This window comes from Mesorhizobium sp. CO1-1-8, from assembly GCF_020164875.1.
In the GTDB taxonomy this organism is placed as follows: Bacteria; Pseudomonadota; Alphaproteobacteria; order Rhizobiales; family Rhizobiaceae; genus Mesorhizobium.
The window spans coordinates 168,765-224,077 of record NZ_JAIUGZ010000005.1 but is presented as its reverse complement, the minus strand read 5'-3'; the positions used below and the strand labels follow the sequence as shown (position 1 = coordinate 224,077).

The 55,313-nt window shown below is 64.1% G+C and carries 55 protein-coding genes, 1 tRNA gene and 1 riboswitch (1 of these 57 only partly in view); of the genes, 33 read left to right on the top strand and 23 right to left on the bottom strand.

Features of this window, described 5'->3' with window-relative positions; translation table 11 throughout:
- Window positions 1–39 precede the first annotated feature (39 nt).
- Window positions 40–1,959, top strand: a complete 1,920-nt coding sequence (locus LB558_RS12665; protein WP_224697857.1) for a potassium transporter Kup — start codon at window positions 40–42, stop codon at window positions 1,957–1,959.
- 62 nt (window positions 1,960–2,021) lie between these two features.
- Here LB558_RS12665 and LB558_RS12660 read toward each other — a convergent pair whose 3' ends face one another.
- Window positions 2,022–2,915 carry an SDR family oxidoreductase gene (locus tag LB558_RS12660; RefSeq protein WP_224697856.1) on the bottom strand — a complete coding sequence of 298 codons (894 nt, stop codon included), beginning with the start codon at window positions 2,913–2,915 and terminating at the stop codon, window positions 2,022–2,024.
- A 135-nt stretch (window positions 2,916–3,050) separates the two neighbouring features.
- Between LB558_RS12660 and LB558_RS12655 the strand changes: the two genes are divergently transcribed.
- Both LB558_RS12655 and LB558_RS12650 read left to right on the top strand, forming a co-directional pair.
- Window positions 3,051–3,461: a winged helix-turn-helix transcriptional regulator gene (locus LB558_RS12655; protein ID WP_013531060.1), complete on the top strand. Its 411-nt coding sequence runs from the start codon at window positions 3,051–3,053 to the stop codon at window positions 3,459–3,461.
- A 153-nt stretch (window positions 3,462–3,614) separates the two neighbouring features.
- Window positions 3,615–4,796: an FAD-dependent oxidoreductase gene (locus LB558_RS12650; protein WP_263495247.1), complete on the top strand. Its 1,182-nt coding sequence runs from the start codon at window positions 3,615–3,617 to the stop codon at window positions 4,794–4,796.
- Here the strand turns inward: LB558_RS12650 and LB558_RS12645 are convergent.
- Window positions 4,744–5,490 (bottom strand): glutathione S-transferase family protein, encoded by a 747-nt coding sequence (locus LB558_RS12645; protein ID WP_224697854.1) that lies wholly within the window; start codon window positions 5,488–5,490, stop codon window positions 4,744–4,746. The genes LB558_RS12650 and LB558_RS12645 overlap by 53 nt on opposite strands.
- Before the next feature lie 100 nt (window positions 5,491–5,590).
- Between LB558_RS12645 and LB558_RS12640 the strand changes: the two genes are divergently transcribed.
- From LB558_RS12640 to ilvC, 3 genes are all read left to right on the top strand, one after another.
- Window positions 5,591–6,049, top strand: coding sequence for a MarR family winged helix-turn-helix transcriptional regulator (locus LB558_RS12640; RefSeq protein WP_224697853.1), 459 nt, complete (start codon window positions 5,591–5,593; stop codon window positions 6,047–6,049).
- Between the two features lie 151 nt (window positions 6,050–6,200).
- Window positions 6,201–6,854, top strand: a complete 654-nt coding sequence (locus tag LB558_RS12635) for a TetR/AcrR family transcriptional regulator (RefSeq protein ID WP_224697852.1) — start codon at window positions 6,201–6,203, stop codon at window positions 6,852–6,854.
- Between the two features lie 26 nt (window positions 6,855–6,880).
- Window positions 6,881–7,900: a ketol-acid reductoisomerase gene (ilvC, locus tag LB558_RS12630; protein WP_013531065.1), complete on the top strand. Its 1,020-nt coding sequence runs from the start codon at window positions 6,881–6,883 to the stop codon at window positions 7,898–7,900.
- A 103-nt stretch (window positions 7,901–8,003) separates the two neighbouring features.
- Here ilvC and LB558_RS12625 read toward each other — a convergent pair whose 3' ends face one another.
- Window positions 8,004–8,570: a BA14K family protein gene (locus tag LB558_RS12625; RefSeq protein ID WP_224697851.1), complete on the bottom strand. Its 567-nt coding sequence runs from the start codon at window positions 8,568–8,570 to the stop codon at window positions 8,004–8,006.
- A gap of 189 nt (window positions 8,571–8,759) precedes the next feature.
- On the opposite strand from LB558_RS12625, the gene LB558_RS12620 reads away from it, so the two are divergent.
- Together LB558_RS12620 and LB558_RS12615 are read left to right on the top strand one after the other, a co-directional pair.
- Window positions 8,760–9,887 carry an endonuclease/exonuclease/phosphatase family protein gene (locus tag LB558_RS12620; protein ID WP_224697850.1) on the top strand — a complete coding sequence of 376 codons (1,128 nt, stop codon included), beginning with the start codon at window positions 8,760–8,762 and terminating at the stop codon, window positions 9,885–9,887.
- An 18-nt stretch (window positions 9,888–9,905) separates the two neighbouring features.
- Window positions 9,906–10,622, top strand: a complete 717-nt coding sequence (locus tag LB558_RS12615) for a hypothetical protein (RefSeq protein WP_224697849.1) — start codon at window positions 9,906–9,908, stop codon at window positions 10,620–10,622.
- Here the strand turns inward: LB558_RS12615 and LB558_RS12610 are convergent.
- Window positions 10,619–10,861, bottom strand: coding sequence for a hypothetical protein (locus LB558_RS12610; RefSeq protein WP_224697848.1), 243 nt, complete (start codon window positions 10,859–10,861; stop codon window positions 10,619–10,621). The genes LB558_RS12615 and LB558_RS12610 overlap by 4 nt on opposite strands.
- A 169-nt stretch (window positions 10,862–11,030) precedes the next feature.
- Between LB558_RS12610 and LB558_RS12605 the strand changes: the two genes are divergently transcribed.
- Window positions 11,031–11,393: an ArsR/SmtB family transcription factor gene (locus LB558_RS12605; protein WP_183451130.1), complete on the top strand. Its 363-nt coding sequence runs from the start codon at window positions 11,031–11,033 to the stop codon at window positions 11,391–11,393.
- Window positions 11,374–11,895 (top strand): SRPBCC family protein, encoded by a 522-nt coding sequence (locus LB558_RS12600; protein WP_224697847.1) that lies wholly within the window; start codon window positions 11,374–11,376, stop codon window positions 11,893–11,895. Before LB558_RS12605 ends, LB558_RS12600 begins: the two co-directional genes overlap by 20 nt.
- A 112-nt stretch (window positions 11,896–12,007) precedes the next feature.
- On the opposite strand, the gene LB558_RS12595 is transcribed toward LB558_RS12600, so the two are convergent.
- From LB558_RS12595 to LB558_RS12585, 3 genes are read right to left on the bottom strand one after another with little or no spacing between them, the layout of a single operon-like run.
- Window positions 12,008–13,225, bottom strand: a complete 1,218-nt coding sequence (locus LB558_RS12595; RefSeq protein ID WP_224697846.1) for an ABC transporter permease — start codon at window positions 13,223–13,225, stop codon at window positions 12,008–12,010.
- The gene (locus LB558_RS12590) at window positions 13,222–13,935 is read right to left on the bottom strand and encodes an ABC transporter ATP-binding protein (protein WP_224697845.1); all 714 of its coding nucleotides are present in this window, start codon (window positions 13,933–13,935) and stop codon (window positions 13,222–13,224) included. The genes LB558_RS12595 and LB558_RS12590 overlap by 4 nt, the downstream gene beginning before the upstream one ends.
- A gap of 4 nt (window positions 13,936–13,939) precedes the next feature.
- Window positions 13,940–15,232, bottom strand: a complete 1,293-nt coding sequence (locus tag LB558_RS12585) for an efflux RND transporter periplasmic adaptor subunit (RefSeq protein WP_224697844.1) — start codon at window positions 15,230–15,232, stop codon at window positions 13,940–13,942.
- A gap of 101 nt (window positions 15,233–15,333) precedes the next feature.
- On the opposite strand from LB558_RS12585, the gene LB558_RS12580 reads away from it, so the two are divergent.
- On the top strand, window positions 15,334–16,242 hold the full coding sequence (locus LB558_RS12580) for a PhzF family phenazine biosynthesis protein (RefSeq protein ID WP_224697843.1): 909 nt from the start codon (window positions 15,334–15,336) through the stop codon (window positions 16,240–16,242).
- Window positions 16,243–16,348: 106 nt separating this feature from the next.
- Window positions 16,349–16,424, top strand: a tRNA-Lys gene (locus tag LB558_RS12575).
- Window positions 16,425–16,545: 121 nt separating this feature from the next.
- Here the strand turns inward: LB558_RS12575 and LB558_RS12570 are convergent.
- The 8 genes from LB558_RS12570 to cbiE form a co-directional block, all read right to left on the bottom strand.
- Complete coding sequence (locus LB558_RS12570) at window positions 16,546–16,857, bottom strand: hypothetical protein (RefSeq protein WP_224697842.1); 312 nt, start codon at window positions 16,855–16,857, stop codon at window positions 16,546–16,548.
- A gap of 284 nt (window positions 16,858–17,141) precedes the next feature.
- Window positions 17,142–18,152, bottom strand: coding sequence for a nicotinate-nucleotide--dimethylbenzimidazole phosphoribosyltransferase (gene cobT, locus LB558_RS12565; RefSeq protein ID WP_224697841.1), 1,011 nt, complete (start codon window positions 18,150–18,152; stop codon window positions 17,142–17,144).
- 37 nt (window positions 18,153–18,189) lie between these two features.
- A complete protein-coding gene (gene cobS, locus LB558_RS12560; protein ID WP_224697840.1) occupies window positions 18,190–18,966 on the bottom strand; it encodes an adenosylcobinamide-GDP ribazoletransferase in 777 nt (258 codons plus the stop codon).
- 3 nt (window positions 18,967–18,969) lie between these two features.
- On the bottom strand, window positions 18,970–20,283 hold the full coding sequence (locus LB558_RS12555) for a cobyrinate a,c-diamide synthase (protein WP_224697839.1): 1,314 nt from the start codon (window positions 20,281–20,283) through the stop codon (window positions 18,970–18,972).
- Entirely contained in the window at window positions 20,280–21,098 is an 819-nt protein-coding gene (gene cobA, locus LB558_RS12550) for a uroporphyrinogen-III C-methyltransferase (protein WP_224697838.1), read from the bottom strand. The genes LB558_RS12555 and cobA overlap by 4 nt, the downstream gene beginning before the upstream one ends.
- The gene (cobM, locus tag LB558_RS12545; protein WP_224697837.1) at window positions 21,095–21,859 is read right to left on the bottom strand and encodes a precorrin-4 C(11)-methyltransferase; all 765 of its coding nucleotides are present in this window, start codon (window positions 21,857–21,859) and stop codon (window positions 21,095–21,097) included. The genes cobA and cobM overlap by 4 nt, the downstream gene beginning before the upstream one ends.
- Window positions 21,856–22,356 (bottom strand): cobalamin biosynthesis protein, encoded by a 501-nt coding sequence (locus tag LB558_RS12540; RefSeq protein ID WP_412033465.1) that lies wholly within the window; start codon window positions 22,354–22,356, stop codon window positions 21,856–21,858. Before LB558_RS12540 ends, cobM begins: the two co-directional genes overlap by 4 nt.
- Window positions 22,353–23,594, bottom strand: coding sequence for a precorrin-6y C5,15-methyltransferase (decarboxylating) subunit CbiE (gene cbiE, locus LB558_RS12535; RefSeq protein WP_224697835.1), 1,242 nt, complete (start codon window positions 23,592–23,594; stop codon window positions 22,353–22,355). The genes LB558_RS12540 and cbiE overlap by 4 nt, the downstream gene beginning before the upstream one ends.
- A gap of 1 nt (window position 23,595) precedes the next feature.
- On the opposite strand from cbiE, the gene LB558_RS12530 reads away from it, so the two are divergent.
- Window positions 23,596–24,363, top strand: coding sequence for a cobalt-precorrin-6A reductase (locus tag LB558_RS12530; RefSeq protein WP_224697834.1), 768 nt, complete (start codon window positions 23,596–23,598; stop codon window positions 24,361–24,363).
- Here the strand turns inward: LB558_RS12530 and LB558_RS12525 are convergent.
- The 8 genes from LB558_RS12525 to LB558_RS12490 all read right to left on the bottom strand — a co-directional run bounded on the left by LB558_RS12525 (window position 24,327) and on the right by LB558_RS12490 (window position 34,571).
- Window positions 24,327–25,091: a precorrin-3B C(17)-methyltransferase gene (locus LB558_RS12525; RefSeq protein ID WP_224697833.1), complete on the bottom strand. Its 765-nt coding sequence runs from the start codon at window positions 25,089–25,091 to the stop codon at window positions 24,327–24,329. The two genes, LB558_RS12530 and LB558_RS12525, sit on opposite strands and share 37 nt — an antisense overlap.
- Window positions 25,088–25,858 carry a precorrin-2 C(20)-methyltransferase gene (locus LB558_RS12520; protein WP_224697832.1) on the bottom strand — a complete coding sequence of 257 codons (771 nt, stop codon included), beginning with the start codon at window positions 25,856–25,858 and terminating at the stop codon, window positions 25,088–25,090. The genes LB558_RS12525 and LB558_RS12520 overlap by 4 nt, the downstream gene beginning before the upstream one ends.
- Entirely contained in the window at window positions 25,855–26,487 is a 633-nt protein-coding gene (locus LB558_RS12515; RefSeq protein WP_224697831.1) for a precorrin-8X methylmutase, read from the bottom strand. Before LB558_RS12515 ends, LB558_RS12520 begins: the two co-directional genes overlap by 4 nt.
- Window positions 26,488–26,489: 2 nt before the next feature.
- Complete coding sequence (gene cobG / locus LB558_RS12510; RefSeq protein ID WP_224697830.1) at window positions 26,490–27,986, bottom strand: precorrin-3B synthase; 1,497 nt, start codon at window positions 27,984–27,986, stop codon at window positions 26,490–26,492.
- Window positions 27,983–31,612 (bottom strand): cobaltochelatase subunit CobN, encoded by a 3,630-nt coding sequence (locus tag LB558_RS12505; RefSeq protein WP_224697829.1) that lies wholly within the window; start codon window positions 31,610–31,612, stop codon window positions 27,983–27,985. The genes cobG and LB558_RS12505 overlap by 4 nt, the downstream gene beginning before the upstream one ends.
- An 18-nt stretch (window positions 31,613–31,630) precedes the next feature.
- On the bottom strand, window positions 31,631–32,668 hold the full coding sequence (gene cobW / locus LB558_RS12500; RefSeq protein WP_224697828.1) for a cobalamin biosynthesis protein CobW: 1,038 nt from the start codon (window positions 32,666–32,668) through the stop codon (window positions 31,631–31,633).
- A 2-nt stretch (window positions 32,669–32,670) separates the two neighbouring features.
- Window positions 32,671–33,099, bottom strand: coding sequence for a DUF1636 family protein (locus tag LB558_RS12495; RefSeq protein ID WP_224697827.1), 429 nt, complete (start codon window positions 33,097–33,099; stop codon window positions 32,671–32,673).
- 38 nt (window positions 33,100–33,137) lie between these two features.
- Window positions 33,138–33,342: riboswitch (cobalamin riboswitch) on the bottom strand.
- Window positions 33,343–33,371: 29 nt separating this feature from the next.
- Entirely contained in the window at window positions 33,372–34,571 is a 1,200-nt protein-coding gene (locus LB558_RS12490; protein ID WP_224697826.1) for a winged helix-turn-helix domain-containing protein, read from the bottom strand.
- A 331-nt stretch (window positions 34,572–34,902) separates the two neighbouring features.
- On the opposite strand from LB558_RS12490, the gene LB558_RS12485 reads away from it, so the two are divergent.
- The 20 genes from LB558_RS12485 to proS all read left to right on the top strand — a co-directional run.
- Window positions 34,903–35,268: an NADH-quinone oxidoreductase subunit A gene (locus LB558_RS12485; RefSeq protein ID WP_010910112.1), complete on the top strand. Its 366-nt coding sequence runs from the start codon at window positions 34,903–34,905 to the stop codon at window positions 35,266–35,268.
- Complete coding sequence (locus tag LB558_RS12480) at window positions 35,259–35,840, top strand: NuoB/complex I 20 kDa subunit family protein (RefSeq protein WP_127260748.1); 582 nt, start codon at window positions 35,259–35,261, stop codon at window positions 35,838–35,840. Before LB558_RS12485 ends, LB558_RS12480 begins: the two co-directional genes overlap by 10 nt.
- Window positions 35,841–35,844: 4 nt before the next feature.
- A complete protein-coding gene (locus tag LB558_RS12475) occupies window positions 35,845–36,447 on the top strand; it encodes an NADH-quinone oxidoreductase subunit C (protein ID WP_224697825.1) in 603 nt (200 codons plus the stop codon).
- Entirely contained in the window at window positions 36,448–37,638 is a 1,191-nt protein-coding gene (locus tag LB558_RS12470) for an NADH-quinone oxidoreductase subunit D (protein ID WP_109667984.1), read from the top strand.
- On the top strand, window positions 37,638–38,918 hold the full coding sequence (locus tag LB558_RS12465) for an NADH-quinone oxidoreductase subunit E (protein ID WP_224697824.1): 1,281 nt from the start codon (window positions 37,638–37,640) through the stop codon (window positions 38,916–38,918). The genes LB558_RS12470 and LB558_RS12465 overlap by 1 nt, the downstream gene beginning before the upstream one ends.
- A gap of 10 nt (window positions 38,919–38,928) precedes the next feature.
- Window positions 38,929–40,233: an NADH-quinone oxidoreductase subunit NuoF gene (gene nuoF / locus LB558_RS12460; protein ID WP_127293236.1), complete on the top strand. Its 1,305-nt coding sequence runs from the start codon at window positions 38,929–38,931 to the stop codon at window positions 40,231–40,233.
- Window positions 40,234–40,304: 71 nt separating this feature from the next.
- The gene (locus LB558_RS12455) at window positions 40,305–40,994 is read left to right on the top strand and encodes an NADH-ubiquinone dehydrogenase (protein WP_224697823.1); all 690 of its coding nucleotides are present in this window, start codon (window positions 40,305–40,307) and stop codon (window positions 40,992–40,994) included.
- A 73-nt stretch (window positions 40,995–41,067) separates the two neighbouring features.
- The gene (gene nuoG / locus LB558_RS12450) at window positions 41,068–43,149 is read left to right on the top strand and encodes an NADH-quinone oxidoreductase subunit NuoG (RefSeq protein ID WP_224697822.1); all 2,082 of its coding nucleotides are present in this window, start codon (window positions 41,068–41,070) and stop codon (window positions 43,147–43,149) included.
- Between the two features lie 2 nt (window positions 43,150–43,151).
- The gene (gene nuoH / locus LB558_RS12445; RefSeq protein WP_127260740.1) at window positions 43,152–44,195 is read left to right on the top strand and encodes an NADH-quinone oxidoreductase subunit NuoH; all 1,044 of its coding nucleotides are present in this window, start codon (window positions 43,152–43,154) and stop codon (window positions 44,193–44,195) included.
- Complete coding sequence (nuoI, locus tag LB558_RS12440; RefSeq protein ID WP_023812382.1) at window positions 44,195–44,686, top strand: NADH-quinone oxidoreductase subunit NuoI; 492 nt, start codon at window positions 44,195–44,197, stop codon at window positions 44,684–44,686. The genes nuoH and nuoI overlap by 1 nt, the downstream gene beginning before the upstream one ends.
- A gap of 120 nt (window positions 44,687–44,806) precedes the next feature.
- Complete coding sequence (locus LB558_RS12435) at window positions 44,807–45,427, top strand: NADH-quinone oxidoreductase subunit J (RefSeq protein WP_013531099.1); 621 nt, start codon at window positions 44,807–44,809, stop codon at window positions 45,425–45,427.
- 1 nt (window position 45,428) lies between these two features.
- Window positions 45,429–45,737, top strand: a complete 309-nt coding sequence (nuoK, locus tag LB558_RS12430; protein WP_010910101.1) for an NADH-quinone oxidoreductase subunit NuoK — start codon at window positions 45,429–45,431, stop codon at window positions 45,735–45,737.
- A 10-nt stretch (window positions 45,738–45,747) separates the two neighbouring features.
- Window positions 45,748–47,721, top strand: coding sequence for an NADH-quinone oxidoreductase subunit L (gene nuoL, locus LB558_RS12425; RefSeq protein WP_224697821.1), 1,974 nt, complete (start codon window positions 45,748–45,750; stop codon window positions 47,719–47,721).
- Entirely contained in the window at window positions 47,721–49,226 is a 1,506-nt protein-coding gene (locus LB558_RS12420) for an NADH-quinone oxidoreductase subunit M (protein WP_127260738.1), read from the top strand. The genes nuoL and LB558_RS12420 overlap by 1 nt, the downstream gene beginning before the upstream one ends.
- 18 nt (window positions 49,227–49,244) lie before the next feature.
- Window positions 49,245–50,681 carry an NADH-quinone oxidoreductase subunit NuoN gene (gene nuoN, locus LB558_RS12415; RefSeq protein ID WP_224697820.1) on the top strand — a complete coding sequence of 479 codons (1,437 nt, stop codon included), beginning with the start codon at window positions 49,245–49,247 and terminating at the stop codon, window positions 50,679–50,681.
- A gap of 169 nt (window positions 50,682–50,850) precedes the next feature.
- A complete protein-coding gene (locus LB558_RS12410) occupies window positions 50,851–51,672 on the top strand; it encodes a biotin--[acetyl-CoA-carboxylase] ligase (RefSeq protein ID WP_224697819.1) in 822 nt (273 codons plus the stop codon).
- Between the two features lie 118 nt (window positions 51,673–51,790).
- Complete coding sequence (locus LB558_RS12405; RefSeq protein WP_224697818.1) at window positions 51,791–53,461, top strand: ribonuclease J; 1,671 nt, start codon at window positions 51,791–51,793, stop codon at window positions 53,459–53,461.
- Between the two features lie 43 nt (window positions 53,462–53,504).
- Window positions 53,505–53,909 (top strand): methylmalonyl-CoA epimerase, encoded by a 405-nt coding sequence (mce, locus tag LB558_RS12400; RefSeq protein ID WP_224697817.1) that lies wholly within the window; start codon window positions 53,505–53,507, stop codon window positions 53,907–53,909.
- The gene (locus tag LB558_RS12395; RefSeq protein ID WP_023812375.1) at window positions 53,906–54,190 is read left to right on the top strand and encodes a DUF1467 family protein; all 285 of its coding nucleotides are present in this window, start codon (window positions 53,906–53,908) and stop codon (window positions 54,188–54,190) included. The genes mce and LB558_RS12395 overlap by 4 nt, the downstream gene beginning before the upstream one ends.
- A gap of 652 nt (window positions 54,191–54,842) precedes the next feature.
- Window positions 54,843–55,313 carry the beginning of a proline--tRNA ligase gene (gene proS, locus LB558_RS12390; RefSeq protein ID WP_224697816.1) on the top strand. The gene runs 858 nt beyond the window's last position, so only the first 471 of its 1,329 coding nucleotides appear in the window; it begins with the start codon at window positions 54,843–54,845; the stop codon falls past the right edge of the window.

Genomic DNA, 55,313 nt, shown 5'->3' with positions numbered 1-55,313 from the left:
GCAAGCGTAGAGCACCGCGCGCTTATCGGAGTGTCGTCCATGGCCCTTACCAATACTGGTAGTGAGGCAGAACCCGTCGAACAATCGAGCCATTCGGAAGTCGAACAGCACAGCACCAAGGTTCTGATGCTGGGCGCGCTCGGTGTCGTCTATGGGGATATCGGCACCAGCCCGATCTACGCCTTTCGCGAGGCGCTGGTGGCGTCGTCGGGCGGAGAAGTCGCCCAGCGCGGCGATATTCTGGGCGTTTTGTCGTTGATCATCTGGTCGCTGACCATCATCGTCACCATCAAATACATCATGTTCGTGTTGCGGGCGAACAACCGCGGCGAGGGCGGAGTGCTGTCGCTGATGGCGCTGGCGCGCGGCAGTTTCCCCAAGCGCTCGGCGCTGATGCTCGGCATCGGCATCGTCGGGGCATCGCTTTTCTTCGGTGATGCCGTCATCACGCCGGCGATATCGGTGCTGTCGGCGGTTGAGGGCATGAATGTAGTCACGCCGACCTTCCAGCCCTATGTCGTGCCGCTGACACTGGTTATTCTTGCCATGGTGTTCGCGGTGCAGCGCTTTGGCACGGGCGGGGTAGGATTGGTGTTCGGCCCGGTGACGGCGGTGTGGTTCCTGGCCATTGGCCTTTCCGGGCTCAACCACATCATCGCCGATCCGGAAATCCTTTGGGCGGTGAGCCCGCACTACATCGTCGCCTTCCTGATCAATTCGCCCGACGTCGCTTTCGTGACCATCGGCGCCATCTTCCTCGCCGTGACCGGTGCGGAAGCGCTCTATGCCGATCTCGGCCATTTCGGCCGCAAGCCGATCGTGCTGGCCTGGCTGTGGGTCGTGTTTCCGTGCCTGCTGCTCAACTATGCCGGGCAGGGCGCTTTCGTGTTGGCCAAGAACGGCGTCGTCGGCCATCCTTTCTTCGAGATGAACGAAGGCTGGACGCTGATCCCGATGGTCGTGCTGGCCACCGCCGCCACCGTCATCGCCAGCCAGGCGGTGATCTCGGGCGCCTTCTCGCTGACCAGGCAGGCGGTGCAGCTCAACATGCTGCCGCGCCTGGAAATCCTGCACACGTCGGAGAAGCAGTCCGGCCAGATCTACATGCCGCGCGTCAATCTCCTGCTGGCGCTGGTGGTGATGATGCTGGTCGTCGGCTTCGGTGAGTCCAGCAAACTGGCGTCGGCCTACGGCATCTCGGTGACCGGCAACATGCTGGTGACCACCGTGCTGTTGTTCGTAGTGATGACGCGGATCTGGAAATGGAAGCTGTGGCTGGCAGTCTCGCTGACGGCGCTGTTCGGCTTCATCGACGTCGGCTTCTTTGCCTCCAACATCGTCAAGGTGTTCGAGGGCGGCTGGGCATCGCTGGCCGTTGCCTTCACCATCGTGCTGGCCATGTGGACCTGGGTGCGCGGCAGCCGCTATCTGTTCGACAAGACCCGCCGCAACGAGATCCCGCTCGATTTTCTCGCAGGCAATCTGTTGAAGAAGAAGCCGCAACTGGTGTCAGGCACCGCCGTGTTCCTGACCAGTGATCCCTTGAGCGCTCCAACCGCGCTGATGCACAGCCTGAAGCACTACAAGGTGCTGCACGAGCAGAACGTCATCCTTTCGGTGGTGACCGCGCCGCAGCCGGTGGTGCCCGACAGCGACCGGGTCAAGATGGAGACGGTCAACGAGCTGTTCATGCGGGTAACGTTGACCTTCGGCTACATGGAGCAGCCCAACATCCCGCGCGCGCTGGCGATCTGCCGCAAGCAGGGCTGGAAATTCGACATCATGACGACCTCGTTCTTCCTGTCGCGGCGTTCGCTCAAGGCCTCGCCCAATTCCGGCATGCCGGTGTGGCAGGACCGGCTGTTCATCGGCCTGGCGCGCACGGCCGCCGATGCAACGGAGTACTTTCAGATCCCGACCGGTCGCGTGGTGGAGATCGGCACGCAGGTGGCGATCTAGGCATGTTTCTTGCGGATCGGCGAATGGACCATGCCTCACGGCACAGTCCATGTCACTCCGCTTCAGCCGGCCAGGGCGACCTTGTTCGCCTCGAGGAACTGCTTCAACGTCTTTGGCGTCCTGCCGGAAAGCGTCTCGATCGCGTCGGTCACCATGGCGATGCGGCCGGCGCGCGTGTTGGCGTCGAAGGATACGACCACCTCAGCGAAATCCTCGGGAACGCCTGATGCCTTCACGCCTTCGGTCAAGGCTTCATCCGAAACCTGGACGACATCGAGCGGCTTGCCGGTGACCTCGCTTACCAGGGCGGCAATCTCGGCCGTGGTGTAGGCCTGCGGGCCGGTCAAGGTGTAGGTCTTGCTTTCGTTCGAAACGGCAGCGAGGCCGGCGGCGATCGCTGCTGCCATGTCGTCGCGCGCACCAGGCGCAACGCGGCCGTCGCCGGCGGACGTATACCAGTGTCCCGAGGCGATGGCGTGTGGCAGCCCCAGGAACAGGTTCTCCTGGTACCAGCCGTTGCGGAAGATCGTGTAGGGAATGCCGCTCGCCTTAATGGCCTGCTCGGTGCTGTAGTGGTCGTCGGCAAACAGGACCGGCGACACCGGCTCCGGATTGGGCATCGAGGTGTAAAGCAGATGCGAAATGCCGGCGTTTTTGGCTGCGGCAACGGCGTTTTCGTGCTGCTTCAGGCGCCTGCCGCTTTTGAGATCGAGATCCCCGGTCGAAATGATCAGCACCTTGTCGGCGCCCTCGAATGCGGTTTCCAGCGAAGCCGCGTCGTTGAAGTCGGCGGCCCTGACAACGACGCCGCGCACCGCCAGATCGGCCACGCTTTCTGGATTGCGTGTGGTGGCGATGATGTTTGCCGGTGGAACTTTGTGCGTGTCCAAGAGATAGTTGATGACGCCGCGGCCGAGCTGGCCCGAGGCGCCTGTAACGAGAAGGGTTTCGGTCATGGAAGATCCTGACGTTGCGCCGCTAGGGCGGTTCGAGCGATGGTCTCAAAAAGAGACCAGCACTAAAATAGGAATTGACCTGGTGCCGTAAAGAAGGCAGTTTTTCGGGAGGTAGGCACACGCAGGGAACCAGCCATGGACGGCAAGGTCATCAATCTGAAATCGAAGTTGGAGGTCTACAAGGCCATCTCCGGCGGCGGCAATATTGCCAATTGTCCGGTTCGCGAGGTCATCCAGGGGGTGAGCGGCAAATGGAGATCGCTGCTGATGATGGCGCTGGCTGAAAAACCCTATCGCTTCGGCGAGTTGCGGCGCCTTGTGCCCGACATTTCGCAGCGCATGCTGACCCAGACGCTGTACGATCTTCAGCGCGATGGCTATGTGCATCGTGAGGTGTTCCCGACCAAACCACCGAGCGTCGAATACAGCCTGACCGATCTCGGGCGCTCTATGTTCGGCGCCTTTCATCAATTGATCCTGTGGGCCGAACTCAACCATGATGCGGTGCGCGCAGCGCGCGCCGATTTTGATGCGTCCCAGGCTTGAACGCCCGCTAGGCCCAGGCTTGAACGACCGCTAAAGCCCCGGGGTGCGGCTTGATTTCGTCGGGCTGCTGAAGGATTGTCCCCCAGTTCGGCTTGGGGGCATGGCATTTCCTACGACATCGCAATAGCAGGCGCCGGGCCGGCGGGGCTGGCCATGGCGCTCTATCTCAAGGGCGCCGGGCATCGGGTCACGGTCTTCGAGCGCTTCGATGAGCCGAAGCCGGTGGGCTCCGGGCTGATCCTGCAGCCGACAGGGCTGACGGTCCTGGCCGATCTCGGCTTGCTTGATGACATACTGGCGCTGGGCGCTCGCATCGACCGCCTGCATGGCGCCGATGCCACGAGCGGCCGTACCGTGCTCGATGTCCGCTACGATGCGCAACGCGGTGGCCGCTTCGGGCTGGCGGTGCACCGGGCGGCCTTGTTTGGCGTGCTCTTCCGCGCGACGCAGCGCGAAGCGATCGCCATCGAAATCGATGTTGAGATCGAGGCCTTGGAGACTGGCGAACGGCCGACGCTGATATGCGGCAACGGACGAAGGGCAGGGCCGTTCGACCTCGTCATCGACGCCAGCGGTTCGCGCTCGAAACTGCGCCGCGCAAGCACTCCAGGCGAGCCAAGAGCGCTCACCTATGGCGCGTTCTGGGCCTCGCTTGGTTGGCGCGGCGACGGTTTCGATGAGCACGCGCTGCTGCAACGCTATGACAGGGCGAGCGTGATGATCGGCGTGCTGCCGATCGGCCGGCCACAGCCGGGTGCTGAAAAGATGGCGGCCTTCTTCTGGAGCCTGAAGCCGTCGGACGCCGATGAGGTGCGCGTCCGGGGACTGAATGCCTGGAAGGAGAGGGTGGTCCGGCTATGGCCGCAGAGCGAGGCGTATACTAGCCAGATCGACAGTTTCGACCAGCTCTCGTTGGCGCGCTATGGCCACCACACGATGAAGCGGCCGGTTGGGCGGCGGCTGGCCATCATCGGCGACGCGGCGCACTCGACCAGCCCGCAGCTCGGGCAAGGGGCCAACATGGCGCTGCTCGACGCCGCCGCGCTCAGCCATGCGCTGGCGCGGGCGCCAAATGTGGAGGCGGCACTGGAAGCCTATGTGAGGGCGCGGCGCTGGCATGTCCGCATCTTCCAGGCGCTGTCGCTGGCATTCACGCCGTTCTACCAGTCGGATTCGGCGGCGTTGCCCTTCATCCGCGACCGGCTGGTGGCGACGGTGGCAAAAATCCCGCCGGCGCCGCAGTTTCTCGCCTCGATGGTGGCCGGTACGGTGATCGATCCGTTCAAGCGGATAGGGCTGGTCGAAGCGCGGTGGCTGGATCGTTTTGCTGGATGAGGCCTGAAAGGTACGATCCCCTGGCTTGCAGGAAGGCATGCAGGCGCTGCGGGTAGTCCGGCGCAACGGCGTGCTTGATCGACGGGCGTTCACTCAAGGCTTTGCGCCAGGCTCGGACGAGCGGTTTGCCGTCAAGGATGCCGAAATCACCGATCCGGTCGAAGGCATCGAGATAGCGGAAGACCGGACCGTAAACGGCGTCGACCAGCGAAAAGTGCTTGCTGGCGAACCAGGGGCCGCCAGGCTCGTCCGCCAACTCGGCTTCGAGACGATCGAACATGGCGGACAGCGCGCTGGATTCGGCCAGGAAGCCGGCGTCCGTCGAGGCCGAATAGAACCGGCCTATGGCGTTGAGGGTTGCCGAACCGAACTCGATCCAGGCGCGATGCCGGGCACGGGCGTAGGGGTCGGCAGGGTGGAGGGGATTGGCTTGCGTCTCTTCGAGGAATTCGAGGATGACGGCCGATTCGAAGATCACCGTTTCCTCGCCGTTTCGCTGCACGCGCAGCAGCGGCACCTTGCCGAGCGGCGAGATCGCCTTGAACCAGTCCGGCTTGTTGGCGAGGTCGATATCGACGCGCTCGAAGGGCACGCCCTTTTCGGCCAGCGATATCGCGGCGCGCTGCACATAGGGGCAGAGGTGATGGCTGACGAGAATGAGCTTGTCGGCGCGTTTGCAGATTTCGTGTTTCATCGGATCGGCTTTCCAAGGTTAATGCAATTGCATCTATGTAGATGCGCATGCATTAATCGTCAAGCTTGATGCAACTGCATCTATCGTCTAAGGCTGCGCCATGACCGAGAGAGCCACGCCTTCGCCCGAAGCCATCAAGGCCTGGGCTCGCCTGATGCGCGTATCGCGCCAACTGATGGAGAGCGCCGAAGAGGCGTTGAAGACCGCCGGTCTGCCACCGCTTGCCTGGTACGATGTGCTGCATGAGCTCGCCGAGGCGGGCGAGGACGGGCTGCGGCCGTTCCAGCTCATCGAGCGCACGCTGTTCGCGCAATACAACATTTCGCGCCTGCTGGCCCGGCTCGAGGCCGATGGGCTTGTCGAGAAACTGCCGGTGGCCGATGACGGCCGTGGCCAAACCATCCGCATCGCGGCCAAAGGGCGAGAGACACGGCGCCAGATGTGGGCTGTCTACGGGCGCTCGATCGCCGAACTGGTAGGCGCCAAACTCTCGGCGGATGAATTGACCATGGTCTCGGCACTGCTTGGCCGGCTGCGCCATCCGCCAGCCAGCGATTGAGCGAGGCTTGTCGCGCCAACGCCCATCCACTTTACAGATATTTTGCTCTCCTCCTCTTGCGTGCGGCCTCGGAATGCGCAATATGCCGAACCGTAACGTACGGTACGGCTTGCCCCAGTGACCGGCTGACCTTGCCTACCGAGAGAAGAGCGTGTTGCACAGCGTGCCCGACATCGACACCAGCGAAGCGCTGACGGAGCGGCAGAAGGCCGTGCTCGACGCCGCGTTGCGGCTGCTGGTCGAGGAGGGCGACCAATTGACCATGACCGCCGTGGCGCGCCGCGCGAGCTGCTCCAAGGAAACGCTCTACAAATGGTTCGGCGACCGCGACGGGCTGCTGACGGCGACTGTGCAGTGGCAGGCTTCGAAAGTGCGGGTGGCGCCGGTCGACGGCAAGGGGCTCGATCTTGCCTCGCTGACCGCAAGCCTTGAGCGCTTTGCCTCGGATTGGCTCAAGGTGATTTCGAGCGACACATCAATCGCGCTCAATCGGGTGGCGGTCAGTCATGCCGGTTCCGGCAAGGACAATCTCGGTGCCGTGGTGCTGGAGAACGGCCGCTTCGCATTGGCCAAACGGCTGAAGCCGGTGCTTGAGGCCGGCCGACGAACCGGGCATTTGGATTTCGCGGACGCCGAGACGGCGTTCCGCACCTTTTTCGGGCTGGTCGCCCGCGATGTGCAGATCCGTCTGCTGCTCGGCGACCGGCTGGAATTGACTGAGGCGGCGATCGGCGGCGATGCCGCGCGGGCGACGCAGCAGTTTCTCGCTCTTCATGGAGCAAAAACCGGGCCGCAGGGCCTCTGATTTGTAAAAACGGGAAGGAAGACAAAATGCGCGTCTATTACGATCGTGATGCCGATCTCAATCTGATCAAGGGCAAGAAGGTCGCCATCATCGGCTACGGCAGCCAGGGCAGGGCGCATGCGCTCAACCTCAAGGATTCCGGCGCCAAGGAGATCGCCATCGGCCTCAAGGCCGGCTCGGCGACCGCCAAGAAGGTCGAGGCCGACGGGCTCAAGGTGATGAGCGTGGCGGACGCCGCCAAATGGGCCGACCTGATGATGATGGCAACCCCGGACGAACTGCAGGCCGACATCTACAAAAACGAGATCGCGCCGAACATCCGCGATGGTGCCGCTATCGCCTTCGCGCATGGCCTCAACGTGCATTTCGGCCTGATCGAGCCGAAGTCGACGGTCGACGTCGTCATGATCGCCCCGAAGGGGCCCGGCCACACGGTGCGCGGCGAATACCAGAAGGGCGGCGGCGTGCCTTGCCTGGTCGCCGTCAACCAGGATGCCTCGGGCAATGCGCTCGACCTGGCGCTGTCCTACGCCTGTGGCGTCGGCGGCGGCCGTTCGGGCATCATCGAGACCAATTTCCGCGAGGAATGCGAGACCGACCTGTTCGGCGAGCAGGTCGTGCTGTGCGGCGGTCTGGTCGAGCTGATCCGGGCTGGCTTCGAGACGCTGGTGGAAGCCGGCTACGCGCCTGAAATGGCCTATTTCGAGTGCCTGCACGAGGTCAAGCTGATCGTCGACCTGATCTATGAAGGCGGCATCGCCAACATGAACTACTCGATCTCGAACACCGCCGAATGGGGCGAATATGTCTCGGGTCCGCGCATCATCACCGCCGAGACCAAGGCCGAGATGAAGCGCGTGCTGAAGGATATCCAGACCGGCAAGTTCACCTCGGAATGGATGCAGGAATATCGCGCCGGCATGTCGCGCTTCAAGGGCATCCGCCGCAACAATGACAGCCACCAGATCGAGGAAGTCGGCGCCAAGCTGCGGGCGATGATGCCGTGGATTTCCAAGAACAAGCTGGTCGACAAGGCCAAGAACTAAGCGAAATTCACAAGCGCTCGAAAACAGCAGCTTTCGTGAACAAAAAACGGCGCCATGTGGCGCCGTTTTTTCATTTTGTCGGTCAGCTCAGCTGCAGGCCAGTTCATCGATAGGGTGAATAGCACTGCTGGCGCGGGCCGTTATAGGGCTGGAAGGTATTGTCGTAGGCCCGGTACGACCGGTAGCGGTTGTAGCACCATTGGACATGAGCGCTGGAAAGCCGTCCCGCGCGGTAGTAGCGGCGCGGCGCCGGCCGGTCATAGTAGTCATAGTTGTTATACATGCTGCCGAGGCCGAGCCCCAGGCCAAGGCCCAAAATCGCGGCACTCGCGCCATCATCGTAGTAACGGCCGCCGCGATAATGATGGCGATGATGGCGCCAACGCCAGTCGTCTCCGCCATTCCAGTTACCGCCGCCACCGTTCCAGTGTCGACGGCCGCCGTTCCAATTGCCCGATCGGCGCCATCTCCAATTGTCGTTGTTGAACTGGCGGTTGTTGCCGCCGGCCCAACTGTCGCGGACCGGCGTGACATTCGGCGCCGCCGTGCTGGTGGGGATAGACATGTCCGGCTGCATGATCGGCCCGGCGGCGGACGGTGCCGTGATGCCGGAGAGGATACCAAGGGCTATCAGCCCCGATTTGACCGTGGAAGAAAAGAGCGAATTCATTGCACTCTCCAAGAGTTACAGGCCCCACGCCCACCCGAGGAATGGGGCAACAATGGATGTTTGCATCTGAACGGCGGATGAACGGAAAGGTTCCGTCAACCATGACGCGAACGTACCCAGGACCAATCGATCTCAGATGGTGGTCCTGCGCGCTTGTTTTCCGAAGCACTTGCGGGCAAAGGTCATGACATGTCGCTGCGCCTTGCCACCTTCAACGTCGAGAACCTGATGAACAGGTTCGATTTTTCCGGCTATCGCAACCAGCTCAACGAGGATCGAACGCTGGCGCTGTTCGATATCCAGAGCGAGGCGGAATACAGGATGCTGGAGCAGGCCCGCGCCATCGCCCAGTCCGACGACACGCGCCAACTGACGGCGCTGGCAATCGCTGCCACCCGGGCCGACATCATCTGCATGCAGGAGGTCGACAACATCGAGGCGCTGAAGGCCTTCGAATATGGCTATCTTTTCAAGATGGTGGGGCAGGGCTACCGGCAGAAATACACCACATCGGGCAATGATTCGCGCGGGATCGACGTGGCCGTGATGATGCGCAATGAGACCGCGCAGGGCCAGCCGATCGAATTCGTGCGCATGACCAGCCACGCCTATGTCACCTACGAGCAGTTCGGGCTGCACACGCCGGAACTCGAGGCACTGGGCAATCAGGCCAATGAGCGCATTTTCCGGCGCGACTGCCTGGAGATCGACGTTACCGTGGGCGGTGTGCCGCTGACGCTCTACCTCGTGCACTTCAAGTCGATGGGCTCGCCGCGCAACGGGCTTGACGGGCGCGAGGCGACGATGCCGGTGCGCATCGCAGAGGCGCAGGCCGTGCGCCGCATCATCGAGGAGCGCTTCGGTGGGGACACCGCTGACAAAAGTGGGGCCGCCGACAAACGCTGGGCGATCTGCGGCGACATGAACGATTACCGCCAGCGCGTGAAGGTGGCCGGCGACGCGATCGACGGCTATCGCTTCGAGGTGGTCGACGAAGCCCTGTCCTGCATCAACGTGCTGACGGCAGGCGGCTTCTGCGAAAATGTCGTCGAGCGGCGGCCGGAGATGAACCGCTGGAGTTTTTACCACACGCGCGGACCGGAAGAGCGGCATCTGTGCCAGCTCGACTACATCCTGCTGTCGAAGGGGCTCGCTGCCAGCAACGCAACGGCTGTTCCCGACATCGTTCGCAATGGCCAGCCCTGGCGCACCATCTTTCCGCCGGGGCAGGAAGTGGAGCGCTTTCCGCGCGCCGGCTGGGACCGGCCGAAGGCATCGGACCATTGTCCGGTGGCCATCACCCTGGATATGGCCTGAGCTGCGTTAGAGCGCGAGATGAGCTTCGACCTGCCCCGCAATGTCATCCTGCCGGTCGACGACATCGACGTCCGGCTCGATCCCGGTCCGCACCCTTTCGCAAGGGACAATGCAGCGGCGATCGCCGAGAACTGGCAGCACGAAATCGCTGCCAATCCGGCGCTGTTCGACGGCATGGTGGTGCTGCTGTCGCAACTAGCCTACCGCGACAGCCGTCTCGTCGGCCGCTGCCATGCGGTCAACTACTCGACCTTCATGCTGTGGCGAAAACGGCGCGAGAATTCGGGCGCCGAGCATGCCTATTCCCATGCCATGCTGGTGGCCGGCGACAATGCGCTGGTGGCGATCCGCATGGGGCCGCACACGGTGAACGCCGGCAGCGTCTATTTCGCCGCCGGCTCGTTCGAGCCTGTCGATTTTCGCGACGGACTGGTCGACGTCGATTTCAACATGATCCGCGAGGTGCGCGAGGAAACCGGTCTCGACCTGTCAGGCGCTGAACGCGGCAAGCGCTGGCATGCCCTGTCGACCAACAGCGGCACGGTGATCTTCCGCCGCTATCACCAGACGGCCCCCGCCGACGAGATCGCCCGGCGCGTCTCGGCCTTCGTCGCCACCGAGACCGAGCCGGAGATCGAGGGGCCGGTGATCATCCGCCATGCGGCAGACCTGCCGGATGGGCTCTCGGCGCACATGAAGCCGCTGATCGAGTGGCATTTCGCAAACGGGAATTAAGGGCGCGTCTTGTTCTGCGCCGCGTTGCGATCGTTGCGGGCGGCGACGAGGAACAAGATGAAGCCGATGCCGAGCAAGCCGCCCATCGCCATTCCCATGGTCTGGCCGACGACTGCCTGGAAATCGGCTGTGACGCGATCGGGATTGGCCATGCCGTAGCGGGCGAGATACCACCAGAGGCCTGCGAGGAAGGCCTCGATGATGACCATCGCCAGGATCAGTCGCGCCTTCTTGCTCATGCGTTATTCGCCCCGACCAGAGATATCTTTGCCTTAAAGCCTGGGGATCGCCGAGTCGATCGAATCTGCATCGAAATGAGGTCGGTTTGGCAGTGAAGGCCGCCGGCAATGCAGCGCGCGCTGGGCCTCCCCTTGCATACCGCCAATCCGTCTGCTAATACTGAACCATATGGTTCAGTATTCTCGGATCCGCTTAGATGCCTCGTTCGCCGCGCTCTCGGACGCCACCCGACGCGGCGTTCTGGAGCAGCTCGGCCGTTCGGACGCTTCGATCACGGAGCTTGCCGAGAAATTCCACATGACCCTCACGGGCATGAAGAAGCATGTCGGCGTCTTGGAGCAGGCGGGGCTCGTCACTACGGAGAAGGTCGGGCGCGTGCGGACCTGCAAGCTCGGCCTACACGGACTGGAGGAAGAGGCGGCATGGATCGAGAGGCACCGTCGGCTCTGGGACGCACGCTTCGACGAGTTGGACAAGGTTGTCGAGGAATTGAAACGGAAGGAGAAAGTCGATGGACGAAAGAAGAGATAGCAAGCCCAGCCCTATGAAGAACCGCACGACGGTGGAACGGAAGTCTGAGCGTGAGCTCGTCGTTACGCGAACCTTCAACGGTCCGGCGCGCATCGTTTTCGAGGCGTGGACCAAGCCCGAGCTGTTCAAACGGTGGTGGGCGCCGAAGTCGATGGGCATGTTCCTGCGTTCCTGCGAGATGGATGTTCGTGTCGGGGGCGGGTACCGCTTGGTGTTCGGCCACGATGCCTCAAACGCTGCCGAGTTCTTCGGTAGGTATATCGAAGTGACACCGCACTCGCGCCTGGTCTGGACCAATGACGAAGGTGGTGACGGTGGCCCCGTCACCACGGTGACCTTCGAGGAAAAAGGTGGCAAGACGCTGCTGGTCCTGCACGAACTCTATCCCTCGAAAGAAGCTCTCGACGCTGCCGGCACCGGGGCGGCGGATGCGATGGACGAGCAGTTCGAGCAGTTGGACGAGCTTCTCGTCACGCTGGGCACGGGCGAGGGACGGTCATGAAGTCGTCCGTGCGTGGAACAGCTTTGACCGGTCGTTGATCGGACTGCGACAGCGTTGTCAGCAAGCATCCAAGGTTGTGGATGGGGGTCGCTTTGGCGGAGTTGGCCTGGGCTTACTCGTGCCTGAGCGCGTCGATCGGATCGAGCCTGGCGCCGCGCAGCGCCGGGAAGAAGCCGAACACCATGCCGATTAGCGCCGAGAAACCGACGGCGAGCAGGATGACCGCCGGGCTCGGCGAGAAGGGGATGGTCAGCATCGCGGAGGCGAAGCCGGCCAGCCCCAGGCCAATCAGGATACCGATGATACCGCCGAGCAGCGACAGCACCGTCGCCTCGACCAGGAACTGGATGAGGATGTGCTTTTCATGCGCGCCGATTGCGAGCCTGATGCCGATCTCGCGGGTGCGCTCGGTGACCGACACCAGCATGATGTTCATGATGCCGATGCCGCCGACCAGCAGGCTGACGCCAGCGACCGCGCCCAGCATGCCGGTCATGGTGGTGGTGGCGCTGGCCATGGCGTCGGCGATCTGGGTCATGTCGCGGATGGCGAAATCGCTTTCGCGGTCCGGCGTGATGCGGCGTGCATCGCGCAAAATGTCCTCGACGCGCGGCTGCAACTCGCTGGTCGGCGTTCGGTCATCGGCGGCGATGTAGATGTTGTCGATGTCGCGGTTGCCTGCGATGCGGCGCTGATAGGCATGCAGCGGCATCAGCACGACATTGTCCTGGTCCTGGCCGAAGCCGGTATAGCCCTTGGGCTCGAGCAGGCCGATGATCTTGCAGGAGGTGCGGTTGACGCGGATGATCTCGCCCTCCGGATCGCCGGCGCCGAAGAATTGCTGGCGCACCGTCTCGCCGATCAGGCACACGCCGGTGCCTGAGCGGGTTTCGGAATCGCTGAACGGACGGCCCGACACCAGCTTCCAGTCGCGCGCATCGAGATAGGCGCTGTCGGTGCCGGTGACGCCCGAGGTCAGGCTCTCCGTGCCGAAGATGACCCGAACCTGCTTTTGCGAGGCCGGCGAAATCGCGCGGGCACCGCTGAGATGCGCAACCAGCGCCGCCAGGTCCTTTTCGGCCAGCGGACGCACCGCCTGATCGAGCCCGCCCGGAGCGCCTGGGCCGGCCGGACGGCCTGAGCGGACCACCAGCAGATTGCTGCCGAGCTTGGAGATGTCGGCCTTGACCTTTTGCGTGGTGCCGGAGCCGATGGTGAGCATGGCGATGACGGCGGCAACGCCGATGACGATGCCGAGCAAGGTCAGGAACGAGCGCAGCACGTTGCGGCGGATCGAGCGGAGTGAGAGGCGGACGGTTTCCCAGATCATGGTTCTGCCATTTCCAGGTTCGCGGTGTCCGAGGCGACGTGGCCGTCGAGGAAGCGGATGGTGCGCTCGGCATATTCGGCGACATCAGCCTCATGCGTGACCATGGCGATGGTCAGGCCAAGCTCGGTGTTGAGCCGGGTCAGCAGCTCCATGATCTCGTGCGTGCGCGCGGTGTCGAGATTGCCGGTCGGCTCGTCGGCGACGAGCAAGGTCGGGCGGGTGACGATGGCGCGTGCGATCGCCACGCGCTGCTGCTGTCCGCCGGAGAGTTCTGCCGGCGTGTGGTGCTCGCGGCCGACAAGGCCGACCTCCGCCAACGCCTGCATGGCAAGGTCGCGGCGCTCGCGCGCGGCGACGCCGCGATAGATCAGCGGCAGTTCGACATTTTCGGCCGCCGTGGTGCGGGCCAGCAGATTGTAACCCTGGAAAACGAAGCCGACATAGAGGTTGCGCAGCATGGCACGGCGGTTGCGGTCGAGGCGGCCGGCGTCGATGCCCATGAAGGAATAGGTTCCGGCCGTCGGCGTGTCGAGGCAGCCGATGATGTTCATCGCCGTCGACTTGCCGGAGCCGGACGGACCCATGATGGCGACGAATTCGCCGCGCCCGATCGCAAGGTCGACGCCCGCCAGCGCATGCACCTTGGCCTCGCCCTGGCCATAGCTTTTCCAGACCTTGTCGAAGGTGATGAGGGTCGCGCCCGCAGCCACGGCATCAGCTCCGCTGCTGCGACGCGGTTATGACTTGCGCGCCTTCGTCCAGTCCCGAAAGGATCTCGGTCAGTTCGCCGTCGGTGGAGCCGATCTTGACGTTGACCGGGTGCGGACGCCCGTTCTCCAGCACGTAGAGCGTGCGCGAACCGTCGGTGGGCACTGTGGCGGCCTGGCGCTGGCGATTGCCGCCGGGGCGGCCCATGCGGCCGGTGAACAGGTCGCTCAGGCTCCAGCCGCGGGCGGCCTGCTGGGCAGGGCGATAGCGGAAGGCGGTGGCCGGCACGGTGAGCACGCCCTTGGCCTGCTTGGTGACGACCGAAACGGTGGCGGTCATGCCGGGCCGCAGCAACAGCTCGTTGTTGTCGACCTCGAGCCGCGCATTGTAGGTGACGACGCCGTCGGTGGTGACGGAGGCATAGGAGATATCGCGGATCTCGGCATCGAACGGCCGCTCCGGGAAGGCATCGACGGTGAAGCGGGCGTGCTGGCCGGACTTGACCGCGCCGATGTCGGCCTCGTCGACCGCCGCCACAAGTTCCATGTTCCTAAGATCGGCGGCGATGATGAACAGCACCGGCGCCTGCAGGGAGGAGGCGACCGTCTGGCCGGGATCGACCGAGCGCGTCAGCACGATGCCGTCGATCGGCGCATAGATGGTGCTCTTGGCAAGGTCGGTCTGCTGCGCCTTGAGGTCGGCCTGGGCGATGGCGAGGTTGGCCTGCGCACTGTCGAGCGCTGCCTTGGAACGGTCGCGCGTGGCGGTTGCTGCTTCAAGCGACTGGTCGGTCGCCATGCCACGCCTGGTCAGTTCGGCGGCGCGCACCAGCGCCTTCTCGTTTTCGGTCAGCGTAACCGTGGCGTCCTCGACGTTGGCGGCGGCGGCCTTGGCCGAAGCTTCGGCGCGCTCGATCTGAACTTCGAGTTTCACCGTGTCGAGTGTCGCCAGCACGTCACCCTTCTTGACCTGCTGGTTCTCCTCGGCCGAGACCGAGCGGATGATGCCGGACAGTTCGCTGGAAATGTCGACCTGGGTGAGCGGCTGCAGCGTGCCGGTCGCCGACACCGCAACGGTGAGGTCGGCCTTGGCGGCAGGCACTGTGGTGTAGTCAATCCTGGCCGGCGAGCCGGCATACCACTGATAGACGCCAAGCGCGGCAGCGAGCGCGATCAACGCCAGCAGCGCATAGAGCCAGCCGCGCCGGCGCGACTTGCGCCGCCCCGTCTGGTCGAGCCCGAGCGCCGTCTCGATGGCGGAATCCGATTCCGTCTTTGGCAGATTGACAATCTGGTCCACGCTGGACCCCTATAATGCGCAGTGTCCCTATCTGTGCACAGATCAGGCTTACTGGTTCAAATATCAAATTAAATTTCGCCCATGTTTGGATTGAGGCAGGAATGAAAACCCGGAATTACTTGCTTTACGATGTGTTTACGACCGAGCGACTGGCCGGTAATCCTTTGGCTGTCGTGCTGGACAGCAAGGGATTGGACACGGCCGCGATGCAGGCCATCGCGCGTGAGTTCAACCTGTCCGAATCGGTGTTCGTGCTGCCGCCGGACAATCCCAAGCACAAAAACCGCATCCGCATCTTCACGCCCGACTATGAAATGCCATTCGCCGGCCATCCGACGGTAGGCGCCGCGATCGCGCTGGCCGAACTGGCTGAGGAGGGCGGCGCCGGCATTTTCGTGCTGGAAGAAAATATCGGCCCGGTGCGTTGCGCCGTCAGCAAGCACGACGGCAACACCTTCGCCGAGTTTGACCTGGCGAAGCTGCCGGAGCCGCTGGAGCTCGAGGCCGACCCGGAGGCGATCGGTGCAGCCCTCGGGCTGACGCCGCATGAGATCGGCTTCGAGAATCACCGCGTCGCGTTCTGGTCGGCGGGCGTGCCCTACGTCACCATTCCGGTCGCCAATCTCGAGGCGGCGGGCCGCATCCGGCTGGACAACCAGGCCTGGTCGGAACTGGCGCCGCGCAAGAGTGAGTGGGCCTTCGCTAGCCCCTATGTCTACTGCCGCGAGACGGTGAACCACGAAAGCGCCTTCCATGTGCGCATGATCGTGCCTGGCACGCCTTCCTATGAGGATCCGGCGACCGGCTCGGCGGCAGCGGCTTTTGCCGGCGCCATCATGCATTTCGACGCGCCGACCGACGGCATTTCGCAGCTGTGGATCGAGCAGGGGCTGGAGATGGGCCGGCCATCGCGCATCCGTCTCGAACTGACCGTGCAAGGCGGAAAACTGGCCTCGGCGCGCATCGGCGGCAATGCGATCAAGGTGGCGGAGGGCAAGCTTTTCGTCTGATCGAACGCCTGCTTGGTCGATTTGTCGGGAAATGATTCCGGCAGGGCTGGACAGGACCGATGGTGGCGGCTATATGCCCGCCAACGCCGGTTTTTGCCGGCCGAGTGGGTGCGTAGCTCAGTTGGTAGAGCAGCTGACTCTTAATCAGCGGGTCCACAGTTCAATCCTGTGCGCACCCACCAAATTCTAACAAAATCAGTTTGTTGGACGAGGTGAGGGACCCTGACGGATGCAGGCGGAAGTTCGTGTCCGCACTATATCCAAATATTTTGGGCCGGCACCCACACTTTTCCGCATCATGCTCTAGACGCGTGTCATACCATTCTCCCGGCTGCCAAAATGTCGTGCTGGCGGCGGCCGGTCAGTGCTTGACCCTCGGTCTGATCCACAGCCCACTTCGATGATTCCCACCAGTGCGCGGACAAACTCAACCATATCGTTTGCCGTGATGGCTGCCTTGTCGGGGGTTTGCCCGATGTGCTCGGCGGCTTCGCAACATGCGCGCCGGATGAGATCGTAGTGTATATCCCTTTCATCCTCCGGCAATGCCGCCAACTTCATGGCTCGGCTATGAATCAACCGCAGCAATAGTTCGAGAGCTGCTTCGACACTCATGCGTTTGCTCCGCATTGGTCGAGCGTCCCGGCGCTTGAGGGCGCGCGTTTGGAACGTCCGATGAGGAGGCGTTTCCCGTCCTCGTATGGAAGGCTGCATCACAGTCGTTAATATATTCTTTCTTGCTAATATACCCTTCGTTGAGCCTGCAGAAAGGCCGAGTGGCGCCGGTGACTCTTCTTGCGGTTGAAATTTCACTCAGTCCGAGCAAGGACATCGCGAACTCCCCTGTTTTTGGGGCTCCGAAAATTTATGAGGGTTTGTACATCAAGGCGATCCGCGCATTACTTCTCCGAAACGCCAGCCTCGGCAAAACTTGCCATGCGGGCATGGCACTCCAGCGCTGAACGGACGATGTTGACGGCGAGGCAGGCGCCGGAGCCTTCTCCGAGCCGCATGCCGAGATCGAGCAGCGGCGGCAGGGCGAGCGCTTCGAGCAGGCCGCGATGGCCCGATTCGGCCGAGACGTGCGCGGCAATGGTGTGGGCGAGGCCGGTCGGATGCAGCTTGGCCAGCGGGGCCGCGGCGGCGGTGCAGACGAAGCCGTCGAGCAGTACGGGGATGCCCAGATGGCGGGCCGCCAGCGTCGCGCCGAAGATGGCGGCGAGTTCGCGGCCGCCGAGCGCGGCAGCGATAGCAAGCGGGTCGGCGAGGGTGGCGGCGTGGCGCTTCAGGCCGGCTTCGATGGCGACCACCTTGCGCTTCAGGCCGGCGTCGTCGACACCGGTGCCGCGCCCGGTCCATTTTTCCGCACCGCCGCCGAACAGAGCGGCTGAAATGGCGGCCGCCGGCGTGGTGTTGCCGATGCCCATTTCGCCGAAGCAGATGAGGTCGAGATCTTTTGTCACCGCGTCATAGCCGGTCGATACTGCGGCGAGAAACGCCTTGTCGTCCATCGCCGGCACTTGCGTGAAATCGCCGGTCGGACGGTCGAGATCGAGCGGGATGACGTCGAGTTCAGCGCCGGCCATGCGGGCAAGCTGGTTGATGGCGGCGCCGCCGCCGGCGAAATTGGCCACCATCTGCACGGTGACTTCCGAGGGATAGGCCGACACGCCTTGCGAGGTGACGCCATGGTTGCCAGCGAACACGAAGACTTTGACGCGGTCGAGTTTTGGCATGTCGCGGCCCTGCCAGCGCGCCAGCCACGCGGCGATCGTCTCCAGCCGGCCAAGGCTGCCTTGCGGCTTGGTCAGCGTGTCCTGGCGGCGCGCAACTGCATTGGCGGCAGTGTCGCTGCCGGCCGGCAGGTCGAGGCAGGCGACGCGCAATTCACTAAGCGATTTGAAGGGCATGGGGGCAAAGTCTCCGAAAGGGAATCAGGCCAAGGGATCAGGAAAGCGCCACGGAAGCGACGAGCAGCACCGCGATCTCGCTCGCCTGCTGCAAGGCGCCGATCGTGTCGCCGGTCTGGCCATCGATCTGGCTGAGGCAAAGGGCACGGAAGGCGGCAAACAGCAGGCCAAGCAGGATCAGCGCGAAGATGGCGCCGCCCAGCCCAAGCAGGAGCAGCGGGATCGCGCCGAGCACGGCGCCGGCCACGGCGGTTTCCTGCGAGACCGTGCCGGCGTCGGCCGAAAGGCCATCGATCCGCGCCGGGGGCAAGAGATGCATGAAGGCGCCAAGCAGGCCGCGCGAGGCCGCGTGCGCGGCCAGCAGGGCGAACAACGCCTGTGTGGGGTCGACGAGTTGCGAAAGCGCGCTCCAGCGGATCAGCAGCGACAGGCCCAGTGCCATGGCACCGTAGGCGCCGATGCGGCTGTCGCGCATGATCTCGAGTTTGCGGCCGCGCGATTTGCCGCCGCCAAAGCCGTCGGCGACGTCGGAGAGGCCGTCTTCATGCAGGCAGCCGGTGGCGAGCACTGTTGCGACGAGGGCGAGGGCGGCCGCCGGACCCATGGCGAGGCCAAACCGTTCCGCAGTGGCAAAGACGATGGCGCCGATCAGACCGACGACAAGGCCGGCGATGGGGGCGGCCCAGATCGCGGCGGCAAGGCTGCGGCCGCGGAAATCGAAGACGGGCAGAGGCAGACGGGTGAAGAAGACCAGGCAGAGCGCGATGTCGTCGACGATCTGCCGCGGTGAAAGAGCCAGGTTCTTGAAGTTCATGCTCTAGCCCCTCGCAATCGCGTGGAAGAAGGTGCCGCTGACATGGCCGCGCCGGTAGCCAGAGGCGCCGATCGGATTGCCCTGGCCGTCGGCCAGGTCGGCGAGCGGCTCGTCATTGCCGGTGGCAGTCATCTGCGCATAGTGGAATTCGTGGCCACGGATCAGGGCGCCGGCCGAGCCCAGCGGGCAATCGGCGCGCAGCCGCGCCTCTCGGTAGCCGAGGTTCATCTTGCGTTTGGCGAAGCTGGTGGAATGGCCGAGCAGGCCGAGCATCGCATGGGTTTCGCCTGACGCGTCCTCCAGCGCTTCGCCCAGCACCATGAAGCCACCGCATTCGCCATGGACCGGCTTCGTCGCGGCGAAACGCGCCATCCCGGCGCGGAAATTCGTGGCCGCTGCAAGGCGGGCCGCGTGAAGTTCGGGATAGCCGCCGGGCAGCCAACAGACGTCGCAGTCCTCGTCGGGTGCTTCGTCGGCGAGCGGCGAGAACGGGACGATTTCGGCACCGGCCTTGCGCCAGTACGCCGCGACATGCGGATAGAGGAAGGTGAAGGCGGCATCCTCGGCCAGCGCGATCCGCTGACCGGGTGGCGCGAGCGCGTCGTCGAAACCGCCGGGCGCTGGGGTGAAAGGTGTCGCCAGGGCCATGATAGCGTCGAGGTCGAGCGACTTTTCCGCCATGTCGGCCAGCCGGTCGAGATGCGCCATCAGGTCGTCATACTCACCGGCCTGGACGAGGCCGAGGTGGCGCTCGGGCAGGTTGAGCGTGGGGTCGCGCAGGATGGCGCCGACGACCGGCAGGCCGATCGCCTCGATGGCGTCGCCCGACAGCCGGCGGTGACGCTCGCTGCCGAGCCTATTGAGCACGACGCCCGCCATACGCACGTCCGGATCATAGGTGGCAAAACCCTTGGCGACGGCTGCTGCGGTGGTCGACTGGCCGGAAACGTCGAGCACTAGCAGCACCGGCAGGCCGTAGAGCCGCGCCAGGTCGGCCGCCGAACCGGTGCGGCCTTGAGCTGCCGGAATGCCGTCGAACAGGCCCATGGCGCTTTCGAGGATGACGAAATCGGTATCGTCGGCGGCCTGTGCGGCGAGCGCGTTGAGCAGCGATGGCGGCATCGCCCAGCTGTCGAGATTGACGCCGGAAAGGCCCGTGGCGGCGGTGTGGAAGCCGGGGTCGATATAGTCGGGGCCGGATTTGGCGCCGCGCACTTTCAGCCCGCGCCGGGTCAGCGCGCGCAGGATGCCGATGGCGACGCTGGTCTTGCCGGAGCCGGAGCGCGGCGCGCCGATTATGATCGCGCGCGCCGTCATGCTTGCCCCGCCAGCGCCGCGCGCATGGCAACGATGCCGCCGACGATGATCAGCGCCGGGGAGGCGAGGCCGGCGGCCGCGGCTTCCTCGGCGATGGTGGCGAGCGTGGCAACGACGGTCCGTTCCTGCGGCGTCGTCGCGGCGACGATCACTGCCGCCGGCGTTGACGGCGCCAGCCCGCCATCCAGCAGTGCGGCTGATATCAGCGGCAGATTGGCCATGCCCATATAGACGACGACAGGCTGGCCGGTGCGGGCGATTGCCGCCCAGTCGAGATCGTCATCGGTGCCGGCGGCATGGCCCGTCGCCAGGATCACCGCCTTGTTGATGCCGCGCATGGTGGCCGGGATGCCGGTGGCGGCCAAGGCACTCAGGCCGGATGTCAGGCCGGGCAGCACGCGGAACGGGATGTTTTCGCGTGCCAGCGCCAGAGCTTCTTCGCCGCCACGGCCGAAGATGTAGGGGTCGCCGCCCTTCAGCCTGACGACACGGCGGCCGTCGCGCGCCAGCCGCACCAGAAGGGCGGTGATGTCGTCCTGTTTCATCGACGGTTTTCCGCCGCGCTTGCCGGCGAAGAAAAGCTCGGCATTTTCGGCAACGGCGACAACATCAGGCGAGACCAGCGCGTCATAGACCAGCGCATCCGCCTCGGCCAACGCCGCCAGCACTTCCAGGGTCAGGCAGCCGGGGTCGCCGGGACCGGCGCCGGCCAGCCAGACATGGCCGGGCTCAAGCCGGCGCGGCTTGAAGTTTAGCCGGGACAACGCCTGTTCGAGCGTGGCGTTTTCGCCGGTATTTTTGGTGCTGCCGCTCACAATCCGTCCCGTCCGCGAAAACGCCGCTGGTAGTGGGCGTCGTACAATGAACTCTCGCCAAAACCTTCCGCCGCCAGCGAGCGGCCGACGAAGATGATCGCCGTGCGCTCCATCGGATCGGCTGCGAGCAGCGCTTCGATGGTGGCAAGCGTACCGGTCAGCACGCGCTCGTCCGGCCAGGAGGCGCGGAAGACGATGGCCACCGAGCAATCGCCGCCATAGTGCGGCGTCAGTTCGGCGACAACACGGTCGATGGCGTGGATGGCCAGATGAATGGCCAGCATGGCGCCGGTGCGGCCGAAGCCGGCCAGCGTTTCGCCGGGCGGCATTTGTGAGGCGCGCCCGGAAATGCGGGTCAGCACCAGGCTTTGCGCGACTTCGGGAATGGTCAGCTCGCGGCGCAGTGCAGCGGCAGCGGCGGCGAAGGAGGGCACGCCCGGCGTCAGCGTGTAAGGGATGCCATGCTTTTCCAGCCGCCGGATCTGCTCGGCAACGGCGCTCCACACCGACAGGTCGCCGGAATGCAGGCGGGCGACATCGTGGCCGGCCTTATGCGCCGCGACATACTCGGCCTCGATCTCGTCGAGGGACATCGGTGCGGTGTCGATCAGTTTTGTCCCCGGCGCGCAGTGCTGCAGCAATTCGGGCGCGACGATTGAACCGGCATGGAGGCAGACAGGGCAGCTGGCCAGCAGCCTTGCGCCGCGCAGCGTGATGAGGTCGGCCGCACCCGGGCCGGCGCCGATGAAATGAACGGTCATGGCGCATCTCCGCTGATGGCGATGGCGCAGGTGACCGGGCCGAGCACCGTGTGGGGGCCGAGCAGTTTTGCCCCAGCGCCGGCAACGGCGAGGGCTGACGCCTCGGAAACCGAGGGCGTGCCGGTGAGTTCTTGCGAGAGATGGCGCGAGGCGGCCCCCCCATCCGGCCCTTCGGGCCACCGTCTCCCCGTTGGGGAGAAGAGACTGGCTGCGGCGCCGATAGTCTCCTCTCCCCTCGGGGAGAGGTCAGCCGAGCGAAGCGGAGGCTGGGTGAGGGGGAGCGGCGGTCCGGAGCTGACGACATCGACCACTATCACCGGGAGGTTGAGTTCACGGCCGGCAGCGAAAATAGCTCCTTCGTTGCGTTTGAATTCAGTCGTGGCCAGTGCGGAAAGAGCCGTCATCGCCAACCCATGCGCTTCGAGCGCGGTTTCTATCGCGGCAAGCACGTCCTCGACACGCACACCTTTTCGGCTGCCGATGCCCGCGACCATCATGGCTTCACCCAGATCCATTGGGTGACCGGCATGGCCGGCCGCCATGCCTGCATCGCGCCGACGGGCGAAGCGCGGGATATGTTTATCCGCGTGAGATCGCCGCCGAGCGAGACATGGCGGGCAAGAAGCAAGGTTTCCATCTCCAGCGTCACCGCGTTGGCGACAAGACGACCGCCGGCGCGCAGGGCCTTGATGGCAGCGTTCAACACGCCGGCATCGCTGCCGCCGCCACCAATGAAGATCGCGTCCGGCGTGTCCAGCCTGGCAAGTGCCTTGGGCGCGCTGCCTTCCACCACGACAAGGCCGGGAACGCCACAGGCGGCGGCGTTGCGGCCAATGCGGGCGGCGCGGATCGGGTCGGCCTCGACGGCAATCGTGCGCATCGAGGGATGGGCCAGCATCCATTCGATGCCGATGGAACCGGAACCAGCGCCGATGTCCCACAGCAACTCGCCGCGCTTCGGCGCCAGCGCCGACAGGGTGATCGCGCGGATTTCGCACTTGGTGATCTGGCCGTCATGGTCGAACAGATGATCGGCAAGGCCTGATGTGAGCGGCAGGATGCGCGCATCCGGACCGGATTCAACTTCGACCGCCAGCACGTTGAGTGGATTGATGTTTTCGAGATCGAAGGCGTCAGCGCGGGCCGTGCGCCGGCTCTCGTTCGGCCCGCCCAGCGCCTCCAGGATCGTCAACCGCGAGGCGCCAAAGTCGAGTTCGGTGAGCAGGCGGGCGATTGCCTCAGGGGCTTGGGCATCCGAGGTCAGTGCCAAAATGCGCGCGCCTGGCTGCAGCAGCGGACGGATCAGGTCGAGCGGCCGGCCGTGCAGCGAGACAGTCTCGGTATCCTGCAGCGCCCAGCCGAGCCGGGCGGCCGCCAGCGAAACGGCTGACGGTGCGGGGATGACATGCATCTCCAGTGGTTTCACCTTGCGGGCGAGGGTGGCGCCGACACCATGGAAGAACGGATCGCCGGAAGCGAGCACGCAGACATTCCGGCCGGCAAGCGCCAGGACCTCAGTCATCTCGGCATCGAAAGGAACCGGCCATGAGCGCGGCTCGCCCTTGGCGAAGGACGCGACCAGCGCCAGGTGCCGCTTGCCGCCGAAGATGATTTCCGCGTCTGCGATCAGTCGCTTGGCCTCGTCGCCGAGACCCGCTAAACCGTCCTCGCCGATGCCGACGACTGTAAGCCATCTTGAGTTGAGCTTGGCACCGTGCGGACCCTTAGCAGGCATGATGACCCACCGCATTCTGATCCTTGGCGGCACCTCGGAAGCCCGGCAACTGGTTGGAAAACTGGCCGCGCACGCCGGCCTGTCGATTGCGCTGTCTCTGGCCGGGCGCACCGAAAGCCCGGTCGCACAAGGCGTGCCAGTGCGAAGCGGAGGTTTTGGCGGTGCCGACGGGTTGGCCGCTTACCTGCGGAAAGAGCATATCGATTTGTTGATCGACGCCACGCACCCCTATGCGGCGCAAATCTCCGCCAATGCCGCGCAGGCCGTGCGCGCTGCCGGCGTGCCGATCCTGGCTCTGCGCCGCCCGGGCTGGGAACCTGTCGAGGGCGATCGGTGGACGCTGGCCGCTACCGTTGCTGACGCGGTGCAAGCGCTTGGAGCGGCGCCGCGCCGCGTCTTCCTGGCGCTGGGCCGGCAGGAGGTTGCTGCGTTCGAAGCGGCGCCCCAGCACCATTACCTGATCCGCAGCGTCGACGCGGTCGACCCGAAGCTGGCGGTGCCGAACGCTCGATATCTGCTGGCGCGCGGACCGTTTCGGGAAGTCGACGAGCGAGCGCTGCTCCAGGAGCAGCGCATCGGAATCGTCGTGTCCAAGAACAGTGGCGGCGAGGCGACCTATGGCAAGATCGCCGCGGCGCGGGCGCTTGGCATCGAGGTGGTGATGATCCGCCGGCCTGATCTGCCGGATGTGCCTTCGGCTGAAACCGTCGAAGCCCTGGCCGCGATGGTCTATCATTTCGTCGAGCCCGCTGCCGAACGCGGCGTGTAGACCAGCGCCGGCTTCTCGCCGCGCTTGATGATCCTTGTTTCCGGCGAGCCGATGATGATGCAGGTCGCCATGTCGGCCTTTTCAGCCTCGACATCGGCCAGCAGATAGACCTCGATGCGCTCGTCCGGGCGGCCGGCGGCGCGACCGAAAATCACCGGCGTGGTGCCGGGCAGGATCGCGGCCAGACACTCGAAGGCGCGGCCGAGTTGCCAGGGGCGCGCTTTGCTGATCGGGTTGTAAAGCGCGATGACGAAGCCGGCGCCGGCCGCCGCCAGCAGGCGCAACTCGATCAGATCCCAGGGCTTCAGATTGTCTGACAGCGAGATGGCGCAGAAATCATGGCCAAGCGGCGCGCCGATGCGGGCGGCGACCGCCAGCATGGCGGTGATGCCGGGCACGACGGCTATATCGACCGCGCGCCATTCGGCCGGGCCGGCCTCGATCGCCTCGCAGACAGCAGCTGCCATGGCGAACACGCCGGGGTCGCCGCCGGAGACGACGGCGACGTCATGGCCCTCGGCGGCTTTGACCAAGGCGTCCTTGGAGCGGGCGAGTTCCTCGCGATTGTCCGAGGCCACGCGGGTCTGGTCCGGGCGCAGCTCCAGCCGGTCGAGATAGGGTTTATAGCCGTAAAAGAATTTCGCGTCGGCGACGGCGCGGCTGGCTTCCGGGGTGACCTGATCGGCATTGCCGGGGCCAAGGCCGATGACGGTGAGGCGGCCGCTCATGCTTGCGCTCCCAAAGCGCCGGGGCGGCCGGACCAGCCGGCGACCAGGACGATGGCGAAGTAGGGCGCCTTGTCGTCCCGCTTGTCGGCAAGTTTCATCGAGACGCTGCCGGCCATGGTGCCGCGCTCGACATAGACGGCGCGCGACAGCTTGGCCGTAGCTTCAAGTGCCCGCCTGATCTTGGGCAGGTTGCGGCCGACCTTCATGATGACGGCGGCATCGGTGTCGGCCAGCCGGCGCGTCAGCTCGAATTCGCTCATCGTGCCGGGCAGCACGGTCAACACGTCGTCGCCCTGGACGATCGGAACACCGGTCTGCGACCAGCAGCCGGACATGGCGGTGACGCCGGGAATGACTTCGGTCGGGAAGCGATGGGCGAGACGGACATGCAGATGCATGTAGGAGCCGTAGAACAGTGGGTCGCCTTCGGAGAGCACGGCAACCATCCTGCCTGCCTGAAGGTGTTCGGCGACCTTTTCGGCCGACTCCTCGTAGAAGGCCGTGATCTGCGAGCGGTAGTCGTCGTGATCCTTGTCGATTTCGGTGGTCACGGGATAGAGCAGCGGCAGTTCCGTCATTTCAGGCCGGAACTGCGCTTCGACAATGGCGCGCGCGTTGCTGTTGTTGCCGCGCTTGGCGAAATACGCCACGACGTCGGCCTCGGCCAGGATCCGCGCGGCCTTCAGCGTCAACAGTTCGGGATCGCCGGGACCGGTGCCGACGCCGACGAGACGGCCCCCTGAACTGGCTTCGGCAAGCGCGTTCACAGGCCGGGCCTCGCCAGTGAATTGAGCGCTGCGGCGGTCATGGCGCTGCCGCCAAGCCGGCCACGCACGATGGCATAGGGCACGCCATAGGAATTTTCGGCCAGCGCATCCTTGGATTCGGCGGCGCCGACGAAGCCGACCGGCATGCCGATGATGGCCGCCGGCTTTGGCGCGCCATCGCGCAGTTTTTCCAGCATGTAAAAAAGTGCGGTCGGCGCATTGCCGATGGCGACCACCGAACCGGCCATGCGCTCGCCCCAAAGATCGATCGCGGCGGCGGAGCGGGTGTTGCCGATCTCCCTGGCGATGTCATGCGTGCGCGGGTCGCGCAAGGTGCAGATCACCTCATTGCCGGCCGGCAGCCTGGCGCGGGTGACACCGTGCGAGACCATCTCCGCGTCGCAGAAGATCGGCGCGCCGGCGGCGAGTGCTTTGCGCGCGGCAGCGACGAAATCAGGTGAAAAAACAAAATGGTTTGATGCTTCGACCTGGCCGCAGGCATGGATCATGCGGATGGCGACATCGGACTCGGCTTCGGAGAAGCGCGACAGATCGGCCTCTGCGCGGATGATGGCGAAGGAGCGCTCGTAGATCGCCGTGCCGTCATGGATATAGTCGTAGGCGGCCATGCTCATTTCCGTTTTTCAGTTTGGGCCTGTCGGTAAGCCTCGGCGATTCCGGCCGGCCCGAGCCTTGTCAGGCAAGCGGCGGCGGCTTCGCCTTGGTATCGTGTGCTGCGGATCATTGCCGCGACGCCGCTGATACCGCGCGCGGCGTCATAGCCCGGCCTGTAGCCGGCAGGAAGGGCCTTTGCCGTCGCGTTCACGACAAGCCCGGCTCCATTTTCGCCGCCGACTATCGTCAGCGCCGCCGGGCCGGGGTGGGCGCAGCCCTTGGCGCAGCCTGAAATGTGGAGCGTGAAGTCGAGGATGTCGGCGTTTTCAGCGGCGATCGTCTCGGCAATGTCGCGCGTGGCGATGCGGCCGGAGGCGCAGGCTGGTGTGCCAGGGCACGCGGCGATGCGCGTGCGCGGGTCGGCGGGGGAGGTGACGAAGCCGAGGGTGGCGGCGGCGCGCTGGAGGGGTTGGTTGGCTGCCGGCGGAAGGCCGAGGAAGAGCAGGGCGCGGCCGGGGGCAAGACGGATTTCCGATGTGCCGAGGGCGAGGGCGCTTTTTGCGAGGTCGATAATCTTATCCGCGGGCATGCTGCCGTAAGGCAGGGCGATGCCCAGGGCGATAGCGTTGTCGCTCAAAGGGAAAAGGCCGATGGGTTGGCGATCCTGCACACCCCCCTCTGTCCTGCCGGACATCTCCCCCGCAAGGGGGGAGATCGGATGTCGTGTCGGCTTTCGCCAATCTCCAACGGTTGAAGAAGAGGCACTGCCGTGGAGGCTGCCAATCTCCCCCCTTGCGGGGGAGATGTCCGGCAGGACAGAGGGGGGTGTGACGGAGTGCCAACCTGCGAGAGAAACCAACTGTCTATCCGACAAATCGCGTGCGTGAGCCTCGCGACCCTTCTCGGCAACCATCCTGAGCACAGCAACAGCGATATCGCGCGCGGCATCGTCTTGCGCTGTGACAAGCGACCTTGCATTCCGCCCGTCACCCGCGACAGACACCAGCCAGCGAGTTCCCGCATCGATCCGCACCGCAGTCAGCCGCACATCGGCCGTGACCGCATCCATCGTCAGTTGCCCGCCGCCATCGACAATCACGGAAACCTTCGGCCCCAGCCGTTGCGTCGGCCCAGCCTCTTCAACCGCTGTCCTGATCCGTTCAGCCAGCGGCCGGGGATCGGCAATCTCCTGCGGGTCGATGCCGGCCAGCGGGCCGGTCTCGACCGGCACGCCGGTGCGCACCGCGATATCAAGCGCATCGACCTCCGCCGCCAACAGAGGCGCGCTGTCCGTGGTCAGTCCGCGTATCTGCAGACTGCCGCGCGCGGTGACTTCCATGATGCCGTTGCCATGCCGCAAGGCGGATTCGCAGAGCCCGATCAAAAGCTTCGGCGACAATTCTCCAGAAGATGGGCCTCCCGTGACCGGGTTGAGCCGCACCAAAAGCCCATCGCCGGTCTGCATCGGCGCCGACAGGGCCGGACAGGCGCCGCGGCGCGAGAAGGCGTTCATGCCGCCACCCCAAGCGCTTCTGCTTCGGCAATCAGGGCCGTAAGGTCGTCGTCGATAGAATTGCGCAAGGGATGCCAGAGGCCGCGCCGGCGCGCCGAGAGAAAACGCTCGGCGATGACTTTGGCAGCGGCCGGGTTTTCGCGCAGGATAAAGGCGCGGACGATGGGATCGCCGAGATAAGCATCATGAACCGCCTCGATCAGCGCACCTGAAATGGCATGCGTGGTTTCGGCAAAGCTGACCAGCCGGTCGACGGTTTCGGCGAATTCGGAGGCGCCACGCGGGCCGTGCCGCATCTGGCCTGATATGAAGCGTGGATTGATGGCGCGAGCGCGTACTACGCGCGATACGGCCTCGCCGACCGAGCGTGGTTTCGGCTTTTGCGGGTCCCTGGTGTCGAGCACGATGACGTCCGCATTCCTGCCGAGCGCCGCAAGGGCAGCCGAAAAGCCTCCGATGAAGGCGACGTCGGCGGAGCCTTCGAGGATGTCGCGGCCGGGATCGTCGCCGGTGTGGACGAGAAGATCGGCCACGGCGATGCGGGTTTCGAAGGCGCCGGGCGCGGAGACGCCTTCGCCCTCGGCGCCGCCATAGGCATGCGAGGTGGCGTCGAGATAGGCGCGGCCGATCTCTTCGCGCGCCGCCCAGTCGCCGCTGGACAAAAGGTCCTCGACGCCGGCGCCATAGGTGCCGGGCGAGGTGCCGAAGATGCGCGGGCTGATCTTGCCGTCAGCGCGGGTTTTTGCCGCGAGCGGGTTTTCCGTATCGTCCTCGTCGCGGGCGGCAACGGCGTTGGCGGCGGCATCGATCAGCGCGATCTGGGTCGGGAACATGTCGCGGAACAGGCCTGATATGCGCCAGGTGACATCGACGCGCGGGCGGCCAAGCGTGGCCGGCGGCAGCACTTCGATGCCGGTGATGCGGCCAGTCGCCGAATCCCATTGCGGCCGGCAGCCCATCAGCGCCAGGCCTTGGGCGATCTCCTCGCCGCCGGTGCGCAGCGAGGCCGAGCCCCAGAGATCGATGACCAGCGAGCGCGGCCAGTCGCCATGCGACTGCATGTAGCCGCGCACGACTTCCTCCGCCGCTGCCTTGCCCAGATCATAGGCGGTCGGCGTCGGCATGGTGCGCGGGTCCGACGTGAACAAATTGCGGCCGGTGGGCAAGACGTCGGAACGGCCACGCGCGGGCGCGCCGGCTGGACCGGCCTTGACGTGGCGCCCATCGAGCGCGGCGAGCAGCGCCGCCTTCTCGGCTGCAGCGCTTTGTCGCCGCATGGCGTCCGGCTCCTCCTCAGGGGCGCGGCCATAGATATGCAGCCCGTCCTTGATGGCAAAATCCTTGAGGTCGCAGAGCCATGCATCGATGCGGCGCAGAGCTTCGTCCGGCGCGTCGGTTCTGGCGACGCCGGCTTCGGTCGCGAGGCCGGTTTTTTGCGCGGTGTCGACGATCAGCTTGGCCAGCCGGTCGCGGCGGCGGCGGTCGAGCCCGTCGGCCTGCGCATATTCGTCGACCAGCCGCTCGAGCTTGTGCTGATCCTCATCCACCCCGGCGCCGGTCAGCGGCGGCGGCAAATGGCCAAGGGTGACGGCGGCAATGCGCCGCTTGGCTTGCGCCGCCTCGCCGGGGTTGGAGACGATGAAGGGATAGATGACGGGTAATGCACCGGTGACGATCTCGGGAAAACAGTTTTCCGAGAGGGCAACGGTTTTGCCGGGCAGCCATTCCAGCGTGCCATGGGCGCCGACATGGACCAGCGCGTGGACGCCGAGCGACTTTCGCAGCCATAGGCCGAAGGCGAGCAATGCATGGCGCGGCGGCAAGGTGGGGTCGTGGTAGTCGGCGCGGCGGTCGGCGGAGCGGCCGCGGTCCGGGGCGAGTGCTACGGTGATGTTGCCGAAGGTGGCGGCACGGAAGGGGAAGTGCGGCAAGGTCGGCGCGTGAACACCCCCCTCTGTCCTGCCGGACATCTCCCCCGCAAGGGGGGAGATCACGCTCTGATCTCCGGCTTCGCCAATCTCCAAAGTTGCAAGAGTAGCCCCGGCGCGGAAACTGCTGATCTCCCCCCTTGCGGGGGAGATGTCCGGCAGGACAGAGGGGGGTGCCTCGCTCAGACCTTCGACTTTGCCCCATGCACTCTCCACGATAGCAATTGCCTCAGCAGGCAAATCCTTGGAGAAGTCGAGATAGCCTTCCAACCCCAGCCCATCATTGCCCCGCTCCAACAAATCCAGCAGCCCACGCGGCGTCGCCGGAATCCCCTCAACGCCATAGCCCTGTTCGCTAAGGTCGTGCAGCATGGCCAGCACGCTGGACGGCACGTCGAGGCCGACCGCATAGCCGGTGCGGCCGGGGGCACTGGGATAATCCGGAATCAGGATGGCCAGCTTGCGCTCGGCGCGGGGCGTCTCACGCAGACGGATGAAGGCCGCGACGCGGTCAGCCACTTGCGCGACGCGATCCGGTTCCGGACGGTTGGCGAATGCGCGGTGGCCAAGTGCTGGATCAGTCTCGGTCTCGCCCTTGAAGGAAATGGCGCCGGCCAGGATGCGGCCGTCGAGCTCGGGGAGCACGACATGCATGGCAAGGTCGGCGGGCGCCAGGCCGCGCTGGTTGTTTTCCCAGACGTCGCGGCGGGTGGTGGCGACAATGACCTGGAAGACGGGCACGCCGGCGCGGTCGAACAGGGTTTCGACGCCGGGTTCGGCACCGGAGGCGAAAGCGGTGGCGGTGATGATGGCGGCGGGTTTGAGCGCGGCGAGTGCGGTTTCCACGAACGCCAGGGATGCCGGGTCCTTGAGGCTGGATACGAAGATGGGGACCGGGCTGATGCCACGCTGCCGCAGCGCTTCAACGAGGGCGTCGATGGGCGCGACATCGGCGGCCAGCAGCATCGAGCGGTAAAACAGGATCGGCACGACCTTTCCCTCCCCCTCGAGGGGAGGGTGGCCCGCAGGGCCGGGTGGGGTCGGTATGACCGGGCGCGGCGTCTCTTCAAGTCGACGCGCTTCGGAGAGGACTCCACCCCCGGCCTGCGGCCGGACCCTCCCCTCGAGGGGGAGGGGGACGACGCCGCGGTTCGGCTCATAGTAGCCAGCTTTTGGGACCGCGACAGGCTCTGCGACATCCGCATCCGAACCCGCCAGCCTCGCCAACCTGTGCACCAGCGCGCTCATATTCGCCGGGCCGCCCTCGCGGAAATAGTCGAGCAGGCCGTCGAGCTCTTCGCGCGGCAGCGTCGAGGCTTCGATCAGGCGCAGATCCTCGTCGCGGCATTCGCCGGGCAGCAGTGCCAGTTTTATGCCGCGTTCGCGGGCGGTCGAGGCGAGCTGGTCGCAGCCGTAGCGCCACCAGTCGTAGCCGCCGAGGATGCGCACGAGGATGATCTTGGCATGGCGGGCGACGCTGTCCACCCAGAGATCGACGGACATGGGATGGCGCAGGTCACGCAGCGCCGCCAGCCGCATCGAGGGCAGTCGGCCGGCGTCGGCCTTCCACGCTGCCGCCAGTCCGGCGAGATCGCTGTCGGTGAAGGACAGGGCCACGATATCCGCCGGCGTCTGCCGCAGATCGACCGGCTCGGCGAGGTCGTCGAGCGAGGCGGATGTCGTGGTGAGGATGTGCATCGCAACCCGTGTCCGAAATCAGCCGGCAAGTATACGCTCGATCGCCGGGCGGTTCAGCCCCTTCAGGCCGATGACGACGAGGCGCGAACGGCGGTCGTCCTGCGCGGTCCAGGCGCGGTCGTAATAGTGATTGACGCGCGGCCCGACGGCCTGCAGCAAAAGCCGCATCGGCTTGCCGCCGACCTCGACGAAGCCTTTTACGCGCAGCACGTTTTCTTCTTCGGCGACCGTGGCGACACGCTTTGCCAGTTCATCGGGATTGGCGATCGAGGCAATGTCGACAATGAACGTGTCGAAGTCGTCATGCTCGTGGTCGAATGCGCCGTCATGATGGGACTTGCGGTTCTCGATGTCGTCCTCGACGGCCAGACCGAGCCCGAGCAACACGGAGGGATCGACCTTGCCATGCGACGTCGGCACGATCTTCACTGCGCGGGCGGAGTGTTCGCCAATGATGGCATTGGCGCGGGCGGTGCCGGCGGCGTCCATCAGGTCGCTCTTCGACAGGATGATCAGGTCGGCGCAGGCGATCTGATCCTCGAACACTTCTTCCACCGGGTCGTCGTGGTCGAGTGTCTCGTCCTGGGCGCGCTGCGCCTGCAAGGCGTCCATGTCGTTGGCGACGCGGCCCTCGGCCAGCGCCGGCCCGTCGACCACGGCGATGACGCCATCGACTGTGACGCGGCTCTTCACGCTCGGCCACTGGAAGGCTTGCACCAGCGGCTTGGGCAAAGCGAGGCCGGAGGTCTCGATCAGGATGTGGTCGACCTTCGGCGTCAGCGACAGGATCTTGTCGAGCGCGGGCACGAAATCGTCGGCGACGGTGCAGCAGATGCAGCCATTGGCCAGTTCGACGATGTTTTCTTCCGGACAGGTGTCGATGCCGCATCCCTTCAGAATCTCGCCGTCGATGCCGATGTCGCCGAATTCGTTGACGATGATGGCAATGCGCTTGCCGCCGGCGTTTTCCAGCAGATGGCGGACCAGCGTCGTCTTGCCGGCGCCGAGGAAGCCGGTGACGACGGTGCAGGGAACGCGGGAGAGGGAAGCGGTCATGGTCAGTCCTTCAGCATGTCGAGGGGAGGGATGCGGGCAACGAGGCCGCGCTTGAGGCTATCGGGGCGGCCGCGCCATGGAATCAGGCCGTCCTTCGAAGTGGCGAAGAGTTTGGCTCCGGTGACGAGATCGGCGCCGCTGGTTGCGGTCAGGTCGCCGAAGACATAGCTCCAGCAACCGTCGCGCAGGATGGCGGCGCTCAAGCGGCGCTTGCAATTGCCGAGGCATTCGACGCTGCGGATGCGGATGTTTTCGCCGGATGCGGCGCGGCGCGTGTCGTCCGCCAGCAATTCGCCGGCGCGGGGATGAGCGTCGGAACCGGTTTCATCGCGGCAGGAGGCGCAGACGATGATGGTGACGCCGGCCAAGGCATCATCATGGCCGGACGAAATATCCGCTGTGCCAGCCGAAGAACTGCTGTCGTGGTCCAAAGATCGGGCTCCTTGCCCGGAAACCCGCCGGGCGATCGGATTCTACAGTCGCAGACGGCAGGTCTCCTGGCTCGCGAGTCATCGCCTTGGGTAGCCGCCTTCCCGGGAACTCCCAGTGGCTTTCGGCCTTGGCTCTTCGCTTACAGTTGCGGGGACAGCCGCGGATTTGGGATTTTGTCCCGCACCGCATTCCCTCTTGGCTCCTCTCGTTGAAGAGAAGAGACCGTCTGGAACGGATTTAGGCTTTTGCGGGCAGCGGTGTCAACGCGAGCTTACGACACGGTCAGGTCGGCCAGCGCCGGACCCAAGTCACCGGCGGACGTCACTTCGATGCGTTCGAGCCCGAGCCAACCTTGCATCTGCTTCAATTCCTCAAACAGCTGAGCAGCTGTTTCGGCCGGCGCACCGGGCTCAGCATAGGCCGCATGGACGCGTAGCACGCTTGCCGGGCGATCGGCCTTGAGATCGACGCGCGCCACGATCCTGTCGCCGAGCAGGAAGGGCAGGACATAATAGCCGTACTGCCGCTTGTCGGCTGGCGTGTAGATCTCGATGCGGTAGTGGAAGTCGAACAGCCGCTCCGTGCGCGAGCGTTCGAAGACGACCGGATCGAAGGGTGCCAGCAGGGCGCGAGCCTCGATTTTGCGTGGCAGGCGGGCGTCCCGGTGAAGATAGGCCGGTTTGTCCCAACCTTCGACGCTTACCGGCAGCAGTTCGCCGGTTTCAACCAGTTCCTCCAGCCTGCCTTTCATGTCGGCGGGCGACAGGCGAAAATAATCGCGCAAGTCGCCCGATGTCGCCACGCCGTGGGCGCGGGCGGAAATGCGCAGCAATTCGCGGTGCGCGTCCTCAGGCGTCGGCACCGGCAGATCGAGGACCGCCTGCGGCAGCACGCGTTCGGGCAGGTCATAGAAGCGTTCGAAGCCGCGCCGGTGCGCCGTGGTGATGCGCCCGGCCCAGAACAGCCATTCGAAGGCATGCTTGGCATGGCTCCAGCCCCACCAGCCGCCCGAACCTTTCTGGCCTTCCAGCGCGGAAGCGGCGATCGGGCCGCGCTCGGCGACCTGGCGGTAGATCTCCTCGATATAGGCGGCGTGTTCGCGGCCCCATTTGGCGAGGCCCAGATACATTTCCTCGCCGCGCTCCGCGCGCTCCATGCGCCAGCGCATCAGCGGGTAGGTCTCGACCGGCAGGAAGGAGGCCTCGTGCGCCCAGTATTCGAACACCGTGCGCTTGCGTGTAACCGCGGCATTGTCGAGGAGCGAGAGCGGGTAGGGGCCAAGCCGGGAATAGAGCGGCATATAATGAGCGCGCACCACCGCGCTGACGGAATCGATCTGCAACAGGCCGGTGCGGGAGAGCGTGCGGGCGAAATGCCGGCGGTCGGGAGTGCCGGTCGGGCGGGGATCGAGAAACCCCTGGGCGGCAAGCGCGATGCGCCGGGCCATGGGGAGCGAGATCTTTTCCTTCATGCAAGTATCACTTTGAAGTGTTCTGACCGAGGGTCGAATGGCTGATTCCAACCCATGCTAGCAGGGTTTTGGCGGCATTCATGTCAGGAGAGAAAAGTGGAGTAAAAAGAGAAGGAAATCAAACAGGAGCGGATCGGACCAGTTTGCCGCGATATGCCGTCCAGGTCGGTGTTTTGAACAAGGTTTGACTTGCTTCGCTGGAAGTGCTGCGCTAACCCTCGCCGCGTTGCAGCATAGGCCCTTAAAACGGTTCAGCGGTTAAACTGTCACGCTTCCGCATTAGGGTCCGGTGCTGTAATCAAAATGGATTGGCGCCAACGGAAAGCCGAGCATGAACGCACTCTTGAGCTCATACCTGCCCATCGTCCTGTTCATAGGCGTGGCGCTGGTTGTCGGCCTGGCGCTGCTGGCCGCGCCCTTCCTGGTGGCCTACCGCAATCCCGATCCTGAAAAGCTTTCCGCCTATGAATGCGGTTTCAACTCGTTCGACGACGCCCGCATGAAGTTCGATATCCGCTTCTACCTGGTGTCGATCCTGTTCATCATCTTCGACCTGGAAGTGGCCTTCCTGTTTCCATGGGCGGTGTCGTTTTCGAAGATCGGCATGCTCGGTTTCTGGTCGATGATGGTGTTTTTGGCGGTGCTGACCATCGGCTTTGCCTATGAATGGAAAAAAGGAGCGCTGGAATGGGATTGAACGACAGTTCAGGCACCCTCGTCGCGCCGAAGCCTAGGGGTATCATCGATCCCAACACCGGCAGGCCGGTGGGGGAGGATGATCCCTTTTTCCTCGAGATCAACAACGAACTGGCCGACAAGGGCTTTCTCGTTACCTCGACGGAAGCGCTGATCACCTGGGCGCGCAGCGGCTCGCTGATGTTCATGACCTTCGGTCTCGCCTGCTGCGCGGTGGAGATGATCCACACTTCGATGCCGCGCTACGACTCGGAGCGCTTCGGTGTTGCGCCGCGCGCGTCTCCGCGCCAGTCCGACATCATGATCGTGGCCGGAACGCTGACCAACAAGATGGCGCCGGCGCTGCGCAAGGTCTACGACCAGATGCCGGAGCCGCGCTACGTCATCTCGATGGGCTCCTGCGCCAATGGCGGCGGCTATTACCACTATTCCTATTCGGTGGTGCGCGGCTGCGACCGCATCGTGCCGGTCGACATCTATGTGCCCGGCTGTCCGCCGAGCGCCGAAGCGCTGCTCTACGGCATTCTTCTCCTGCAGAAGAAGATCCGCCGCACCGGCACGATCGAACGGTAAATCCATGACCGCATCCCTGAGCGAACTGTCGACCTATCTCGGCGAGAAGCTGCCTGGCCGCTTTAGTGACGCGGTGCTTGCCTATGGCGAGCTTACCGTTCACGTCGAGCCGCGCGACCTGGTCGAGGTGATGACCTTCCTGCGCGACGACGCGCGCTGCCAGTTCATCTCGATCATCGACGTCTGCGGCGCCGACTATCCGTCGCGGGTCAAGCGCTTCGACGTCGTCTATCATCTGTTGTCGCCGAAGCAGAATGTGCGCATCCGCGTCAAGGTGCAGGCCGACGAGGAAACCATGGTGCCGTCGATCACCGGCGTGTTCCCTGGCGCCGACTGGTTCGAGCGCGAGACCTACGATCTCTATGGCGTGCTGTTCTCGGGCCATCCCGATCTTCGTCGCCTGCTGACCGACTACGGTTTCGAAGGCCATCCGCTGCGCAAGGATTTCCCGCTGACCGGCTTTGTCGAAGTTCGCTACGACGACGAGGCCAAGCGCGTCATCTATGAGCCGGTCGAGCTAAAGCAGGAATTCCGCAATTTCGATTTTTTGTCCCCGTGGGAAGGTACGGATTACGTGCTGCCGGGTGACGAGAAGGCAAAGCAGTAAATGGCTGAAACCTCCGTCCGTAACTTCAACATCAATTTCGGCCCGCAACACCCTGCGGCGCACGGCGTTTTGCGCCTTGTGCTGGAGCTGGACGGCGAAGTCGTCGATCGCGTCGATCCGCATATTGGCCTGCTGCATCGCGGCACCGAAAAGCTGATCGAGGCCAAGACTTATCTGCAGGCGATCCCTTATCTCGACCGGCTCGACTATTGCGCGCCGATGAACCAGGAGCACGCCTTCGCGCTCGCCGCCGAGCGCCTGCTCGGCATTGAGGTGCCGAAGCGCGGGCAGCTGATCCGCGTGCTCTATTGCGAAATCGGCCGCATCATGTCGCACATCCTCAATGTGACGACGCAGGCTATGGACGTCGGCGCGCTGACGCCGCCGCTGTGGGGCTTCGTCGAGCGCGAAAAGCTGATGGTGTTCTATGAGCGCGCCTCCGGCTCGCGCATGCATGCCGCCTATTTCCGCCCCGGCGGCGTCCATCAGGATCTGCCGCAGAAGCTGGTCGAGGACATCGGCAAGTGGATCGATCCGTTCCTGAAGTCGATCGATGACCTCGATCAGCTGCTGACCGGCAACCGCATCTTCAAGCAGCGCAATGTCGACATCGGCACCGTTTCGCTGGCCGATGCCTGGGCCTGGGGTTTTTCGGGGGTCATGGTGCGCGGTTCGGGCGCTGCCTGGGACCTGCGCAAGTCGCAGCCCTATGAATGCTATTCGGAAATGGATTTCGACATTCCGATCGGCAAGAACGGCGACTGTTTCGATCGCTACCTCGTGCGCATGGAAGAAATGCGCCAGTCGGCGAAGATCATGCGCCAGTGCGTCGATCTCCTGCTCGGCAAGGAAAGCACCGGCCCGGTGTCGAATCTCGACGGCAAGGTGGTGCCGCCCAAGCGCCAGGCGATGAAGCGCTCGATGGAAGCGCTGATCCATCACTTCAAGCTGTACACCGAGGGTTATCGCGTGCCGGCCGGCGAGGTTTACGCCGCGGTCGAGGCGCCGAAGGGCGAATTCGGCGTCTATCTGGTTTCCGACGGCTCCAACAAGCCCTACCGCTGCAAGCTGCGCGCGCCGGGTTTCGCGCATCTGCAGGCGATGGATTTCCTCTGCCGCGGCCACATGCTGGCCGACGTCACCGCCGTTCTCGGCTCCCTCGACATCGTGTTTGGTGAGGTCGATCGCTAATGTCAGTCCGCCGTCTCGCAGAAGCCAGTGTCCAGCCAGCCTCCTTCGCCTTCAACCGGGCGAATGCGGCAGCGGCGAAGCAATGGATCAAGAAGTACCCGAAGGGCCGCGAACAGTCGGCCATCATCCCGCTTCTGATGATCGCACAGGAGCAGGAAGGCTGGGTGACGAAGGCGGCGATCGAGACGATCTCCGACATGCTCGGCATGCCGCGCATCCGTGGGCTCGAAGTCGCGACCTTCTACACGCAGTACCAGTTGAATCCGGTCGGCACGCGTGCGCACATCCAGGTCTGCGGCACCACGCCCTGCATGCTGCGCGGTTCGGAAGCGCTGATGGATGTGTGCCGGTCGAAGATCCACCACGACCAGTTCCACACCAACGACAAGGGCACCTTGTCATGGGAAGAGGTCGAATGCCTTGGCGCCTGCGTCAACGCGCCGATGGTGATGATCTTCAAGGACACGTTCGAGGATCTGACGCCGGAACGCCTGGCTGAAATCATCGATCTCTATGACGCCGGCAAGGGTGCTTCGGTGGAACCCGGGCCGCAGAATGGCCGCACCGGCTCGGAGCCGGCCTCCGGCCTCACCACGCTGAAGAGCGAAAAGGCGATCCTCAAGTCGACCCGCGAAAGGGAAGCCAGGGAGGCAGCCAAGGCCGCCAGGGCGGCGCCCGACGCGATCATCGCAGCGCCGGTGCCGGCACCGGGTGCGGCCCCTGTCGCGCCGTCCAACACCAGCAAGCCGAAGACCGACGCCCCTGAAACCAGCCCGGCGTTGAAGACGCCTTCAAAAACCAAGGTCGCGCCGGCGGTTGAAAAGGCGGCGAGCGTTGCCGCCCCACTGCATTCGGCCGCCAATGCCAACAGGGCAGACTCCAAAGTCGAGCAGGTTTCCAAGCAGCGCAACGGTCCAATAACCAAGGCCGAGCCGGCCTCCGCCTTCAAGGCGCCGGAGGTCAAGGTCCCGGTAGCCAAGCCGGCCAAACCGTCGCTGGAGGACAAGAACCGTCCGGCCGGCATCGCTAAACCGGCACAGGTCGATGACCTCAAGCTGATCTCCGGCGTCGGCCCCAAGATCGAGGGCATCCTGCATACGCTGGGCATTTTTACCTTCGCGCAGGTCGCGTCGTGGAAGAAGGCCGAACGCGAGTGGGTGGATGGCTACCTCTCTTTCCAGGGCCGCATCGATCGCGACGACTGGGTCAAGCAGGCCAAGGCGCTCGCCAAGGGTGGCGTCGCCGAATACATCCGCGTCTTCGGCAAGAAGCCGGTCTGAGGGACGAAAAATGCTTCAGGACAAAGACCGCATCTTCACCAATATCTACGGCCTGTTCGACAAGTCCTTGGCCGGCGCGATGGCGCGCGGCGCCTGGGACAACACGCCCGGCATCGTTGCCAAGGGGCGCGAGTGGATCGTCAACGAGATGAAGGCGTCGGGCCTGCGCGGCCGCGGCGGCGCCGGCTTCCCGACGGGTCTCAAATGGTCGTTCATGCCCAAGCAGAGCGACGGCCGGCCGAGCTATCTCGTCATCAATGCCGACGAATCCGAGCCCGGCACCTGCAAGGACCGCGACATCCTGCGCAACGACCCGCACACGCTGGTCGAGGGCGCTCTGCTTGCCGGTTTCGCCATGGGCGCAATTGCCGCCTACATCTATGTGCGCGGCGAGTTCATCCGCGAGCGCGAGGCGCTGCAGCGCGCGATCGAGGAGGCCTATGAGGCCAAGCTGATCGGCAAGAACAACACCTCCGGCTACGATTTCGACATCTACATGCACCACGGTGCCGGCGCCTATATCTGCGGCGAGGAGACAGCGCTCCTCGAAAGCCTCGAAGGCAAGAAGGGCCAGCCCCGGCTGAAGCCGCCATTCCCGGCCAATGTCGGCCTCTATGGCTGCCCGACTACGGTCAACAATGTCGAATCGATCGCGGTGGCACCAACCATCCTGCGCCGCGGTGCGGCCTGGTTCTCGTCCTTCGGCCGGCCCAACAATGTCGGCACCAAGCTGTTTTGCATCTCCGGCCACGTCAACAATCCGTGCACGGTCGAAGAGGCGATGTCGATCCCGTTCCGCGAGCTCATCGAGACGCATTGCGGCGGCATTCGCGGCGGCTGGGACAATCTTTTGGCGGTCATACCGGGCGGCGCCTCGGTGCCGCTGGTGCCGGCCGAGCAGATCATCGACGCGCCGATGGATTTCGACGCCTTGCGCGACCTGAAATCCGGCCTTGGAACCGCGGCTGTCATCGTCATGGACAAGTCGACCGATGTCGTGAAGGCGATCGCGCGGCTTTCCTATTTCTACAAGCACGAGAGCTGCGGCCAGTGCACGCCATGCCGCGAAGGCACCGGCTGGATGTGGCGGGTGATGGAACGGCTGGTGCGCGGCGAGGCGCAGAAGCGCGAGATCGATATGCTGCTCGATGTCACCAAGCAGATCGAAGGCCACACGATCTGCGCGCTGGGCGACGCGGCGGCATGGCCGATCCAAGGCCTGATGCGGCATTTCCGCGGCGAAGTGGAGCGGCGCATCGATGAGTTTTCGCGCAATGCGCACCGGGCCGAGCCTGTGATGGTGGCGGCGGAATAGAAGAACGTTTTACGCGGACGAAAGTCCGCAGCGAAGGGCGGGGCGAACGAAAAAACGACCAGGAGAACTCTATGGCGCCGTATTCGAACCCGCTGATGCCCAATTTGGACCAGATCGAGAAGATGAACCAGGACTTGACCAGGATGATGCCGAAGGAGATGGCCAGCGCCGTCAACCTTTTCGTGCATCCTGTGGCGGGTGCGGCGGCGATGTCGGCGCTTGGCCTCGGGCTCGCCAATCATGCTTTCGGCGTCTGGCTGGGCGCGCTTTCAGGTGCGGCAGAGGCCTCGCAGCGGCTGCTGCAGCCGATCGTCGATGATTTCGAGGCGCGCGTCGCGCAGTTCGACGATCCGAACTCTTCCTCCACCAAGGCGCGGGCGACGGCGAAAACCATGATCGCCGAGGCGCAGTCCTTCGCCCGGGAGGTCACCGATATTGCCGCCAAGGAAGCCGCCACTGCCGTGCCGGCCGCGAACGCCGCTCCGGCGACAAGCGGCGCCGGCGATGCGCTGATGCCCGAGGATTTCAGGCAGCCCAAGGCTATGGAGAAGCCGGCCAATCCGGTGGATCTCAAAGCGATATCGGGCATCGGGCCGAAGCTGGAAAAGGTTCTCAACGGCCTCGGTATCTGGACGTATGCCCAGATCGCGGCATGGACGCCGCAAGAGGTTGCCTGGGTCGAAGACTATCTGTCGCTCGGCGGCCGCATCGGCCGCGACGATTGGACAGCCCAAGCGGCGGCGCTCGCCGTCAAGAAGTGAATGAAATGCCCGACGTGGTCTCGACCGCGTCCGGAAAAAGAGATTGCGGGAACTCCGCAGGGGTTTGAGGCGAATGGCAAAGCTCAAGGTCGACGGGAAAGAGATCACTGTACCCGACCACTACACGCTGCTGCAGGCGGCGGAAGACGCTGGCGCGGAAGTGCCGCGCTTCTGCTTCCATGAGCGGCTGTCGATCGCCGGCAATTGCCGCATGTGCCTGATCGAGGTGAAGGGCGGGCCGCCCAAGCCCCAGGCCTCCTGCGCCATGAACGTGCGCGACCTGCGTCCGGGGCCGAATGGCGAGGCGCCGGAAATCTTCACCAACACGCCCATGGTCAAGAAGGCCAGGGAAGGCGTGATGGAGTTCCTGCTGATCAACCATCCGCTGGATTGCCCGATCTGCGACCAGGGCGGCGAATGCGACCTGCAGGACCAGGCGATGGCCTTCGGCGTCGATTCCTCGCGCTATCACGAGAACAAGCGCGCGGTCGAAGACAAATACATCGGACCGCTGGTCAAGACGGTGATGAATCGCTGCATCCACTGCACGCGCTGCGTCCGCTTCACCACCGAAGTCGCCGGCATTTCCGAATTGGGCCTGATCGGCCGTGGCGAGGATGCAGAGATCACCACCTATCTCGAACAGGCGATGACCTCGGAGCTGCAGGGCAATGTCATCGACCTTTGCCCGGTCGGCGCGCTGACCTCGAAGCCGTTCGCCTTCCAGGCGCGGCCGTGGGAGCTGACCAAGACCGAATCCATCGACGTGATGGATGCGGTCGGCTCGGCGATCCGCGTCGATAGCCGGGGCCGCGAAGTGATGCGGATCCTGCCGCGCGTCAACGAGGCGGTGAACGAGGAGTGGATCTCCGACAAGACCCGATTTATCTGGGACGGCCTGCGCACGCAGCGTCTCGACCGCCCCTATGTGCGCAAGGACGGCAGACTGGTTGCCGCCAGCTGGGCCGAGGCCTTCGCCGCGATCAAGGACGCGGTGTCGAAGACGGCGCCCGAAAAGATCGGCGCTATCGCGGGCGATCTCGCCGCCGTCGAGGAAACCTATGCGCTCAAGCTGCTGATGGCTTCGCTCGGCTCGAAGAATACCGATTGCCGCCAGGACGGCGCCGCTCTCGATCCGGCGCTCGGCCGGGCGAGCTACATCTTCAATCCGACCATCGAAGGCATCGAGCAGGCCGATGCGGTGCTGATTATCGGCGCCAACCCGCGCTATGAAGCCTCCGTGCTCAACGCGCGCATCCGCAAGCGCTGGCGGATCGGCAATCTGCCGGTAGGCGTCATCGGCGATGTCGGCGACACGCGTTACGATTATGAACAATTGGGCGCCGGACCGGATTCGCTGAAGGACCTGGCCGAAGGCAATGGCAAGTTCTTCCAGACGCTGAAGAAGGCGACGCATCCGCTGATCATCGTCGGCCAGGGCGCGCTTGCGCGTGCCGATGGCGCGGCTGTGCTCGGCCAGGCGGCCAAGCTCGCTGCCGCCGTCAACGCTGCCCGCGCGGACTGGAACGGCTTTGCCGTGCTGCACAATGCGGCCGGACGTGTCGGCGGCCTCGATCTCGGCTTCGTGCCGGGGGAGGGCGGCAAGAGCGTCGCCGGCATGCTGGGCGAAATGGAGCTCTTGTTCCTGCTCGGCGCCGACGAGATCGACATGGCCAAGACCGGCGGCGCCTTCGTCGTCTATATCGGCACGCATGGCGACCAGGGCGCGCACCGCGCCAATGTCATCCTGCCGGCGGCCGCCTACACGGAAAAGTCGGCCACCTATGTCAACACCGAAGGGCGTGTGCAGCAGACCAACCGCGCCGGCTTCGCGCCGGGCGAGGCGCGCGAGGACTGGGCGATCCTGCGGGCGCTGTCGGATGTGCTGGGCAAGAAACTGCCGTTCGATTCGCTGCCGCAGCTGCGCGCCAAGCTCTACGGCGAATACCCGCATCTGGCCCGCATCGACCAGATCGCGGCCGGCGATGCCGAGGACATCGCTGGGGTGGCGAAGCTCGGCGGGCGCCTGAACAAGGGCACCTTCACCTCGCCGGTGACGGATTTCTACCTGACCAACCCGATCGCGCGGGCATCGGCCGTGATGGCGGAATGCTCGGCACTGGCCAAGAGCGGCTTCAAGCAGGCGGCGGAATAAGCATGGACACTTTCTTCTCTTTCTACGTGCTGCCGGCGCTGCTGATCCTGTTGAAGTCGGTCGTGCTGATCGTCGTGCTTTTGATTTTCGTCGCCTACATCCTCTACGCCGACCGCAAGATCTGGGCGGCGGTGCAACTGCGCCGTGGCCCGAACGTCGTCGGCCCCTGGGGCACGCTGCAAGCTTTCGCCGATCTGCTGAAATTCGTCTTCAAGGAGCCGGTCATCCCGTCCGGCGCCAACAAGGGCGTGTTCCTGCTGGCGCCGCTGGTCTCGGCCGTGCTGGCGATTTCGGCTTGGGCGGTCATCCCGGTCAGTCAGGGCTGGGCGATCGCCAACGTCAATGTCGGCATCCTCTATGTCTTCGCCATCTCGTCGCTCGAAGTCTACGGCGTGATCATGGGCGGCTGGGCCTCGAATTCGAAATATCCGTTCCTCGGCGCGCTGCGTTCGGCGGCTCAGATGGTGTCCTACGAAGTCTCGATCGGCTTCGTCATCGTCACCGTCCTGCTCACCGCCGGCTCGCTCAACCTCACCGATATCGTGCTGTCGCAGCATGATGGAATTGGTACGCGGCTTGGCCTGCCCAACACCTTCCTCGACTGGAACTGGCTGGCGCTGTTCCCGATGTTCATCATCTTCTTCATCTCGGCGCTGGCCGAGACGAACCGCCCGCCCTTCGATCTGGTGGAAGCCGAATCGGAACTGGTCGCCGGCCACATGGTCGAATATTCGTCGACGCCGTTCCTTTTGTTCTTCCTCGGCGAGTATGTCGCCATCGTGCTGATGTGCGCGCTGGCCACCATCCTGTTCCTCGGCGGCTGGCTGCCTCCGTTCGATTTCGCGCCGTTCACCTGGGTGCCAGGCGTCATCTGGTTCGTGCTGAAAGTCTGCTTCGTGTTCTTCGGCATCTCCATGGTGAAGGCCTTCGTGCCGCGCTACCGCTACGACCAATTGATGCGGCTTGGCTGGAAAGTGTTCCTGCCGATCTCGCTGTTCATGGTGGTCGCCACCGCGGCCTTCCTCAAGATCACGGGGTTTGCGTGATGTCCGCTCTTTCCCAAGCCGCCAAATCGCTGCTGCTGCAGGATTTCGTCAGCGCCTTCTTCCTGTCGATGCGTCAGTTCTTCGCGCCGAAGGAGACGATCAATTATCCGCACGAGAAGGGGCCGACCAGTCCGCGCTTCCGCGGAGAGCATGCGCTGCGCCGCTATCCCAACGGCGAGGAACGCTGCATCGCCTGCAAGCTCTGCGAAGCGATCTGCCCGGCGCAGGCCATCACCATCGAGGCCGGCCCGCGCCGCAACGACGGCACGCGCCGTACCGTGCGTTACGACATCGACATGGTGAAGTGCATCTATTGCGGCTTCTGCCAGGAAGCCTGCCCGGTCGACGCCATCGTCGAGGGGCCGAATTTCGAATTCGCGACGGAGACGCGCGAAGAGCTCTACTACGACAAGGACAAGCTGTTGGCGAATGGCGACCGGTGGGAGCGCGAACTGGCGCGCAACATCTCGCTGGACTCGCCCTACCGCTGATATTTGACGCATGGACGGGGCGAGGGGCCTCGTCTAAGGACACAACTTGCCGACCGGAGGCGGTCGCAAAAATCGAACAGGACGAGCGTCCTGTTTCGGACAGAACCCGGGGGATCCCCAATGTTGAGTGGACTAGAGGCGGCCTTTTTCTACCTCTTCGCCTTTGTCGCGGTGGCATCGGCGTTCATGGTCATTTCGTCGCGCAACCCCGTGCATTCGGTGCTGTTCCTGATCCTGACCTTCTTCAACGCCGCCGGCCTGTTCATGCTGACCGGCGCCGAATTCCTGGCGATGATCCTGCTCGTCGTCTATGTCGGCGCGGTGATGGTTCTGTTCCTGTTCGTCGTCATGATGCTCGACGTCGATTTCGCCGAACTCAAGAGCGGCGCCCTGCAATATGCGCCGATCGGCGCGCTGGTCGGGCTGATCCTGGCGGCGGAGCTGATCGTCGTTCTCGGCGGCTACACCTTCGCGCCGCAGCTCGCCTCGACGGTCTCCAAGCCCATTCCGGATCTCGCCACGCGGACCAACACCGCCGCGCTCGGCGACATCCTGTATACCGACTACCTCTACTACTTCCAGATTTCGGGCCTCGTGCTGCTGGTCGCCATGATCGGCGCCATCGTGCTGACGCTGCGCCATAAGCCAGGCGTCAAGCGACAGTCGATCGCAGCCCAGGTCGGCCGCACGCCGGCGACCGGAATGGAAATCCGCAAGGTCAAGACAGGCGAGGGGCTCTGAGATGGTTGTCGGCATCGCGCATTATCTGACCGTATCGGCTGTTCTGTTCACGCTCGGCGTGTTCGGTATCTTCCTGAACCGCAAGAACGTCATCGTCATCCTGATGTCGGTCGAACTGATCCTGCTCGCGGTCAACATCAACTTCGTCGCCTTTTCGGCAGCACTGGGTGATCTGGTCGGTCAGGTGTTCGCGCTGTTCGTGCTGACGGTCGCGGCGGCCGAAGCCGCCATCGGACTTGCCATTCTCGTCGTCTTCTTCCGCAACCGCGGCTCGATCGCGGTCGAAGACGTGAACATGATGAAGGGTTGACGGAACCACCATGTATCAGGCCATCGTCTTCCTTCCCCTGCTCGGCTTCCTGATCGTCGGCCTGTTCGGCACGTCGCTCGGCGCCAAGGCATCCGAATACATCACCTCGGGTTTCCTGGTGATCGCGGCCGTGCTGTCGTGGGTCGCCTTCTTCGCCGTCGGTTTCGGCCATGGTGAGGTGTTCACCGTGCCGGTGCTGCGCTGGATCCAGTCGGGCGGACTGGAAGCGTCCTGGGCGCTCCGGATCGACACGCTGACGGTGGTCATGCTGGTGGTGGTCAACACCGTGTCGGCGCTGGTCCACATCTATTCGATCGGCTACATGCACCACGATCCGAACCGGCCGCGCTTCTTCGCCTATCTGTCTCTGTTCACCTTCGCCATGCTGATGCTGGTGACGGCAGACAACCTCGTGCAGATGTTCTTCGGCTGGGAAGGGGTGGGCCTCGCCTCCTACCTGTTGATCGGCTTCTGGTACAAGAAGCCATCGGCCAATGCCGCGGCAATCAAGGCCTTTGTCGTCAACCGCGTCGGTGACTTCGGCTTCGCGCTCGGCATCTTCGGCGTGTTCGTGCTGTTCGGCTCGGTCAATCTGGGCACCATCTTCGCCAATGCGGCGACGTTTATCCCTGCTGAAGGCGCGCCGCACGGTGCCGCCGTGCTGACCTTCCTTGGCCATGCGCTGGACAAGCAGGCGGCCATGACGATCGTCTGCCTGCTCCTGTTCATGGGCGCCATGGGCAAGTCGGCGCAGGTGCCGCTGCACACCTGGCTGCCGGATGCCATGGAAGGTCCGACACCGGTTTCGGCCCTGATCCACGCCGCCACGATGGTGACGGCCGGCGTGTTCATGCTGGCCCGGTTGTCGCCGCTGTTCGAACTGTCGCATTCGGCGCTGACCGTGGTGACCTTCATCGGTGCCTTCACGGCTTTCTTCGCGGCCACCGTCGGTCTCGTCCAGAACGACATCAAGCGCGTCATCGCCTATTCGACCTGCTCGCAGCTCGGCTACATGTTCGTGGCACTCGGCGTCGGCGCCTATGGCGCGGCGATCTTCCACCTGTTCACGCATGCCTTCTTCAAGGCGCTGCTGTTCCTCGGTTCGGGCTCGGTCATCCATGCCGTCTCGGACGAGCAGGACATGCGCAGGATGGGCGGTCTCAGGAAACTGATCCCGACCACCTACTGGATGATGGTGATCGGCACGCTGGCGCTGACCGGCGTCGGTATTCCTGTGACGGTCATCGGCACCGCCGGCTTCTTCTCCAAGGACGCCATCATCGAGAGCGCCTTTGCCGGCCACAATTCGGTTGCCGGCATGGCCTTCGTGCTTTTGGTCATCGCCGCTTGCTTCACCTCCTTCTACTCCTGGCGGCTGATCTTCATGACCTTCCACGGCAAGCCGCGGGCGAGCCATGAGGTCATGCATCACGTCCATGAATCGCCGCCTGTGATGCTGGTGCCGCTGTTCATCCTGGCCGCGGGTGCGCTGTTTGCCGGCGTCATCTTCCACAACGCCTTCATCGGTGAGGGCTATGCCGAGTTCTGGAAGGCATCGCTGTTCACGCTGCCCGACAATCACATCCTGCACGAGATTCACGAATTGCCGCTGTGGGTTGAGCTGTCGCCCTTCATCGCCATGCTGATCGGCTTCGCGCTGGCCTGGAAATTCTACATCCGCTCGCCGGAAATGCCGGTCAACCTGGCCGCGCAGCATCGCGGGCTGTATGCCTTCCTGCTCAACAAGTGGTATTTCGACGAGCTCTACGACTTCCTGTTCGTGCGGCCCGCCAAGCGCCTCGGCCATTTCCTGTGGAAGACCGGCGACGGCACCGTGATTGACGGCCTCGGCCCGGATGGTATTTCGGCGCGCGTCGTCGATGTCACCAACCGCGTCGTCAAGCTGCAGACCGGCTATCTCTACCACTACGCCTTCGCCATGCTGATCGGCGTTGCCGCACTCGTCACCTGGATGATGCTCTGATGACCGCCTGGCCAATCCTCTCGCTGGTCACCTTCCTGCCGCTGGTTGGTGTGCTGCTTATCCTGTTCATCAATGACGACAGCGAAAATGCACGCCGCAACATCCGCGCCATCGCGCTGTTGACGACGACGTTCACGTTCATCATCTCGCTGTTCATCTGGACGGGATTCGACAATTCGCAGTCCGGCTTCCAGTTCGTCGAGAAGGTCGCCTGGCTCGACTCCGGCATTTCCTACCATATGGGCGTCGACGGCATCTCGATGCTGTTCGTCATCCTGACGACGTTCCTGATGCCGCTCTGCATCCTGGCGTCGTGGGAATCGATCGAGAAGCGGGTCAAGGCCTACATGATCGCCTTCCTGCTGCTCGAGACGCTGATGATCGGCGTGTTCTGCGCGCTGGACATCGTGCTGTTCTACGTCTTCTTCGAAGCCGGCCTGATCCCGATGTTCATCATCATCGGCGTCTGGGGCGGCAAGCGGCGCGTCTACGCCTCGTTCAAGTTCTTCCTCTACACGCTCGCCGGCTCGGTGCTGATGCTGCTCGCCATCATGGCGATGTTCTTCCAGTCCGGCACAACCGACATCCCGACGCTGCTGACCCACAACTTCCCGGCCAACATGCAGACCTGGCTATGGCTTGCCTTCTTCGCCTCCTTCGCGGTGAAGATGCCGATGTGGCCGGTGCACACATGGCTGCCCGACGCGCACGTCGAGGCGCCCACGGCGGGCTCTGTCATCCTGGCTGGCATCTTGTTGAAGATGGGCGGGTACGGCTTCCTGCGCTTCTCCTTGCCGATGTTCCCCCTGGCGTCGGAAATGTTCGCGCCGCTGGTCTTCGCGCTGTCCGTCGTCGCCATCATCTACACCTCGCTGGTGGCGCTGATGCAGGAGGACATGAAGAAGCTGATCGCCTATTCGTCGGTCGCCCATATGGGCTTCGTCACCATGGGCATCTTCGCCATGAACCAGGAAGGCGTGCAGGGCGCGATCTTCCAGATGCTCAGCCACGGCCTCGTCTCCGGCGCGCTGTTCCTGTGTGTCGGCGTCATCTACGACCGCATGCACACACGCGAGATCGCGGCCTATGGCGGCTTGGTCAACAACATGCCGAAATACGCCACGGTGTTCCTCATCTTCACCATGGCCAATGTCGGCCTGCCCGGTACCAGCGGCTTCGTCGGCGAGTTCCTGACCATGCTGGGCGTGTTCCGGGTCAACACCTGGGTGGCGTTCTTCGCCGCCACCGGCGTCATCCTGTCGGCCGCCTACGCGCTCTGGCTCTATCGCCGGGTGATCTTCGGGGCACTGACCAAGGACAGCCTGAAGGGCCTGCTCGACCTGTCCCCGCGCGAGAAGGTGATCATCTACCCGCTGGTCGTGCTGGTCATCTTCTTCGGCGTCTATCCCGCCCCGGTCTTCGACGCGACGGCCGAATCGGTCAAGTCGCTCGTCACCAATGTCACTGCATCCATCGGCGCCGCGCAGACCGCGGCGGCGAACTGACCAGAGGTTTTGCGAACCATGACGCCGGACCTTCTCTCCAGCCTGTCGCTCTCGACGCCAGAGCTGATTCTTGCCGTCGGCGCGCTCGCGCTGCTGATGGTCGGAGCCTATTCGCGCGCCAACACGGCCAACACCGTAACCGGCCTTGCGGTTGCCGTGCTGGCGATCGCAGGCGCCTGGCTGATCTTCCGGACCGGGCAGGGCAGCGCTTACGGCAATGCCTTCATCCAGGATTCCTTCGGCCGCTTCATGAAGGTGCTGGCGCTGATCGGTTCGGCGGTGACGCTGGTGATGTCGATGCGCTTCGCCAAGGCTGAACGCTTCGACAAGTTCGAATATCCGGTTCTGATCCTGCTCTGCACGCTCGGCATGATGCTGATGATCTCGGCCAACAGCATGATCGGCCTCTATCTCGGCCTCGAGTTGCAGTCGCTGGCGATCTATGTGCTGTGCGCGATCAATCGCGACAATCTGCGGTCGACCGAAGCAGGCCTCAAATATTTCGTCCTCGGCGCGCTGTCGTCGGGCATGCTGCTCTACGGCATCAGCCTGGTCTACGGCTACACCGGCAACACCGGTTTCCAGGAGATCGCGTCAGCGCTCGGCAGCGGCGAGCGCCAACTCGGTCTCGTTTTCGGTCTCGTCTTCGTGCTGGCCGGCCTTGCCTTCAAGATTTCGGCGGTACCGTTCCACATGTGGACGCCTGATGTCTATGAGGGCGCGCCGACGCCGGTGACGGCGTTTCTCGCGGCGGCTCCGAAGATGGCGGCGATGGCGCTGATGGTGCGCGTCACCATGGGCGCGTTCAAGCCGATCGCCGCAGACTGGCAGCAGATCATCGTCTTCATCTCGATCGCCTCGATGGCCCTTGGTGCTTTCGCCGCCATCGGCCAGACCAACATCAAGCGGCTGATGGCCTATTCCTCGATCGGCCATATGGGCTATGCGCTGGTCGGCCTTGCCGCCAACAGCCAGGCCGGCGTGCGCGGCGTTGCCATCTACATGCTGATCTATCTGGTGATGACGCTCGGCACTTTCGCCTTCATCCTCGCCATGCGGCGCAAGGAAGGCAATGTCGAGCAGATCAGCGACCTGGCCGGCCTGTCGTCGACCAATCCGATCATGGCGACGATCCTGACGATCCTCATGTTCTCCCTGGCCGGTATTCCGCCGCTCGCCGGCTTCTGGGGGAAATGGTACGTCTTTCTCGCCGCCATCAACGCCAACCTCTACGCGCTGGCGATCATCGGCGTGCTGGCCTCGGTGGTGGGCGCCTATTACTACCTGCGCATCATCAAGATCATGTGGTTCGACGAACCGGTCGGCGGCTTCGTGCCGATGGCGACGGAATTGCGTGTCGTGCTCGGCGTCTCCGGCGCCTTCGTGCTGTTCTATGTGCTGATCGGTGGGCCGATCGGCACCTATGCCGAAGCCGCCGCCAAGACGTTTTTCTAGCTATTGGAGTAAATTTGACATTCGCCTCGTGGAACGCGCCAAGTGGGTGCGCGAATGTCAAATTTGAAACTCCACTAGAAACTTTTGTTTGGCTAGTGGTCCTTTGATTCTAACATTCGCTCACTGCGCTGCTGGAACGGGATGCGAATGTTAGAATCGGACCACTAGTATGGCATTTCGGCTGGCTCCAACCTCGGCGTCGGAAGGGTTCCGGCTCGAGGCGCATGAGAGCGTCGGCTCCACCAATGCGCTGGCACTGGACCATGCAAGGGCGGGCGACCCCGGCAAATTGTGGGTCGTTTCCAAGAAGCAGGAAAGTGGACGTGGCCGGCGCGGCCGCGTCTGGGCAACCCCCGAAGGCAACCTCGCGGCGACGCTGCTGGTCATCACCAAGGCAGAGCTTCGCCTTGCCGCGACGCTGGGCTTCGTCGCCGGGCTGGCGCTGGCCGATGCACTCGATGCCGTGGTGCCGAAGGGCCGGATCGCCATCGGCCTCGACGGCGGCAGCGAAGGAAAAAACCGTTTCGAGCTGAAATGGCCAAATGACGTGCTTGCCTCCGGCGCCAAGCTGGCCGGCATCCTGCTGGAATCGGCAATCCTGGAGGGGGGTCGTTTCGCGGTGGCGGTCGGTATCGGCGTCAATGTGGTGGCATACCCCGAGGATTTGCCCTATCCCGCAACATCACTCAGCGCGCTGGGCGCGGCATGCGATGCGGAAACACTGTTCCTGGCGCTGTCGGATGCCTGGAGCGAGAATGCCCGATTGTGGGATGAGGGGCGCGGACTTGCCGCCGTCAGGCGACGGTGGCTTGATCGTGCCGCGGGGCTCGGCGGCGAGGTTGCTGTCAGAATTGACGGTAATGTGGTGCGTGGGGTGTTTGAGACCATTGACGAGGACTGCCGTTTCGTGATCCGCGACGATGAAGGTTCGGTTCGGACGATCGCCGCCGGCGATGTGCATTTCGGCGCGGTCGCTTCGGCCAGGGCATAGGGCCGTTCATGAACGGTTCTAGCTGTTTGTTTTTGCGCAACTCCGGTGGGAAAACCGTTACACACTTTTCCCGGAATTGCTTTTTGGACTTGGCCTGAGGGCCAGGAAGGGAAAAATCATGGCGAAAGCGGAAACCGCCGAACTCGTCTTCGTGCCGCTCGGCGGCGTCGGCGAGATCGGCATGAACTTCGCTCTTTACGGCTACGGGCCGCCCAATGCGCGCGAATGGATCGTCATCGATGTCGGGGTGACCTTTCCCGATGCCAGCCTGCCGGGCGTCGACCTAGTGCTGCCCGACACGCGCTTCATCGAGGAGAACCTCGCCAATCTGCGCGGCATCATCATCACGCATGCGCATGAAGACCATTACGGCGCGCTGCTCGACACATGGCCGAAGCTGAAGGCGCCGGTCTGGATGACGCCGTTCAGCGCCGGCCTGCTGGAAGCCAAGCGGCAAGGCGAGCAGGGCGCGCCGAAAATACCGGTCACGATCTACCGGGCGGGCGAAAAATTCACCGTCGGCCCCTTCGAGATCGAAGCCATTCCGGTCGCGCACTCGATTCCCGAGCCGATGTCGCTGGCGATCACCTCGCCGGCAGGCACCGTCATCCATACCGGTGACTGGAAGATCGATCCGGAGCCGACGATCGGGCCGAAGACCGACGAGGCGCGTTTCCGCGCCTATGGCGACAAGGGCGTTCTGGCACTGATCTGCGATTCGACCAATGCGCTGCGCGAAGGCGAGTCGCCTTCGGAAGTGGCTGTGGGCGAGGGCCTCAAGGGCGTCATCCAGGCTGCCAAGGGCCGTGTCGCCGTCACCACATTCTCCTCCAATGTCGGACGCATCGTCTCGATCGCCAAAGCGGCGCGCGATGCCGGACGCCAGTGCCTGGTGCTTGGCCGTTCGCTGAAGCGGGTCATCGATGTGGCCGGCGAACTCGGCTACATGGACGGTCTGCCGGAGTTCATCGCCGAGGAGGATTTTGGTTTCATCCCGCGCGAAAACCTGGTGATCATCTGCACCGGCAGCCAGGGCGAGCCGCTGGCCGCACTGGCCAAGCTGTCGCGCGAAGAGATGAAGTCGGTGTCACTGACGGCAGGCGACACGGTGGTGTTTTCCTCGCGTACCATTCCCGGCAACGAGAAGGCGATCCTCGAGATCAAGAACCGTCTCATCGACCTCGGCGTGAAGATCATCGAGGACGGCGATGCACTGGTGCATGTCTCCGGCCATCCGCGGCGCAGCGAATTGCGCAAGATGTATGAATGGGTGCGCCCGCAGATCGGCGTTCCCGTGCATGGCGAGGCGGCACATCTGGTGGCGCAGGGCTCGCTGATGTCGACATCGGGCATCGGCCAGGTGGCGCAGGTGCGCGACGGCGACATGCTCCGGCTTGCTCCCGGCCCAGCCACCATCATGGATCAGGTGCCGTTCGGCCGTATCTACAAGGATGGCAGACTGATCGGCACCGAACAGGCGATGGGCATCCGCGACCGGCGCAAGCTGTCCTTTGCCGGCCATGTCGCGGTCAATGTCGTGTTGGACGACAAGTATGAGCTTGCCGGCGACCCCGACCTGGTCGCCATCGGCGTCGCCGAGGCCGATGGCCGTGGCGAGTCGCTGGAAGATCTGATGATCGATGCGGCAATCGGCGCGGTGGACTCGATCCCCCGTCAGCGCCGAAAAGACCTCGACCTGGTGCAAGAAGCAGTGCGGCGCGCGGTGCGCGGCGCCGCCAACGAAGCCTGGGGCAAGAAGCCGCTGGTGACTGTATTCGTCACAAGGTGACGAAAGGGAGTAGGGTCCCTACTCCCTTAGCTTGGGAGTGCCAATGCTCGGACGTCTGAACCATGTCGCACTTGCCGTGCCGGACCTTACGGCCGCCGTTGCTGCCTATCGCAACACGCTCGGCGCGGAAGTGACGGCGCCGCAGGCGCTGCCTGAGCATGGGGTGACGGTGGTGTTCGTCAATGTCGGCAACACCAAGGTCGAACTTCTGGAGCCTTTGGGCAAGGGGTCGCCGATCGCCGCCTTCCTGGAGAAGAACCCTTCCGGCGGCATGCATCACCTTTGCTATGAGGTCGACGACATCCTGGCCGCGCGCGATCAGCTCAAGGCCGCCGGCGCCCGCGTGCTGGGCGACGGCAACCCGAAGATCGGCGCGCACGGCAAGCCGGTGCTGTTCCTGCATCCGAAGGATTTCTTCGGAACGCTGATCGAACTGGAGCAATCATGAGTTGGGTTTCGTTCACCGCCCTGTTTTTCGCGACCTGGTGGGTGGTGCTGTTCGCCGTGCTGCCGTTCAGCGTGAGGACGCAGGACGACGATCGTGACGTGACGCTCGGCACGGTTCCGAGCGCGCCGCGTGGGCCTCACATGCTGCGCGCCGTGATCCGCACCACCATCGCGACCGCGATCCTGATGGGCATTTTCTATGGCCTGACGCATGGGCTCGGATACAGCCTCAACGACATCCCGCACATCGTGCCGGAATTCAGCCAAACCCCAGCCAAATAGACGCTCCGGCCCAAGAAGATTGGCCGGCCCAAGAAGATTGTCCGGCCAAGACGTTTTCATCCGTCGGAACAGCTTGGCTCCAGACAGGAATGCCGTGCCGTTTTGCGGCCAGGTAAGGTGGTTTGGCAACGCGTTGCGCTAAGCAGATGATTGCACAAAAAAAATGCAAGGCACGAGGCCTTGCAATTTAAACGCGTCCGATCTGTTTCCGGTTTCCGGCGGCAGCGAGTAACCGCGCCTAGATCGCATCCTCCCAAGACTTTGACCGCGTAGGAGAGCAGATTTTTTTCTACCCTCTCGGTTATCGAGGTACATTAGCCTAAGGCGAATGAAAATGTCACGAAGAATTTTGCCTTGAAACGGGCATTCTCGTGCTGCACTGCACAATAGTGTGGCAGGCGTTGCTTGGCGAACGATCATCAAGACGCACGCAGTGACCGGGAGGCCTTGCAGCGCCGTGGGTCTTCCGGACGGGCGAAGAACGGTGCGACGCTTCTGATCCCGGCTACCCCATGCTTTTTGAAAATCGATTCCGCTTTTCGGGCCGAAGCGTCCGGGTTCCCATTCCGCCTTGAAATGGCTATGAAGCCGGGTCAAGCAAGCCAAAGTCGCGCCGATTCTGACGCGGCCCTCCTCACTCACGGACCAGTCCATGCGTTTGTCGCGCTATTTCCTGCCTATCCTCAAAGAAAATCCGCGCGAGGCCGAGATCGTCTCGCACCGGCTGATGCTGCGCGCCGGCATGATCCGCCAGCAGGGGCAGGGCAGTTTCTCGTGGCTGCCACTCGGCAAGCGGGTTCTGGACAAGGTCTGCCGCATCATCCGCGAGGAGCAGAATCGCGCCGGTGCGCTGGAAATCCTGATGCCGACCATCCAGTCGGCCGATCTGTGGCGCGAAAGCGGCCGCTATGACGACTACGGCAAGGAGATGCTGCGCATCAAGGACCGGCAGGACCGCGACATGCTCTACGGCCCGACCAATGAGGAAGTGGTCACCGAGATCGTCCGCGCCTATGTGAAGTCCTACAAGGACCTGCCGCTCAATCTCTACCACATCCAGTGGAAGTTCCGCGACGAAGTGCGGCCGCGCTTCGGCGTCATGCGTTCGCGCGAGTTCCTGATG

What these genes read in the sequence shown, in the direction of transcription:
- LB558_RS12515 (WP_224697831.1), bottom strand. Translation starts at nt 26,487, where the DNA reads ATGGCCGCCTACGACTATATCCATGACGGCACGGCGATCTACGAGCGC.
- LB558_RS12620 (WP_224697850.1), top strand. Translation starts at nt 8,760, where the DNA reads ATGTCGCTGCGCCTTGCCACCTTCAACGTCGAGAACCTGATGAACAGG.
- nuoL (WP_224697821.1), top strand. Translation starts at nt 45,748, where the DNA reads ATGTATCAGGCCATCGTCTTCCTTCCCCTGCTCGGCTTCCTGATCGTC.
- LB558_RS12540 (WP_412033465.1), bottom strand. Translation starts at nt 22,356, where the DNA reads ATGATGGTCGCGGGCATCGGCAGCCGAAAAGGTGTGCGTGTCGAGGAC.
- nuoN (WP_224697820.1), top strand. Translation starts at nt 49,245, where the DNA reads ATGACGCCGGACCTTCTCTCCAGCCTGTCGCTCTCGACGCCAGAGCTG.
- LB558_RS12470 (WP_109667984.1), top strand. Translation starts at nt 36,448, where the DNA reads ATGGCTGAAACCTCCGTCCGTAACTTCAACATCAATTTCGGCCCGCAA.
- LB558_RS12625 (WP_224697851.1), bottom strand. Translation starts at nt 8,570, where the DNA reads ATGAATTCGCTCTTTTCTTCCACGGTCAAATCGGGGCTGATAGCCCTT.
- cobG (WP_224697830.1), bottom strand. Translation starts at nt 27,986, where the DNA reads ATGAACGCCTTCTCGCGCCGCGGCGCCTGTCCGGCCCTGTCGGCGCCG.
- cobS (WP_224697840.1), bottom strand. Translation starts at nt 18,966, where the DNA reads ATGAACTTCAAGAACCTGGCTCTTTCACCGCGGCAGATCGTCGACGAC.
- mce (WP_224697817.1), top strand. Translation starts at nt 53,505, where the DNA reads ATGCTCGGACGTCTGAACCATGTCGCACTTGCCGTGCCGGACCTTACG.
- LB558_RS12530 (WP_224697834.1), top strand. Translation starts at nt 23,596, where the DNA reads ATGACCCACCGCATTCTGATCCTTGGCGGCACCTCGGAAGCCCGGCAA.
- cobW (WP_224697828.1), bottom strand. Translation starts at nt 32,668, where the DNA reads ATGACCGCTTCCCTCTCCCGCGTTCCCTGCACCGTCGTCACCGGCTTC.
- LB558_RS12405 (WP_224697818.1), top strand. Translation starts at nt 51,791, where the DNA reads ATGGCGAAAGCGGAAACCGCCGAACTCGTCTTCGTGCCGCTCGGCGGC.
- LB558_RS12615 (WP_224697849.1), top strand. Translation starts at nt 9,906, where the DNA reads ATGAGCTTCGACCTGCCCCGCAATGTCATCCTGCCGGTCGACGACATC.
- LB558_RS12600 (WP_224697847.1), top strand. Translation starts at nt 11,374, where the DNA reads ATGGACGAAAGAAGAGATAGCAAGCCCAGCCCTATGAAGAACCGCACG.
- LB558_RS12420 (WP_127260738.1), top strand. Translation starts at nt 47,721, where the DNA reads ATGACCGCCTGGCCAATCCTCTCGCTGGTCACCTTCCTGCCGCTGGTT.
- LB558_RS12490 (WP_224697826.1), bottom strand. Translation starts at nt 34,571, where the DNA reads ATGAAGGAAAAGATCTCGCTCCCCATGGCCCGGCGCATCGCGCTTGCC.
- LB558_RS12650 (WP_263495247.1), top strand. Translation starts at nt 3,615, where the DNA reads ATGGCGCTCTATCTCAAGGGCGCCGGGCATCGGGTCACGGTCTTCGAG.
- cobT (WP_224697841.1), bottom strand. Translation starts at nt 18,152, where the DNA reads ATGCCCTTCAAATCGCTTAGTGAATTGCGCGTCGCCTGCCTCGACCTG.
- LB558_RS12640 (WP_224697853.1), top strand. Translation starts at nt 5,591, where the DNA reads ATGACCGAGAGAGCCACGCCTTCGCCCGAAGCCATCAAGGCCTGGGCT.
- LB558_RS12395 (WP_023812375.1), top strand. Translation starts at nt 53,906, where the DNA reads ATGAGTTGGGTTTCGTTCACCGCCCTGTTTTTCGCGACCTGGTGGGTG.
- cobM (WP_224697837.1), bottom strand. Translation starts at nt 21,859, where the DNA reads ATGACCGTTCATTTCATCGGCGCCGGCCCGGGTGCGGCCGACCTCATC.
- LB558_RS12475 (WP_224697825.1), top strand. Translation starts at nt 35,845, where the DNA reads ATGACCGCATCCCTGAGCGAACTGTCGACCTATCTCGGCGAGAAGCTG.
- LB558_RS12580 (WP_224697843.1), top strand. Translation starts at nt 15,334, where the DNA reads ATGAAAACCCGGAATTACTTGCTTTACGATGTGTTTACGACCGAGCGA.
- LB558_RS12610 (WP_224697848.1), bottom strand. Translation starts at nt 10,861, where the DNA reads ATGAGCAAGAAGGCGCGACTGATCCTGGCGATGGTCATCATCGAGGCC.
- cbiE (WP_224697835.1), bottom strand. Translation starts at nt 23,594, where the DNA reads ATGCCTGCTAAGGGTCCGCACGGTGCCAAGCTCAACTCAAGATGGCTT.
- LB558_RS12595 (WP_224697846.1), bottom strand. Translation starts at nt 13,225, where the DNA reads ATGATCTGGGAAACCGTCCGCCTCTCACTCCGCTCGATCCGCCGCAAC.
- LB558_RS12465 (WP_224697824.1), top strand. Translation starts at nt 37,638, where the DNA reads ATGTCAGTCCGCCGTCTCGCAGAAGCCAGTGTCCAGCCAGCCTCCTTC.
- nuoI (WP_023812382.1), top strand. Translation starts at nt 44,195, where the DNA reads ATGTCCGCTCTTTCCCAAGCCGCCAAATCGCTGCTGCTGCAGGATTTC.
- LB558_RS12605 (WP_183451130.1), top strand. Translation starts at nt 11,031, where the DNA reads ATGGTTCAGTATTCTCGGATCCGCTTAGATGCCTCGTTCGCCGCGCTC.
- nuoG (WP_224697822.1), top strand. Translation starts at nt 41,068, where the DNA reads ATGGCAAAGCTCAAGGTCGACGGGAAAGAGATCACTGTACCCGACCAC.
- LB558_RS12455 (WP_224697823.1), top strand. Translation starts at nt 40,305, where the DNA reads ATGGCGCCGTATTCGAACCCGCTGATGCCCAATTTGGACCAGATCGAG.
- LB558_RS12570 (WP_224697842.1), bottom strand. Translation starts at nt 16,857, where the DNA reads ATGAGTGTCGAAGCAGCTCTCGAACTATTGCTGCGGTTGATTCATAGC.
- nuoK (WP_010910101.1), top strand. Translation starts at nt 45,429, where the DNA reads ATGGTTGTCGGCATCGCGCATTATCTGACCGTATCGGCTGTTCTGTTC.
- LB558_RS12485 (WP_010910112.1), top strand. Translation starts at nt 34,903, where the DNA reads ATGAACGCACTCTTGAGCTCATACCTGCCCATCGTCCTGTTCATAGGC.
- nuoF (WP_127293236.1), top strand. Translation starts at nt 38,929, where the DNA reads ATGCTTCAGGACAAAGACCGCATCTTCACCAATATCTACGGCCTGTTC.
- LB558_RS12555 (WP_224697839.1), bottom strand. Translation starts at nt 20,283, where the DNA reads ATGACGGCGCGCGCGATCATAATCGGCGCGCCGCGCTCCGGCTCCGGC.
- LB558_RS12480 (WP_127260748.1), top strand. Translation starts at nt 35,259, where the DNA reads ATGGGATTGAACGACAGTTCAGGCACCCTCGTCGCGCCGAAGCCTAGG.
- LB558_RS12645 (WP_224697854.1), bottom strand. Translation starts at nt 5,490, where the DNA reads ATGAAACACGAAATCTGCAAACGCGCCGACAAGCTCATTCTCGTCAGC.
- LB558_RS12525 (WP_224697833.1), bottom strand. Translation starts at nt 25,091, where the DNA reads ATGAGCGGCCGCCTCACCGTCATCGGCCTTGGCCCCGGCAATGCCGAT.
- ilvC (WP_013531065.1), top strand. Translation starts at nt 6,881, where the DNA reads ATGCGCGTCTATTACGATCGTGATGCCGATCTCAATCTGATCAAGGGC.
- LB558_RS12665 (WP_224697857.1), top strand. Translation starts at nt 40, where the DNA reads ATGGCCCTTACCAATACTGGTAGTGAGGCAGAACCCGTCGAACAATCG.
- LB558_RS12660 (WP_224697856.1), bottom strand. Translation starts at nt 2,915, where the DNA reads ATGACCGAAACCCTTCTCGTTACAGGCGCCTCGGGCCAGCTCGGCCGC.
- LB558_RS12410 (WP_224697819.1), top strand. Translation starts at nt 50,851, where the DNA reads ATGGCATTTCGGCTGGCTCCAACCTCGGCGTCGGAAGGGTTCCGGCTC.
- LB558_RS12435 (WP_013531099.1), top strand. Translation starts at nt 44,807, where the DNA reads ATGTTGAGTGGACTAGAGGCGGCCTTTTTCTACCTCTTCGCCTTTGTC.
- LB558_RS12505 (WP_224697829.1), bottom strand. Translation starts at nt 31,612, where the DNA reads ATGCACATCCTCACCACGACATCCGCCTCGCTCGACGACCTCGCCGAG.
- LB558_RS12655 (WP_013531060.1), top strand. Translation starts at nt 3,051, where the DNA reads ATGGACGGCAAGGTCATCAATCTGAAATCGAAGTTGGAGGTCTACAAG.
- nuoH (WP_127260740.1), top strand. Translation starts at nt 43,152, where the DNA reads ATGGACACTTTCTTCTCTTTCTACGTGCTGCCGGCGCTGCTGATCCTG.